This is a genomic window from Streptomyces sp. NPDC048523, assembly GCF_043199815.1.
Classification (GTDB): domain Bacteria; phylum Actinomycetota; class Actinomycetes; order Streptomycetales; family Streptomycetaceae; genus Streptomyces.
Genome location: NZ_JBICWQ010000006.1, coordinates 506,465 through 560,458, shown reverse-complemented (window position 1 = coordinate 560,458; position 53,994 = coordinate 506,465). Strand labels below are relative to the sequence as shown.

Sequence of the window (53,994 nt, the reverse complement as noted above, 5' to 3'; positions counted from 1 at the left end):
GGACTTCGGGTCGCCGGAGGGGTCGTCCCACCAGCGGTCGTCGGGGCCGCGCCGGTTCGCGACCATCGCGGCGAGCGGAGGGATCACCATCGCCACCACGCACATTCCCACGGCCACCGGCACCGACCAGAGCCTCACGACTCCCCAGGCCAGGACGAACAGCCCGATGCACGTACCCATCATCGCGAAATAAGCGTGCCGTCGTCGCGCCAACATAAGTCCAGCGTAGGCCCGGAAAGGCCGGAGGGCCGTACCCCGTGCGACGGGGTACGGCCCTCCGGCCGATCAGCCGGTCGGCTGCCTCAGACGGCGATCGCGACCTCGGCCAGGCCACCCTGCTGGGCGACGACCGTACGGTCGGCGGTGCCGCCCGGAACCAGGGCGCGAACGGTCCAGGTGCCCTCGGCCGCGTAGAAGCGGAACTGGCCCGTCGCGGAGGTCGGGACCTCCGCCGTGAACTCGCCGGTCGAGTCCAGGAGGCGGACGTAGCCCACCACAGGCTCGCCGTCACGCGTCACCTGGCCCTGGATCGTGGTCTCACCGGGCTTGATCGTCGAGGCGTCCGGGCCGCCGGCCTTCGCTCCACACATGTCGTTCTCCAAAAGAGGGGTCTGACCGGAAGGAAGGCCGGTCGGGATGATGCGGACGGGGTCTTACTTGTTGGCGCCGAGCTCGATCGGAACGCCGACCAGGGAGCCGTACTCGGTCCAGGAGCCGTCGTAGTTCTTGACGTTCTCGACACCGAGCAGCTCGTGCAGCACGAACCAGGTCAGGGCCGAGCGCTCACCGATGCGGCAGTACGCGATGGTGTCCTTGGCGAGGTCGACCTGCTCCTCGGCGTAGAGCTCCTTGAGCTCCTCGTCCGACTTGAAGGTGCCGTCGTCGTTGGCGTTCTTCGACCACGGGATGTTGCGCGCGGACGGGACGTGGCCCGGACGCTGCGACTGCTCCTGCGGCAGGTGGGCCGGGGCGAGCAGCTTGCCGGAGAACTCGTCGGGCGACCGGACGTCGACCAGGTTCTGCGAGCCGATCGCGGCGACGACGTCGTCACGGAAGGCGCGGATGGCCTTGTTCTGCGGCTTGGCCTTGTACTCGGTCGTCGGGCGCTCGGGCACCTCTTCGACCAGCTCGCGGGCGTCCAGCTCCCACTTCTTGCGGCCGCCGTCGAGAAGCTTGACGTTCTCGTGGCCGTACAGCTTGAAGTACCAGTAGGCGTAGGACGCGAACCAGTTGTTGTTGCCGCCGTAGAGGATCACCAGGGTGTCGTTGGCGATGCCCTTCGCCGACAGGAGCTTCTCGAAGCCCTCCTGGTCGACGAAGTCGCGGCGGACCGGGTCCTGCAGGTCCTTGGTCCAGTCGATGCGGATCGCGTTGCGGATGTGGTTCTTCTCGTAGGCGGACGTGTCCTCGTCCACCTCCACGATCGCGATGTTCGGGTCGTCGAGGTTGGCCTCGACCCAGTCGGCGTCGACCAGGACGTCACTGCGGCTCATGCTCGTTCTCCTCCGGGGCAGTTGCGGCGGGGCGTGCGGAAGGGTGCGCGGGGCGCACGGATGCCCTGGGGCGCCAGGGCGAGGGGACGCGGAGGTCGGTGCCGTCCGCTCAGAAGGGGCGACAGAGCATGGCGGCGACGCGGCACAGGTCTACTGCCCGCCGCTTCGTGAGATCCGCCTGTCGCTTCATGGTGCCGATCGTAGGGAGGGACATACCGGCATGTCACCGGTGTGTCGCATACTGAGATGCGATCGTCCGGGATGTGGGACCAAAAAGCCGCCCGGGCCGTGGTCCCACGGTCCCGGGCGGCTGTAGCCGTCATCACATCTACGGTACGGACGTCACCGTCTCGCCTGTCGGACGCGCGGCATCCGGCTCGGCGTGTCCGCCCGACAGGTCCGCCCGACGCTCGTCCTACCCGGCGAGCTTGACGTCCGAACCCTTCACCGCGATCTCCACACCGTTCGCACCCGCTTCGACCCTGTCGAGCTTGATACCGCCCGGCAGACCCTCGATCTTCTGGTCGAAGTCGGCGATCGAACGGACGTCGGAGTCGGCGAGGGTGATGTTGCCGAAGCTCGGGATCGAGTCGGCGTGCACCCGCACGGTGTCGCCGTCGACCACGGAGACGGTGCTGAGCACGGAGACGGGCTTCTCCAGGGCGCTGATCTTGATATCGACCTTGATCTTGCCGTTCCCGCCGTCGGAGAGGCCGACGACCTTGGCGGTGACACCCAGCGGAAGCCGGGCCTCCTCGGACCCCGCGGCCTTCAGCAGCTGGTCGTAGGCGATGGTCGCGGTGCCCGCGGCGGTGGAGGCGGTGGCGGAGCTGTAGTCGCCGGAGAACGCGACGCCCTTCATGGCGGCGTTCAGGTCGTCGATGCGGATCGAGCCCCCGCTGGTGCCGGTGTCCGCGTCGTAGTCCTTCATCCCGACCTCGACGTCGTCGAGCTCACCGCCGGCCACCTGGGTCAGGAACGGGAACCCCTTGATGTCCACGCTCGGCGTCGTGGTCAGCCCCTCCTGCGTCTTCAGCCGGTCCGCGACCTCGCCCTCCGCGAAGTGGACCGCCAGACGGTCGGCGGCGACGAACAGCCCGCCGAGAATCACGGCGATGATCAGAAGTACTCGCAGGGCGCGCATGCGGTGGGTCCCCCCGGGGCGGCGGTCTTGTCGACGGACGGGTGGCCGTCGAGCGGCAGATTAACCCCGCGGGGTAAGACGCCCGCCGGATTGTCGATCACCTGTGACAGGCCGCACCCGCTGTCTGCTCAATAAACGAGCGCCTGCGTCCCGTCCGCGAGCGCCTCCTGCACGAATACCTGCGCCCCCGCGATCCGTACGCCCTCGATGACGTCCTTCTCCGTGATGTCCCGGCGGGCCGCGCACTGGGTGCACAGGGTGAGCCGCCCGCCCGCGAGGATCGAGTCCACCAGGTCGGGCAACGGGGCCGCGTGCGGCAGCTCGAACTCGGCGGCCCGCCCCGGCAGCGCGAACCACGCCGACTCCCCGGTCAGCCACAGCGACACGTCCACCCCACTGGCCACGGCCACCGCCGCCACGGTGAACGCCTGCGAGCACCGCTCGGGAGCGTCGGCCCCGGCAGTCACCTTGATCACGAGCTTCTTCGCCATACCGGCAGCGTACGCGCGACGGGGCCTGGTCCGTGTGCGTTGCCCACGTGTCCGAATCGTGATCAAGTTGGCGTACAACCCTGGGTGTTGACCGGCGGTCTCCTGTGAAGCGCGCATACGGAATGCGCGCTTCACGTCTTGTGGGGGACGCGTTGGAAGGACCCGAGGTGCCCGAGGCACCCGAAACACCTGAGAGACCCGAAGAGAGACCCCGGGCGCGCCGCCGGGGCCGTACGACACTGCTGATCGTCGCCGCCGCCGTACTCGGTGTCGTCGCCGGGACGTGCACGGGATACCTGATCCAGGCCGACCGTGAGCCGACGAAACTGGCCTCGCTCTCCCAGCCGACGCTGGCACAGGCCAAGGGCCCGGCGCCCGAACCCCTGCCGGCCTCACAGGACCGCCGGGTGAAGACCGACAGCGACCTGCGCAAGCTGCTGCTGAAGAAGCCGACCGGGGCGAAGACCGGCGACTGGGGCAGTGACGACCACTGGATGACGCTGGCCGAAGTCGCGGAGACGGCCAACAAGCCGGGTGGGGCGTTCGGCGAACTCGTCTCCCAGGAGTTCCGCCGCGCAGCGGACACCGGCTGGCAGGTCGGCCGCACCTACGGCGTCGAGATCCGCCTCACCCAGTACCGGCAGGAGGAGACTCGGGAGGCTTCCGACGCGGCCGACGGCGAGAACTACTTCGAGGACTCCCAGGCCGGCACCAAGAGCTGGTCGGTGCCGGGCGGCGGAAACGCCATGGTGTACGTCCACACGAAGCCGGACACCGAGCCCGGTTATCTGCCGCAGTACAAGGCCTCGGCCGTCGCCTGGCGCGGGGACATCCTCATGAAGATCTTCGTCTGGGACACCAGGCCCATAGCGAAGGCGAAGATCATGGATCTGGCCGAGCGGCAGGTGAAGAAGCTGTGAGCGAGTCCGAGAACCAGCAGGTGGGTGAGATCGGTCCCGCCGAGCTCACCGCCTCGACCGAGCCCGCGGCGCCGCCCGCGAAGCCCGTCCGCGTCCGCCGTGGCCGAATCGCCGCGGTCGTCGGGTCCGTGCTGCTCGTCGCGGCCGTCGTCGCCGGGGTGGGCTTCACCGTGGTCACCGTCGACGGCGCCGACCGTGACGCGGGCGCTCCCGTGTGGACGTTCCCGAAGGGCGGGGCCGGCAAGACGAAGGCGGAGCCCGCGCGGGGACTCGCGGGGATGCTCGTGCCGTACGGCGCCGACGGGTGGAGCCGTGGGCCCGACATCGGGGAGTACGGCTACGAGACCCGGCTCAGCGGGGCCGAGGCCACCGCCCTGCGCAAGGAGTCGCTGAGCGGTCTGCCCCGGACCCAGCGCAAGGCGCTGGAGAAGCAGATAGACAAGCAGCGCCTCACGGGCATCGCGATGCGCAGTTACGTCAGCACCGACCAGCTCTCCTCCGTCTACACGGACAAGGCCTCCACGGTCACCATCGAGCTGACGCAGCTCGACAACAAGGCGGCGGCGAGGGGCATCTCGGAGTTCCAGAACGACTTCCTCGACGTGCTCGGTGACGTCCTGCGCGACGGGCCCCGGATCGAGGGCCACAAGGACGCGCGCTGTTTCCTGACGCCCAAGGACGCCGACACGAAGCTGGACTCGATGTTCTGCTTCGCCCTCCAGGGAAACGTCCTGGTCGACTTCACCGCCGACAGCGCCAGGCCCATGCAGCAGAGGGGGATCGCGATGCTCATGCGCGAGCAGCTCGACCGGATCGCGGAGCCGGGGGAGTCGGTATGACCGAGCAGACCGAAGAGAAGGCGGCCCCGCTTCCGACACGGGAGCCGGCCGCCCGCCCGGAGAAGGGCGAGCTGGTGGAGCCGGTCACTGGGGCCGGGCAGGTTGAGGTGGCTGAGTCGGCCGGCAGCGTCGGTCACGGGCAACAGGCCGAGCCGAAGGAACGGCCTGGCGGCGCCGAGCACACCGACGAGCCCGAGCGGAGCGAGCCCCGTGACGGGGTGTCCTCACCCCGGGCCGCCGAGCCCGCGTCCGAGCCCGTGTCCGCGCCCGCCCCGACACCCGACCCCCTCGCCACCGCAGAACACCTCCCCACCCCCAAGGACCGCCGTGTCCTGCGCGCGGCTCTCCGCTGGACCGCCGCCCTGCTCACCTTCGCGGTGGTCGGGGCCGGGACGGCGTACGGCATCGCGGGGATGGAGCGGACGGACGTACCGGGCCTGGGAACGAAAGCGGACGGGCGGTGGGAGTACCCGACGCTGACGAAGCCGCCGTTGCCCTCCGGCAGTCCGGGGCCCCTCGCCAAAGACAACAAGGCGGGCAGCCACTACGCCGACCTGCGCGCCCTGGTGCTGCCCGCGCCGAAGGGAGCGGCCGTCGACAAGGCGTTGCGCGGCACGGAGGGCTGGCTGCCGACGAAGGGCCTCCTCGCGGAGTACGGCGAGAAGGAGGACCGCGAGGAGCTGGGGCAGAAGCTCTCCGACAACGGTCTGCGGCACATCGCGGCGCGCGGCTGGACCACCCCGGACGGCACGCACACGCGGATCTACCTGCTCCAGTTCGACACCGCGGCCGTCGTGGACGATCTGTTCGGCGAGGACATCGCCCCCTACGGCAGCCCTGGCTTCGAACTGCGCGACGCCGTCACGTCCGTCTCCGACGAGCACTTCCCGAGCGCGGCCCGGATCCCCGAGATCACCGCCTCCGTCTACGTCGAGTCCAAGCCGTACGGCGCCGAGCAGACCCGGCACGCCTACCTGTCCTCCGGTGACGTACTCGCCCTGGTCGTCCAGTCCCGCAAGGGCACCGCGGACGCCGTCCCCTTCCAGCAGACCGTGACTCTCCAGAGCCAGCTCCTCGGCTGAGCGGACCCCCACGGTCCCCCGGGCCCCGGCCGCGTAAGCTGGGGCCCGGCCCGTGTACATGCACCGCACCCCGCTCATCCGAGGAGCACCCCGTGGAGATCTTCTTCGAAGCCCTGCTGGTCCTGGTCTGCGTCGGCGTTCTCGCCTTCTCGTACCTGACCGTGAAGAAGCTGTACCAGGGCCAGCGCTGACCCCCCTCTAGGAACCGCCACTCATGATCGAGATCCCGTCCGACCTCCACAAGGACCTCGTCCCGCTCGCCTTCCTGCTCGGCAACTGGGCCGGCGCGGGCGTGCACGACTTCCCGGGCTCGGAGAAGTGCAACTTCGGCCAGGAGGTGACCTTCGGCCATGACGGCCGGGACTTCCTGGAGTACGAGTCCCACACCTGGGTGCTGGACAACGACGGCAACAAGGTCCGCCCCCTGGAGTCCGAGCACGGCTTCTGGCGCATCGACGCCGACCGCAAGGTCGAGGTGACGATGGTCCGTGACGACGGTGTCGTCGAGATCTGGTACGGCGAGATGGCCGCCCAGAAGCCGCAGATCGACCTGGTGACCGATGCCGTCGCGCGTACGGCCGCCTCGGGTCCGTACAACGGCGGCAAGCGCCTGTACGGCTACGTCAAGAGCGACCTCATGTGGGTCGGCGAGAAGCAGACCCCCGAGGTCGAGCTGCGCCCCTACATGTCGGCCCACCTGAAGAAGGTCGTCACCCCGGAAGAGGTCGAGCGCTGGGCCAAGGCCCTCCCCGGCGACCTTCCGGACGACGGGATCGCCTTCTTCAAGTAGGACCCGCGCCGGGAGGTCCTAGACTTTCCGGTGTGGTGAGCACCGACTGGAAGAGTGACCTGAGGCAGCGCGGCTACCGGCTGACGCCGCAGCGCCAGCTTGTCCTCGAAGCCGTGGACACCCTGGAGCACGCGACCCCCGACGAGATCCTCACGGAAGTGAAGAAGACGGCGTCGGGGGTCAACATTTCCACGGTCTACCGGACCCTGGAGCTCCTGGAGGAGCTCGGGCTGGTCAGCCATGCCCATCTGGGGCACGGGGCGCCGACGTACCACCTCGCCGACCGTCACCACCACATCCACCTGGTCTGCCGTGACTGCGAGAACGTCATCGAGGCGGACATCAAGGTGGCCGCCGACTTCACCGCGAAGCTCCGCCAGGAGTTCGGCTTCGAGACCGACATGAAGCACTTCGCGATCTTCGGCCGCTGCAAGGACTGCTCTCTCAAGGCTTCAACTACCGAGTCGTAGGCTTAGTCGTATGAAGAGCCCCCTGCTGTCCCTGCCCGGAGCCGTCCCCGCCGAGGGCGTGGACGAAGACGTCGCCGCGCACTACGGCGACCTGTTCCGTGAGCAGCGCGCCCTCGCCGACGGCACCGGCTTCGTCGACCTCTCGCACCGCGGGGTCGTGTCCGTCACCGGCGAGGACCGCCTCAGCTGGCTGCACCTGCTGCTCACCCAGCACGTCAGCGACCTGCCCACGGGCCAGGCCACCGAGGCGCTGATCCTCTCCGCGCACGGGCACATCGAGCACGCGCTGTACCTCGTCGACGACGGCACCACCGTGTGGGCGCACGTCGAACCCGGCACCCAGGGCGCGCTGATCGCGTACCTGGAGTCGATGAAGTTCTTCAACCGGGTCGACGTCGCCGACCGCACCGACGAGTTCGCGGTCGTCCACCTTCCCGCCGGTTCCATCGCCGAGGTGCCGGACGGGGTCGTCGTACGCGAGACGTCGTACGGCCGCGATCTGTTCCTGCCGCGCGGGGACCTGGAGTCGTACGCCGAGAAGTCCGGCCCCGCGGCGGGTCTGCTCGCCTACGAGGCGCTGCGCGTCGAGCAGCACCGCCCCCGCCTCGGCTTCGAGACCGACCACCGCACCATCCCGCACGAGCTGGGCTGGATCGGGACGGCCGTGCACCTGCAGAAGGGCTGCTACCGGGGACAGGAGACCGTCGCCCGCGTCCAGAACCTCGGCAAGCCCCCGCGGCGCCTGGTCTTCCTGCACCTGGACGGCAGCGAGGTGCACCTGCCGCCCGCGGGGGCCGACATCCGGCTCGCGGACGAGGGGCCCGACGGCCGCAAGATCGGTTTCGTGACGACGTCCGTACGGCATCACGAGCTGGGCCCGGTCGCGCTCGCCCTGGTCAAGCGGAACGTCCCGCTGGACGCGCGGCTCGTCGTCGAGTCGACGGCCGCCGCCCAGGAAGTCGTCGTGGAGCCGTAGCCCCCGGCTCTCAGATGTCCAGCAGGACCGTGAACGGGCCGTCGTTCGTCAGCGACACCCGCATCCGCGCGCCGAAGCGGCCGGTGGCCACCGTCGCGCCCAGAGCGCGGAGCCGGGCGACGACCTCGTCGACGAGAGGCTCGGCGATGTCGCCGGGGGCCGCGGCGTTCCAGGTGGGGCGGCGGCCCTTGCGGGCGTCGCCGTACAGGGTGAACTGGCTGATCACCAACAGCGGGGCGTCGATGTCGCTGCACGACTTCTCGTCGTGCAGCATCCGCACCGACCAGAGTTTGCGGGCGAGTTGGGCCGCCTTCTCCTTGGTGTCCTCGTGGGTGACCCCGACCAGGACGCACAGTCCCTCGCCGTTGATCTCCCCGACCGTCTCACCGTCGACGACGACGCTCGCGCCGTCCACCCTCTGCACCACTGCACGCATGTGCCCATCATGCCGTTCGCTCGGGAAGGGCCCGTGTTCGGGTTTCTTTTTGATCCTTAACCCCCCATCTGGGGCCGTTCGGGGGCACTCGGTCACATAGCGGCCACTTGGGGTGGCACGATGCTTGCACACGCCGGTCGAGGGGACGTTAGAGGCGCATGAGCACACCGAGTACCGGGCGGCTGGACAGTCGGCGGCCGCCCACACAACGAACGGACAGCCCGCTGCTGCCCCCGGAGCCACCCGAACAGGATCTCGCCACGCTGAGCCTGCCCGAACTGCGCACCCTGCGCCGGGACGCCCAGCGGGACGAGGCCGACCTCAGCTATATCCGACGGCTGCTGCAGGGCCGTATCGACATCCTCCGCGCGGAACTGCTCCGCCGGTCCCCGACCGGCTCCATTCCGGAACGGCTCCCGGAGGCCTCCGTGGTCGATCGGCTGCCGGAGATCCTCACCGACGCCCCGGCCCGCCACCGCTCCTCGGCCCGCCACGTCAGGCTGGGCACCCCGCACAGCGAGGAGTACCGGCTGCTGGCCGCCGAGATGCTCGCCGAGGTCGAGCTCTCGGACCTCTGCGCGCGGACCGACCTGGAACTGAGCACCGCGATGGGCCGGCTCGTCCGCTACGAGCAGCGGGTGTCGGGACGCCGGCAGCGCTTGCAGCGGACGGCGGACGAGTGCAGCGGGGAGATCGCGCGGCGGTACCGGGAGGGGGAGGCGCAGGTGGAGGATCTGCTGACGTAGAGGTGTTGGGATGTTCGGGGTGTTCCCCGGGGGGCGGCCTGCGGCCGTCCGGGTGCGGAAAACGACACGACACCCCGACCCCGCCCGCCTACCGTGGGCCCCATGAGCGCCCCAGCCGACATCGACGTCCGTGCGGTCACCGAGGCCGAGTATCCCGAGTGGCTGCGTGCAGTGCGGGCCGGGTTCCTGCGGGAGCCCGTGGTGCCAGCGGCGGAACTGGAGGCCCGTAGGACTCAGTTCGCGCCCGGCCGGAGCCTCGGGGCCTTCGACGGGGACCGCTGCGTGGCGACCTTCCGTTCCTTCGCGCAGGAGGTGACGGCGGTCGGGGGCCGGCTCGTGGCCGCGGACGCGATAACCGCCGTCACCGTGACCGCCACCCACCGCCGGCGCGGCCTCCTGACCCGCATGATGCGCCAGGACCTCGCCGCCGCGAAGGAGCGCGGAGACGTCCTGGCCACGCTGATCGCCGCCGAGTACCGGATCTACGGCCGCTACGGCTTCGGCCCCGCCACCACGGGCACCGAGTGGACGATCGACGTCCCGCGCGCCGGCCTCGACCTCCGTGGCCCGGATCTGGACGGCGGCCGTATCGACCTGGTGGACCCCGACGACGTACGCAAGCTCGGTCCCGAACTGCACGACCGGATGCGCCGGGCCACTCCGGGGGCGATCAGCCGGGGCGACTGGTGGTGGCAGCTGAACACGGGTGCGGTGCGCCCCGACCCGGCGTGGACCGAGCCGTTCTTCGCGCTGTACCGGGCGCCGGACGGCATGGTCGAGGGGCTGATGGCGTACGAGGTCGACGACAAGTGGGCCGACACCATGCAGCCGTCGAACACGGCGAGCGTGCGGGACCTGATCGCCTCGACCCCGGCCGCCGAGCGCGCACTGTGGCACTACCTGTGCTCGATCGACTGGGTCATGCAGGTCAAGAGCGGCTGGCGGGCCCCCGACGACCTGCTCCCGCACCTGCTGCCGAACCCCCCGGCGGCCAGGATCAGCATGCAGTCGGACTGGATGTGGGTGCGGATCCTGGATGTCGTACGGGCCCTGGAGGCGCGGACGTACGAGGGCGAGGGGGAGCTGGTGCTGGAGGTCGTGGACGGGTCCGGGATCGCCGGTGGCCGCTACCGGCTGGAGGCCTCGCCCGCCGGGGCCACCTGTACGGCGACGACGCGCAGCGCCGATCTCACCCTCGACGTGCGGGAGTTGGCAACGCTGTGGCTCGGGGACGAGTCGGCGGTGCGGCTCGCTGCGCTGGGGCGGGTGCGGGAAGAACGAGCGGGCGCCGGCCGGGGGGTCGACGCCCTGCTGCGCACGTCCAGGCGACCTTGGTGCCCGGACATGTTCTGACGCTCCCTTCGGGCGGGGACGGTGGGTGGTGTTCCAGGTGGTGCTCTCGCATCCGTAGCGAGCTGTTCAGTTGTGGCGGTTCAGTTGTGGCTGTGCGGGTGTGTGCAGCTGTCGCTGCTGTTCAGTTGTCGGTGTTCAGTTGTGGCTGTGCAGACCGACCGGGCTCCCGGCTCCCCTCCAGGGGGGAGCCCGGTCAGCCGGATCCTGGGCCCGGCGGGCGGGCGGGCGTCATCCGGACTGGGCGAGCAGCATCACGAGGATGACCGCTCCGATGCCACCGATCGCGACGTTCTTGGACTTGACGCCGATGGTCAGGGCGACGAACGCGACGATGCCCATCGCGCCCCACTTCCACTGGACGAGTGCCTCGAAGCCGACGGCGAGAGCGGCGATGGCGATGGCGACGAACGGCATGACGGTCCCCCTTCGGGACGTTGGTCCCTGTCGACCACCGAGGTGGCCAACCCTGTGAAGTTTTGACCATGTTTCTCAAGGTTGACCAAGTTGGCGACCAACTTCACTGTACTTATCTCCGCTTGGATGCGGCTCATAACCACCTTCCGGCGAACTGCCCAAAGATGGCGGGAAGTTGTAGTGTTTGGTCGTGGACCCGAAACACGCCTCCGCCAATGGGCGGAAGAGGTCACAGAGGCCACAGAAGTCCCATCGTGAGGTGGCCGACGAACTCCGCGCCCGGATCCGGTCCGGCACGCTGCGGGCAGGTCAGCGCATGCCCACCCAGGCGCGGCTGGCCGACGAGTTCGGGGTCGAGCGGGGGGTCGTACGGCAGGCGCTGTACCTGCTGCAGACGGAGCATCTGCTCACCAACGTCTCCAAGGGAAGCCCGGCGACCGTCGCCCCCGACCTGGGGCTCAGCAGGGCGGGCACCGGCCCGGGGGCCGCTCCACAGCCCACGATGGTCACGCTCGGCCCCCGGATCGCCGCCGCGTTCGCGGCTCCGCACGTCGAGATAGAAGCCCTGTGCCTGACGTCGGTGTCCCTGAACCTCGCCGTCGGCGAGGGGCTGCGACAGATCCACGCCGGACAGCTGAATCCGGCCAAGATCGACGTCCGGGTCCTGATCCCGGGCCGGGACATCGACCTCGCCTTCCCGGTGCCGGTCGGGGGCCGCCGCGACGGCGACCCGGTCCACGAGCGCTGGCTGGCCCATCGCAACGCCCAGGTGCAGGTCCTCCAGCACAACCTCCTGGCCCTGCGCGCCACGCACGGCATAGACGTGCACGTCTCCTTCCGCGCCCTGCCCTTCACGCCACCGGTGAAGCTCTACCTGCTGAACGGCATGGAGGCGCTCTTCGCGTACTACACGCTGACCCGCCGCAAGGAGGAGATCGACGACGAACACCTGGAGTTGTACGACTCCGAGGGCACCCAGTCGATGCTGTTCGCCTTCGAGCAGGGCGCCGGCCTGCGGGACACGACGTTCGTGGAGCAGTCCCACCTGTGGTTCAACGCACTGTGGGAGACGATCAGTTCGGAGCTGGTGCTCTCGGGCTGAGGTCTCCCACAGGGGCGGATCCGGTTGCGCTCGGGTCATAGGGCCGGTCCCGCGACCAGCAGGGCGAGCACCACGGCCCCCACCGAACTGATGGCGGGGTTCTTGGCCTTGAGACCGATGGTGAGCAGGAGCATCCCGATGATGCCGCTGGCACCGTACTTCCACTGCAGGGTCTGCTCGACGCCGACGACGAAGACGGCGGAGAGGAGGGCGAGGGCCGGCATGGTGGTTCCCCCTTCGGGCATCGGGCTGGGTGAGGCGGGTGGTGATGCGGAGGCAAAACTTCCACCAACTCAGTGAAGTTGGCAGCCAACTCTACCTATGTTGTCCCCACTTGGTTGGGGTTGATAAACAACTTCGGAACAACTCCCCGTAGATGGATTGGAGTTGTACCGTTTGGTCGTGACCCAGGAGAACGTGGCAGTGAACGGCAGCAGAAGGCTCTCGCCCCAGGAAATCGCCGACACCCTGCGGGAACGCATCCGCACGGGTGACCTCAAGGCCGGTGACCGCCTCCCCACCCAGGCCGAACTCGCGGAGGAGTTCGGGGTGGAACGGGGCGCGGTCCGCCAGGCGCTGCGCGCGCTGCAGGAGGACGGGCTGCTCAGCAATGTGAGCAAGGGGAGCCCGCCGCGGATCGCGGAGGTGCCGGTCACCCAGGGCGGACCGCAGCCGACGATGGTGGCCCTGGCGCCCCGCCTGGCCGACGCGTTCGCCGGCCCGGACGTCCGGATCGACGCGGCCTGCCTCACGGCGGAGTCGCTGATGGTGGCCCTGAGCGAGCCGGTCCGCCTCATTCACGAAGGCCGGATCCGCCCCGAGTCCATCGATGTCCGCATCCTGCTGCCCTCCCGCGACATCAACCTGGCCTTCCCGGTCCCGGTCGAGGCCCCCGACGACGACAACCCGGTCCACCAGCGCTGGCTGGAGATGCGCAACGCCCAGGGTCACGTCCTGCGCCACAACCTCCGCTCCCTGCGCTCCTCCCACGGGATCGACGTCAAGGTCAGATTCCGGGCGTTGCCGTTCACGCCACCGGTGAAGCTGTACCTGCTCAACGGCGTGGAGGCGTTGCTCGCGTACTACATGGTCGCGCGCAGGGAGGAGGCGACCGACACCGGGATGCTCGACATGTACGACGTCCTCGGAACGGAATCCCTGCTGTTCTCCTTCGACAAGAACGCCGGCCAACGCGACGCCGCGTTCGTCGAGCAATCGCAGAAGTGGTTCGATGCCCTCTGGGAAACCATCACGACGGACCTGACACTCTCCTAGTGACTCCTGAGACGACGCACACTGAACAGGTGACAGCGCACACCGAGAACGAGACCGGGAAACTGCAGGGCCTGATCACCCGTGCGCGGGTGGTGCTCTGGGACTTCGACGGACCGATCTGCAGCCTGTTCTCCGGGCACTCGGCGGCGAAGGTGGCCAGCGAACTGGTGGAGTGGCTGGAAGGGCGAGGCCTGCGCGGCGTCGTCACCGACGGCGAGCGCAGCACCCTGGACCCGCATGTCGTACTGCGTGCCGTCGATGCTCGGCACCCGGGCAGTGACCTGGTCGCGGAGTTGGAGGAACGTCTCACCAATGAGGAGTTGAGAGCAGCCTCCTCGGCGATGCCGACGGCGTACGCCGACCCCCTGATACGCACATGGACCGCAGTGGGCTCCCGGTTGGCCATCACGACGAACAACTCACCGCGCGTGGTACGCAAGTACCTTGCCGGCCGCGGTCTGGTCTCCTGCTTCGCCCCGCACATCTACGGTCGAACCCAAGAACTGCACCACCTCAAACCGCACCCGCACTGCCTCAACCGTGCGCTGAACGCCATGGGTGCCGCCCCCCGCGACGCGCTGATGATCGGTGACACCCCCTCCGACTACCTCGCGGCCCGGAGCGCCGGCGTCCCGTTCCTCGGCTACGCGCGTAACGGACACAAGGCGAAGCTGCTGAGCGATGCCGGAGCCGAGTCGATCGTCGAGTCGCTGTGGCCGGTGCTGGTGGGACTCAGGGCCTAGGCCTGGACCATCAGCAGGACGAAGACCACGGCGCCGACCGACAGACACGTCGTGTTGCGGGCCCGGAAGCCCACGGCGACCAAGGTCAGGCAAAGGACGCCGATTGTGCCGTAGCGCGTCTGGAACAGCTGGTCGACGACCAGCAGCGCGAAGGCGGACAGTAACTGAAAGACGATCATGATTCCCCCAGCCGCGACTTCCTGAGAAGCGATCAACTCCCAGTCCAATTGGACTGTTTTCTTGAATTGGTTGTGCCCAGGTTGACTGATCGCCTAACGGCCTTTCAACTTCCCTTTGTGTGTTGCTGTTGTGGCAGCCAATATGTCCGGTAGTGGTACGGTCGCGATGTGAGTACGGATCGTGGTGACAGTGTTGCCAGGGGGCAGGCGGTCCTGGAGGCGCTGCGTGCCCGGATCGCCGAGGGTGTCTACCCGCTGGACTCCATGCTGCCCACGCAACGGGCTCTGGCCGAAGAGTTCGACGTGTCACGAGACACGGTGCAGCGTGCACTGCGCGAGCTGAAGATCGAAGGCTGGATCGAGTCCCGTCAGGGCAGTGGCTCGCGGGTGGTGAGGCAGCCGATACATTCCGTGACCCGTTCGCCTGCGGCGGCCCCCCGTGTTCGGGCCGCGCTGGGGCCCTTCATCCAGCGGGCCTTCTCCCAGCCAACAGTCCAATTGGACGTGTTCACCCTCACTTCCGAGAGTCTGGACGCGCACATCAGGCTGCAGGCCGAGCGCGTCCGCACGGGGGAGATCAGGCCCCCCGAGCGCATCGAAATGCGCCTGCTCTTGCCTGACGAATCAGTCAAGTTGCCGTACCCCCGGGCCAAGCGGATGCCGGACGGGAGTGGCCTGGAGGAGGTGGACCAGCTGCTCCAGGAGCGGCTGCACAGCATCACCCGGCGGCATACTTCCTCACTGCGAGCCGCTCTGCGGGACCTGGAGACGGAGGGGCACGTGCAGTCCGTCGATGTCGAGGTCCGGAGGATCCAAGTGGTTCCGGCCTTCAAGCTCTACCTGCGCCGCACGGCCGAAATACTGTTCGGTCCGTATGAGGCCGTGGAGCGCTCGATCCTGCTGGACGACGACACGGAGATCGAAGCCGTGGACGTCCTGGGCCTGGGCTCGGTTCTGACGCGCCACGTCAATGACGAAGGCGACCCGAACTCCACCGGAACCGTGTTCATAGAGAGCTGGCAGGCATGGTTCGACTCCTGCTGGAAATTGCTGACCTCGCAGCTCGCAAGCCCTTCGATCGACTGACCCGTCTCATACTGAGCCCGTCACCGGTCGATCACGAGTGGGCTAACTACGTGGCTCTTTGCCAAGGTTGGCCGCAAGCTCATGTTGTGTAGGTCTAGAGTATGACCCATTCTCCTCCCGGCCGCATGACCTTTATAGGTAACGCATAGCTATTCAGGAGTGCCCCTTGGGTGGTCCACCATCGCCTGGAGCCCGACGCTCGGCGCCCGACGCCGCGTTGCGCTATGCCAGGGCACTCGGAGAGTTCGGCCGGGGGCACCACAACCTGAATTACATGGTGCGGTTGCTCAACGAGTCCGACCGCCGGCTCATGGGCTGCGAGGAGGGGGAGACCATCACGGTGCGGGAGCGGATCCGCACCGCGTTGCCCGTCGTCATCAGAACCTGGCAGGACGAGGCCGAGATCCTCGCCGCGATCCACGGCGTCCTGCCTCACGTGCCGCGCTGCCTCGCTCAGTACGGCGATGTGAGCATCCTGAGCTATGTGCAGGGCGTGCCGCTGTCCAGCATCTGCCCCAACGGCAAGCCGGTCGCGTCCCACCTCATCCAGGCGCTCGCAGGTTTGCTGGCCGACATGACGCAGGTACGCAGAAAGGATCTGCCGCCCCTCCCGCAGTCCTGGCCGCGCTCCAGCCGCGACAGCCGAGCCTTCCTGCGCACACTGGCGATTACCGCTGACGAGCAGGTGCGGCGGCACAACTGGGGCAGGTTCGGCGGTCTGTTCGCCACGCTGGGCATCCCCGAGGACGCGCTCGTGCGCTTCGCCGAGCGTGTTCCGTCAATGATCAGCCGCCCTTTCAGCCTGCTGCACACCGACCTGCACCGCGACAACGTGATTGTGTCGTACCACGGTGATCCGCCACTGATCTGCGTCGACTGGGAGCTCGCGAGCTACGGCGATCCCTTGCACGACCTAGCGACGCACCTGGTGCGGATGCAGTATCCGGATCATCAGTGGTGGGAGGTGGTGGAGGCGTGGCGCACGGGCATGGGGCAGCGCCGGAGCAAAGCGGTTCACGGCCTGGAGCGGGATCTCAAGCACTACGTGGCCTTCGAAAAGGCCCAGTCCGTCTACCCGGACGTGATGCGTGCGGCGACCTCGCTGGGTGATTCCTACGGACAGCGGGACCTGGACGCGGCCACCCATGCCGTACACCGTGCTCTGGTGGCAGCTGCGGAGCCCCTGCGTCTCAAGAGCGTGCCCGACGAGAAGGCCATCGAGCGCATCCTGTTCCGCTGGAACGCCTCGCACGGCAAACGGCACAGCCGGGAGCGTGCCGTGTCATCCATCCAGTGGGAGCGCGACGATCGTCTTCTGGAGCATCCGCTGTTTCCGAGGCGCGCCGTGTCGGAGGCATTGTTCGAGGAGGGAGCGGCCTCGGCGGGGCACGTGTTCAAGGGGACGGCACATCTCAGCACCGCGGTGCGGGTATCGGCTGCCGACTATCCGGATCCGGTCATGGTGCGACGGAAGGTGGGCACGTACAACTCCCGCGAGCGGAGGTACCTGTACGAGCACGCGGTCCTCCGCGCGATCGAAGTCTCCGGAGTGCTGGTGCGGGCTCCGAGAGTGCTGGCGCTGGGCGTCAGTGAGCTCGGCGACGAGTTCACCATCCACACGTACGAGGGGCCCAAGGGAGAGATCAAGCATCCGCAGCATCCTGTGGACGGACTGCTGCCCCACGAGGCGGACGACCTCGTCAACCAGCTCGAGGCACTGAGCTTCGTCGATCGGGAGAAGCTGGAAAAACTCGACCCGAACGCTTCATCCGTAAACTTCTTCCAGGGGCTCTGCGATGAACTGATCCGACTGGTAGGGGAACTCCCCAAGCGGACCTCCGACCTGGCCCGCGAGCTGGGACTGCCGAGCAGTCTGCGCCTGGGTGAGATCCTGCGCCGGCACGAGGTGACGTCGCGTCGGCCCGTCCTCCTCCACGGCGACCTCAACCCGTGGAATCTGATTCGCCGCGAGGACGGATCGGGCCTAACCCTCATCGACTGGGAGATGGCGATGGTGGGCGACCCTCTGTACGACCTGGTCCGCCACATGCATCTGACTCCCACGCTCCCAGAGATCCGGGAGCGACTGCTCACCCGCTGGTCGAGGCTGTTGCCGGAGGAGTGCACGAGCGGCTGGGCGCAGGACTGGCGGGTGTACCGCTGGATCGAGACCGTCCGTTCGGCGTACGTGGACCTCGATCGTCTGGTGACCGGCGACAGCCTGGAAGCGCCCAATGTCCGCCGTGCGGTGGAGCGGTACACGATGACCCTGGCCGAGGCGACCGCGAATCTGGGCCTCAAGACCAAGTCCATGGCGAACCCGTATCTTGCTCTTGCCTTGCCGCACGGAGACCATGGAGGACTGGCGGCGGACGGACCCCCAGCCGCCATGTGACGTTCGGCCGGCAGTCCCACACGGGGCAGGGGCTGCGGATGCGAGAGCGTGGGAGAGCGACCTCGTCGCCGAACCATGGGTTCCGGTACCGAGCCCGAGTACTTCGACCCCAAGGGCTGTCGGACCGAGCTCGATGTCTGGTCCCGCAAGGACGGCGACGACGCCGATGCCTCCGTCGCGATCTGGAACAAGCACTTCGACGACCTGTGGGGTCTGGCCGAGAAGCCACCATGGCGCTGCACTTGCCCGCGCTGACCGAATCAACAGCGTGACCACGCTTCCGCGGCTTCGCCGCCATCCGCCTCTTCCTCAAAAGGGCGCCGACGCTGTCTCCACGGCCGGGCCGCCGCAGCCGCCGAGACCTCCAAGCCACCCCTCATCACCCCGCGGTGGCGTCTTCTTGACGGGCTGGAGCGGGAGGACGAGCCCAAGGGCGGCTTCTACGGCTGGCTGGTCGAACGGGGAGGTACTCCGGTGGATCCTCGGCCGCTACGAGGTGACCGAGCGCACCCCCGTTCTGCTGCACGGCGACCTCAGCCCCTGGAATCTGGTGCGTGCCGGGCGCCGGGGCGGGCTGACGATCATCGACTGGGAGATGGGGATGATCGGCGATCCCCTCTACGACCTCGTACGCCATCTGCATCTGACGCCGACGCGGACGGAGATGCGCATGCGTATGTTCGACCGCTGGATCGAGCAGATCCGCTCGGCCTACGTCGATCTGGACCGGATGACGACGGGGGCCGCGCTGAGCACGCCGAACGTACGGCGGGCCGTCGACGCGTACGAGATGACCCTGTCCGCCGCCACCGGCTCTCTGGGGCTGCGCAGGCGTGTCGTGCCGAAGCTGCCCGCCCCGCTCAAGGCGTCCTGACTCCCGACCCGGTGCGTAGGCTCACCCCATGACCGACCCCGGCCTGCGTGAGCGCAAGAAGCAGCGGACGTACGAGAACGTGTCCGAGATCGCCATCCGGCTCTTTCTGGAGAAGGGCTTCGACGCCGTCTCCGTCGCCGAGATCGCCGCCGCCGCCGAGATCTCCAAGCCCACCCTCTTCCGGTACTTCCCGGCCAAGGAGGACCTCGTCCTGCACCGGATCGTCGATCACGAGGACGAGGCCGCGCGGGTCGTGGCCGAATCCGAGGAGCGGCCCCTCGCCGCGCTCCGGCGGCATTTCCTCGACGGTCTTGAGCGGGAGGATCCCGTCACCGGGCTCAATGATCACCCCGCTGTTCTGGCCTTTCACTCGCTGCTCTACGGCACCCCCGCCCTGGTGGCCCGGGCCCACGGGCACCTGGAGCGGCAGGAGGCCGCGCTCGCCGAGGTGCTCGGGGGTGATCTCGACGCGCGGCTGGCCGCCGGGCAGATCATCGCCGTGCGGCGGATCCTCGCGATGGAGAACTGGCGGCGGATCGCCGAGGGGGAGACGGTCGAGAACGTGCGGGGAGATGCCGTGGCCGCGGCGCAGCGGGCGTTCGGGCTGCTGGCGGACGGGTTGTCGTGGCTCGCCTGAGTGAGATGCAGTAAAAGATTTAACCCAGTCTCATTTTCTCGCGTACGCTCGTCCCCATGACGTCAGCCGACCCCGCTTCCCCGATCGCCCTGAAAGAGGCCCTCCACCGCGAGCGCTCCCATCACGACCGGTGCCGTACCGCCCTTGCCGCCATGGTCGACGGGGCGCAGGAGCAGGTCGTCGTCGGTGAGAACGTCTCCGCCTCCGGTGCCGACGCCGAGGTACTCGGGTACCAGCTGCGCAGTCAGGCCAAGGAGATGCGGGAGCTGCCCGAAGGGCCGCTGTTCTTCGGCAAGTTGGAGTTCGACCGCGGTGACCATGCCGGGCAGGCGTATCACCTGGGCCGGCTGCGGATCACCGAGCATCCCGCCGCCCCGCCCCTCGTCGTCGACTGGCGTGCGCCCGTCTCCCGCGCCTTCTACCAGGCGAGCGCCCGCGAGCCGCAAGGGGTCGCCGTGCGGCGGCGGTTCGGGTGGGCGCCGGGGAGCAAGGGGGACTCCGCCGACCTCACCGGGCTCGAGGACGAGCACCTGGGCAAAGGCGAGTCGGGGCCCAGCGCCATCGTCACCCAGGAGATCGAACGGCCCCGCGTCGGGCCCATGCGGGACATCGCCGCGACCATCCAGCCCGAGCAGGACGATCTCGTACGGAGCGACCTCGCCGTTTCCGTGTGCGTCCAGGGCGCTCCCGGGACCGGCAAGACCGCCGTCGGGCTGCACCGGGCCGCCTACCTCCTCTACACCCACCCGCAGCGCATGCGACGCGGCGGCCTTCTCGTCCTCGGGCCCAACCGGACCTTCCTCTCCTACATCTCCCAGGTGCTGCCCGCGCTCGGCGAGAGCGGCGTACGGCAGTCCACGCTCCAGGACGAGATCGCCCGCCACCCGGTCACCGCCGCCGACGCCCACCCCACCGCCGTCCTCAAGCACGATCCCCGCATGGCGGAGGTACTGTGCCGGGCGCTCTACGCGCGCGTGTCGAGCGAGGGCGTCAACTCCCTGGAGATCCCGGACGGTTCGTACCGGTGGCGGGTCCGGGCCGGTGAACTCGCGCGGATCGTGGCGGACGTACGACAGGAGGCACCGCCGTACGGCGTCGGGCGGGAGCGGGTGCGCGGGCGGGTGGTGCGCAGTGTGCAGTTGCAGGCCGAGCGGCGGGCGGGGCCGCAGAACGGCGCCTGGGTGCAGCGGGTTTCGCGGTCGCGGGTGATGGGGGCGTTCCTCGACACCGTGTGGCCCAAGGTGCGACCCGAGGAGGTCCTGGCCGAACTACTCAGCGGCCGGTCGGAGTTGGCGGTCGCCGCCGAGGGGGTCCTCGACGCCGAGGAGCAGAAGAACCTGCTGTGGGCCAAGCCGCCGAGGTCGTGGAAGTCGGCGCGGTGGTCGGCGGCCGATCTGGTGCTGCTCGACGAGGTCGCGGGGCTGGTGGAGCATCCCGAGGGGTACGGCCATCTCGTCGTCGACGAGGCGCAGGACCTGTCGCCGATGGAATGCCGGGCGATCGCCCGCCGGGCCCGTTTCGGGTCGGTCACCGTGCTCGGGGACCTGGCGCAGGGGACCACGCCCTGGGCGGCCCGCTCGTGGCACACCGTCCTGCGGCACCTCGGCAAGCCGGACGCGGCCGTCGTACCGCTGACCATCGGCTTCCGGGTGCCGCAGGCCGTCGTCGGGTTCGCCAACCGGCTTCTCGCACACCTGGATGTGGAGGTACCGGAGGGGCGGTCGCTGCGCGGGGACGGGGAGTTGACGATTCGGCCCACCTCCCTGGACGCCTTGCCGGACACGGTCGTGGACGCGGTACGGGACTCGCTCGCGCACGAGGGGTCGGTGGGGGTCGTCGCGGCCGACGCCGACGTGGCACGCGTACGGCAGGCCCTCGACGCGGCCGGGATCGTCACCGCCGGACCGGACGAGCTGGGTGCGCGTGTGAGCGTCGTACCGGCCGGTGTGGTCAAGGGACTCGAGTACGACCACGTGGTGGCCGTCGAGCCGGCCACGATCGCGGAGGCGGAGGAACGGGGACTGCACCGGCTGTACGTCGTGCTGACCCGGGCGGTGTCACGGCTGGTGGTGGTGCATGGGCGGCCGCTGCCGTTCTAGCGTGGCGGTGGACGTCTGTGGGGGGAGGTTAGGGGGCTGCGGTTGGGGGGTCCGGTGGTGGCGCCCGCCCTGCGGGCATCCCGAGGGGCGGCGGCTCCGCGGGCTGGTGGGGCTGGTGGTTGCGGTCTGCGGGGGCCGGGGGACGACCGTCCACGGGCATCCGGAGGTGGCCGCGGCCCGGCGGGCAGGTCCGGTGGGGTGACTGCCGGCCGGGGGCCTGGGTGAGGCCGCCTCGCGGGCGGGTCCGGTGGGGCGGCCGCCGTACCTGAGGGCGGCGAGGCGGCGGCCGTCCGTTGAAACCGGTGGTGGCGGCCGCCCGCGAGTTTCCTCCGCGGATATCCCGAGGCGGCGGCCACCCCGCTGACAAGGTTCACGCGGGGTGGCCGACACCTCGCCGGTAGGTCAGGTGCGGTCGAGGAGGGGGATCAACTGCTCCTCCTCGTATGTCAGATGAGCCTCCAGCTCCGTCGTCAGGCGGTCGACCTCCGTGCGGACGGAGTCGAGGTCCGCCCCGCCGGTGAGGGCCTGCCTCAACTCCTCCACCAGCGCGGCGATCTGTTCGTGCTCGGCACGCAGGCGGTCGAGGGCCGGGCCCGCCTCCGGGTGGCGGTCGGCCAGGAACGGGAACATCGCCACGTCCTCGCCGGTGTGGTGGTTGTGCATGCCTTGGCAGAACGTCAGGCAGTTGACGCGGAGTTGCGCTCCGAGGGTGCTGGTCGAGGTGGACAACTCCTTTCGGACAAGCGCCAGTTCGCGGCGGAAGGCGTCGTGGACGAGCCTGATCGCCTCGCCCGGGGAGGAGGCGTTGATGTTCGGCGGGCCCGGCCGGGCGATCTCGTGCAGGGCGACCACGGGGAGGACCCGGTCGGTCTTCTCCTGGTACACCGCCCAGCCGCGGTCGGACTCCACCGCTCGCGCGAAGGCTCGGTCCCGTTCCTCGCCCGCCAGGACGACCGCCTTCGCCTCGTACGTGAACACGCCGCTCTCCACGGTGACTTGAGGGTGCGCGACAAGATTGCGGTACCAGTCGGGGTGGCGGGGCGAGCCGCCCGCCGAGGCGATCACGAGGATACGGTCGCCGCCGTCGGGGAGGTAGCCGACGGGGGTGGTGTGCGGGGTGCCGGTGCGGGCGCCGGTCGTGGTGAGGAGGATCAGGCGGCCGCCCTCGAAGGGGCCGCCGACCCGGCCGTGGTTCGCGCGGAACTCGTCGATGATCCGCTGGTTGAAGTCCTGGATGGGGTTGGTCACTCTCTCTGCTTTCTCTGGTCTCCGGTCATTTCCTGGACGACTCAGAGAAAGCGGAGGGCTTCTCGCCCTCCCCGGCCTCACTCAGAGGCCGGGCACCCAACTCGCTCACGGCACAAGGCCGACCCGGCAGTCATACACGCACGGTAACGTCCGGGGCATGATCGAGACCACTGAGTTTGCGGACACTCCCACGACAACCTTGGCCGATCTGCTCGGTCGCGACCAGGTCATGGACATCGGGGTCCGGCCGCTGTGGGGGCCGGTGCCGAGGGTCGCGGGGCCCGCGTTCACCGTACGGTGCCCTCCCGGCGACAACCTCATGCTGCACGCGGCGATCTACCGGGCGCCGGCCGGCTCGGTGATCGTGGTCGAGTCGGGGGACCTCGACTACGCCCTGGCCGGCGGCAACGTGTGCGCGGTCGCGCAGCGGCGGGGGATCGCCGGGTTCGTCCTCGACGGGCTGATCCGCGACTTCGCCGAGGTGCGGGAGGCCCGTTTCCCCGTCTTCGCGCGGGGCGTCATCCCGATCCCGGGCGCGAAGAAGGCCGTGACGCCGCTGGGTGAGGGCGTGCGGTGCGGCGGGGTGCGGGTCGAGGCCGGGGACGTGGTGGTCGCCGACGAGGAGGGGATCGTGGCGGTCCCCGCCGCGCGGCGGGCCGACATCCTCGCCGCCGCCCGCGCCGCGCTGGCGAAGGAGGCGGCCGAGACGCTCGACGACTGGGAGGCGGCGCACCGGGCTCGTGTCGACGAGATCCTCGCGGAGGGTGGATTCGAGGAGTGAGGGCACTTCTCTTCCTGGACGTCGACGGGACGTTGCTGCCGTTCGGGGCGGCGGGGCCGTATCCGCTGTACGAGCCGGCCTTCCCGCCGCCGGATGTCGTTACCGGCCGCCCGCTTCCCGACACTGACACCGAGACGGACATCGGTCCCGTGTGAACCTCGCGCTCGTCGCACGCCTGACGTCGTTCGGCTGTGCGCTGGCGTGGGCCACGACCTGGGTCGACGACGAGATCACCGATGCCGACCGGGCCTGGGTGGCGGCCCAGCTTCCTGGACGGGCTCTCCCGCATCGAGCGGAGCCCCAAGTGGGGCGCACGGAAAGGGACTTCGTGGTCCCGGAGGAGTGGCAGGCGAGCGAGGGACGGTGACCGGACGATATCGGGTGGCCGGCCCGGCCCCCTCCGCCTACGGTCGAGCGCATGGCTGACGAAGGCTTCACCCATCCCCGGCTCGCCGCGATCTACGACGCGCTCGACGGCGATCGCGGCGACCTCGACGCCTATGTCCGCATGGTGGAGGAGTTCGGGGCGCGGCAGGTGCTGGATCTCGGCTGTGGGACAGGGGTGTTCGCGCTGCTGCTGGCCGGGCGGGGCATCGAGGTCGTCGGTGTCGATCCCGCCCTGGCCTCGCTCGACGTGGCCCGTGGGAAGCCGGGGAGCGAGCGGGTGCGCTGGATCCACGGGGACGCCTCCCGACTGCCGCCCCTGCGCGTCGACCTGGTGACCATGACGGCCAACGTCGCCCAGCAGATCGTTGGAGCGGACGCCTGGCGGGAGGCCCTGCGGGGTGCCTACGCGGTGCTACGGCCCGGTGGGCGGCTGGTGTTCGAGACGCGGGACCCCGCGCGGCGGGCCTGGGAGGAGTGGAACCGGCAGGAGTCGTACGCCGTGACCGACGTGCCCGGGGCCGGGGTGGTGGAGAGCTGGGTCGAAGTCATCGCGGTGGAGGGGCAGTTGGTGACGTTCCGGTGGACCTATGTGTTCGCCTCGGACGGGCGGGTGCTGACCTCGGACTCGACGTTGCGCTTCCGCGAGCGGGCGGAGGTCGAGGCGGAACTGGATGCGCAGGGGTTCGTGGTGGACGACGTACGGGGCGCGCCGGACCGGCCGGGCAAGGAACTGGTCTTCGTGGCCCGGCGCCCCTAGGAATGTCCCCCGCGCGAGCCCGCCGATGTCCTCCTGCGTGGTACGCCAGGCGGACCGCGTCGAGCTTCCGGCAGGGCTCGTGGTCAGCGCTGAAGTCGCGTCGGCAGGGGCACCCAGCGGCGCGGGACCCGGGGGCCGACCGCGTCCCGCCCGTCAGCTATTCGCAGACCGGCGGCGGCGCAGCAGTAGGCGAGGATGTCGGCGCCGTAGGGGAACGCGTGCTTGCGCTGCCAGAAACGGAAGGTCCAGTAGGCGGCCGGGTCGGAGGCGTGCGGCCCGAGGCCGATCTCGTCGTGCGCGACGATCTCGCCGTCGCGTGCCAGGGTGCCGAATATGCCCCCCTTGGGGTTGAAGTAGACCCCGTAGGCGGTGGTGCCCGCCGATATCGCCCGCAGCACGGCGTCGTCGCTCGGCAGGTACCCGTTCTGGGTGATCACACAGCCGCCGGGGGTGCCGTCGACGCCCGTGATGCCCACGTGGCGCAGGGACTTGTCGTAGTCGCCCGGCTCGAAGGGCGCGTGGTCGGGATCGGTCCTCGGGCACTGCTCGGGATCGGCACCGAGCCGCCGTATCAGCTCGTCCTCGTCGAGGCCCTGGACAAAGCAGATGCCGAGCCCCTCGGTCCATATCTCCTGCGTGCCGAAGGCCGCGATGAGCGCGTCGGCCGCCTGTTGGGCGGCGACCTCGTCGGACGGCAACTCCACCGCATCGGGCAGGTGTTGAACGAGCTGGGCGAGGGGAGTGGTCAGCAGCAGCCGACCCGGTGACCAGGGTTCTGCCTGCGGTGTCCACACGTCCGCCCCGGCGTCGATCAGCGCCCGCACCGTGGCCTCGTCCATGCTGTGGACGGCGTGCCAGAGCGGGGTGTGCTCCTCGTCGTCGCGTACGTCGACGTCCGCGACGTGGGGCAGGAGTGCGGCCACCGCTTCCGCCGAGCCCTGTTCCGCCGTGAGGTGCAGCGGGGTGGCGCCCTGCCATCCGACGCGGGCGTCGGGCGGGGCGCCCGCCTCCAGCCGGGACCTGACCAGGGCCGCGTCGCCCCAGTCGGCGTAGCCCATGCGCTGCCAGTCGGGACGCGGTACATAGCGCTGCCGGGCCTCCTCCTCACGCCGAAGGACCTCGCGCTGACGTCGGTTGAGGGGTGGTGCCAGAAGTGCCGGTGGTCCGCTGACCTCGAAGGTCCCGATCGCACCCGTGGCCGCCTCCTGCTCCGGCGGTTCGAGTCCTGGCCAGACCTCGAACGCGCGGCGCGAGGCGGCGCGGAGCGCGTCCGCGTCCACGGGGGTTCGCGTCTCGGGCACGCCCTCGTCGGGCCACTCGACGACCAACTGCGCCTGACCGGGCGGGGGAAGCTCCGGCAGATACAGGTCGACGTCCGTCTTGAAAAGGGATCTGCGGGAGTGGTGCAGGCCCGGATCCAGCGGGATCAGTCCGACCGCCTGCTCGGTCGCCGCCTCCAGCGCCTCACCCTGCGGCCCGGTGTACGGGATCCTCAGCGTCACCGTGCCGTCCAGCGAGGTCACCCGGCGGCCGTCGGAGAACAGCAGCCCCACCCGCAGCCCGGACTGCCGCCGCTGGTCCCCGCTCTGTCTGCGGACCTTGCGGAACACCGACAGATGCAAGGTGACCGACCCCGGCCACACGGACCAGCCCGTCACCACGACCCGCGTCTCGGGCCCCACACCGATCACTTCCAGCTGCGGCGACAGCGCGGGCGCGAACCGGTCGACGGGCGGGGCATACCGTCCCTCGTCCTCTCGCGGCGGCCATAACCGCACCAGCACGGCCTGTTCGACGGCCGGTTCCTCAGCAAGTACCAGATCGTCAAAGAACCCCATGCGCCGAGCGTCGCACACGGCACTGACAATGCCCGGTGCCGCAGGGAGCTCGTGCGGGCCGGGCGTCAGGACGGAGCGAGAACGCAGAACTCGTGGCCCTCCGGGTCGCACAGGCAGGTCCACGGGACCTCGCCCTGGCCGAGGTCGAGGTCGGTGGCGCCGAGGGCACGCAGCCGGGCCACCTCGGCGGCCTGGTCGTCACCGGAGTACGGCAGCAGGTCGAGATGGACGCGGTCCGGCACGGTCTTCACGTCGGGGGTACGGAGGAACTCCAGATACGGGCCGGTCCCCGCGGCGGAACGCAGCGTCGCCTGATCGTCCGTCACCTCGTGCGGGGCCCAGTCCATCGCCTCGCCCCAGAACCGGGCCATGGCCCGCGGATCCACGCAATCCACGACCACGGCGGCGATCGGCCCGGTGTCCCGGTAGACCTCCCGGGGCTCCAGCACGCACAACTCGTTGCCCTCGGGATCGGCGAGGACCGTCCACGGCACGTCGCCCTGGCCCACGTCGGCGGGCGTCGCGCCGAGAGTCTTCAGACGCGCGACCAACTCCGCCTGATGGGCGGCGGAGGTGGTGGCGAGATCGAGGTGCAGGCGATTCTTCGTCGCCGTCTTGGGTTCCGGGACGGGAACGACGTCGATACCGAAGGCGACCGGGTCCGGCCACACGAGCCCGCCCGCGGGGCCGACGTAGGTGGTCACGCCGGGACTGTAGGCACTCCACCCGAGCGCCTGCGCCCAGAACCGACCGACCGCCGACGCGTCAACGGCCTTGATGTTCACCTGCACAGGTCGCAGCACCATGCCGACGATCCTATGCAGTCGCCTCCCGGGTCGGCCTGCCAGGCCAGCCCGCCTGCTGGTGCGGGAGGGTGGTCCTACACCTTCCCGGCCATCAGCTGTCCCTTCCCTTCGGCGCGGCCTCGTTCCGGCCGGTGTCGTCCCGGGTGAGTTCGGCGACGTAGGCCGCCAGGTTGCTCAGCGTCTGCTCGCCGCCCTCGACCGCGTGGTACTTCTCCACGGCCTCGTCGCGCAGCTCCTTGGTGGGGAACACCGTGCGCATCACGATCCGGGTCTCGTCCCCGGCGGTCTCGAAGGTCAGCACCGACTCGAAGGCGTTCGGGTCGTCGCGGGACTCGCCGTGCAGCAGCGCGATCCGCTCCGACGGGACGATCTCCCGCCAGGTGATCCACTCCTGGTAGTCGGTCCCGTCCGGGCCGTGCATCACGAAGTCCCACGACCCGCCGACACGGAACTCGAAGGACCGTGTCGTGGTGGTGAAGCCCTCCGGCCCCCACCACCGCGACAGGTGCCGCACCCGCGTGAACGCCTCGAACACCAACTCCCGCGGGGCGCCGATCATCCGGAAGATCACGATCTCGCGGTCCACGGTCGGGTGCGCGGCCTCGTCGCCGCTACTCGTCGTTGCCATCGTGTGGTCCCTCCTGCCCTGTCTGCTTCAGCTCCCGCACGTACGCGTCCAGCCGGTCGAAGCCCCCGCTCCAGAACCGCTCGAAGCCGCCCAGCCACTCGTGGACCGGCCGCAGCCCGTGGGCGTCCAGGCCGTACAGCCGCTGCTTGCCCGCCCCGCGGACCCGCACCAGCCCGACCTCCCGGAGCACCCGCAGGTGCTTGGAGGCCTGCGGCTGGGTCATTCCCAGGTCCCGCGCGAGGTCGTTCACCGGCCGCTCGCCGTCCCGCAGCAGCACCAGGATCTGCCGCCGCTGCGGTTCGGCTATCGCGTTGAACGCGTCCGAGGTCGTCGCCGCTCGTGCCATGGCGTCATCATATGCCTATATCGGAATGCGTGGAGTCCCCCGCGCACTGCGCGGTCCGGAACGCGAGATACCGGTCGAAGGCTTCGTGGCTGTCGGGCGTGAAGCGCCACTCCAGCAGGGCCGACCGCAGCTCCGGCTCCGTCAGCCGGCCATGCCAGGCGACCTCGTCGGGATCGGTGGCCAAGGTGTCCGGCACCACGGCTTCGTGCACGCCGAGCCAGTGAGGGCTCAGACCGCTGCGGTTGAGGAACGTGAACAGCAAGCGCGGCAGCGCACGGACGCCCAGCTCTTCGGTCAGCTCCCGCGCGGCGGCCTGTTCATAGGACTCGCCGACATTCACGGCGCCACCGACCACGACCTCGTAGAGCCCGGGAAAGCGTGACAGCCGCTCCGACCGCCGGTGGACGAGGATCCGTCCACGTTCATCACGACACACGGTCACGGCGACCCGGTGCAGCCACCCCTCCCGGATAGCCTGCCGACGGCTGACCACCACCCCCAGCACGCGATCTTGATCGTCGACTCGCTCCACCAGTTCATCCACGACGGAAACCCTGGCAGGGTCCACCGACAACGAGAGTGGCGTGGCGCACTATTGCAAGCGCCTGCTTGCAATAGTTAGCGCGAGTGGTGCACAGTGGGGACATGGCATCGCTCAACGTCGGCAATCTCGGTGAGTATCTGCGTGAACAGCGGCGCACTGCGCAGCTGTCGCTCAGGCAGCTCGCCGATGCCGCCGGGGTGTCCAATCCGTATCTGAGCCAGATCGAGCGCGGGCTGCGCAAGCCGAGCGCGGAGGTGTTGCAGCAGGTCGCCAAGGCCCTGCGGATCTCCGCCGAGACGCTGTATGTGCGGGCCGGCATCCTCGACGCCGAGCGCGACCGGGACGACGTGGAGACACGTGCGGTCATCCTCGCCGACCCCACGCTCAACGAGCGCCAGAAGCAGGTGCTGCTCCAGATCTACGAGTCCTTCCGCAAGGAGAACGGCTTCGAGATCGCCCCGCCGGACGCGGCCCCCGCGCCGGGCGACGGGCAGAGCGGCCGATCGGACGACAGTCCGGCGGGCACCCGGGAGGGCCTCGGGGACATAGCCGTCCCGGCCGACGGCGACCCGGACGGTGACACCGCCGTACGGGAGGCCCGCCGGCCGCGTGCCACCCGCAAGCCCCGCACCACCCGCACACCCCCCAAGACCGACGGCAGCGACGCCGACCCGCAGCAGACGGCCAGTTGAGCAGCCAGTTGAGCCCGGCAGGGTTCGACACAGCTCGACACGCACGATGCACGCCGACACGCACCGCGGGACCCAAAACCCTCATCAGAAAGCAACCCGGGAGGACCATCACCATGGCCATCACCGACGACATCCGCAAGGCCGTCAAGGACCCGACCCCGCTCTACTTCCTCGCCGGCGCCGGTGACCTGGCCCTCCAGGAGGCCAAGAAGGTGCCCGGCCTGGTGGAGCAGCTGCGCGCCGAGGCGCCGGCCCGGATCGAGGCCGTGCGCGGCACCGACCCGAAGGCGGTCCAGGAGAAGGCCCAGGCCCGTGCCAAGGAGGCCGGCGCCAAGGTCAAGGAGACGCAGGAGACCCTGCAGACCAAGGTCGGCGAGTTCATCAGCAGCCTCGACGGTGACCTGAAGAAGCTCGGCAGCACGATCGACGCGGACCTGAAGAAGCTCGGCGAGTCCGCCCAGGACCTCGCCCTGCGCAGCGTCGGCGTCGCCGCCGAGTACGCCGTCAAGGCCCGCGAGACCTACGAGAAGGTCGCCGAGCACGGCGAGCAGGCCGTCAAGACCTGGCGTGGCGAGGCCGCCGAGGAGATCGAGGAACTGGCCATCGCCGTCGAGCCGAACGCCGAGCCGGGCGAGGTCAAGAACCAGGCGACCGCGACTCCGGCCGCGAAGCCTGCCACGCCTGCCACGGTCGCCGCGGCGGCTCCGGCTCCGGCTCCGGCGAAGAAGGCGACCACGACCACCACCGCCAAGAAGACCACGCCGGCGCGCAAGACCACGCCGGCCAAGAAGACCCCGCCCGCCAAGTAAGGCACCGCGGGACACTTCAGGGCTGAGGGCCGGGCACTTACCGAGTGCCCGGCCCGTTCTGCGGGTAGCGGCCTTGTGGGGACGGGTAACGGGTACGGTGACCGCGTAATCGTTGAGATGACGAGCCGAGTCAGGTGGTGGACGTTGTGCTGATGCAGGGGTTCGCAGGCTTCATGTGGCTGCTGAGCATGGCCCTGATCGTTTTCAGCGGCTTCGCACTGTTCGACGCGGCCATCCGCCGTGAGGACGCCTACCGCGCGGCCGACAAGAAGACCAAGCCCTTCTGGCTGATCATCCTCGGGCTCGCCTTCGTGGTGAACCTGATCTTCAACGTCCTGTCGTTCCTGCCGATCATCGGCCTCGTCGCGACGATCGTCTACATGGTCGACGTACGCCCGGCGATCCGCGCCCTTCCGGGTGGCGGCCGCAGCGGCCGGGGCAGGGGTTCGAGCAGCGACGGCCCTTACGGCCCGTACAACGGGGGGCGCTAGCCCCTTCGGGGGCCGCCGGGGACGTACCGCTGGGTCGCGGGGCGCGGCGGTCGTCGTTTGGGACACCGGCTCAGCGTGGCCTGGCTGTGCGTGGCCGGCTCCCGCAGCGGGGCCGGCAGGACGACTCAGGCGCGGACCGCGGCAGCGGCACAACGAGATGGGCTCTAGGCGGAGCGAGATGGACCGCCGACGGGCTCGCGGTGGCCTACGACAGACCCGCGACGGGGAGTGCTGGACCCACGAATCCGCGACGGACGCGCGGTGGGCACCTCTGGTCGGCGGCAGCGGGCCCGCGAGGGGCAGAGATGACCCCCAGGAATCCGCACGGACGTGCAGTGGGCCGCCGTGAACTCGTCACGAACCGCGGTGGGCCGCCACGGACCCGCGGTGGAGCCGTCGCGAACCGCGGTGGGCCGCCACGGACCCGCGGTGGAGCCGTCGCGAACCGTGGCGGTGAGCTTTCGCTCGGCGGCCGGGCCTCACGTCTCCCGGTCGAGCAGCAGGACCGCCACGTCGTCCGCCAGTTCGCCGCCGTTGAGTGCGCGCACCTCGTTCACCGCGGCCCGGAGCAGCGCCTCGCCCCGCAGGCCCTCGGACAGCTGGCGACGGATCATGGACACCATCCCGTCCTGGCCCAGCCGCTCCCCGCCCTCCCCGACACGCCCCTCGATCAGCCCGTCGGTGTAGAGCATCAGGCTCCACTCGGCACCCAGCTCCACCTGCATCCGGGGCCAGCGAGCCCCCGGCAGCAGTCCCAGCGCGGGGCCGTTGTTGTCGTACGGCAACAACTGCGCGGGTCGCCCCGGCCGGGCCACCAGCGGTGACGGATGCCCGGCGAGACACAGCCCCGCCCGCCGTCCGTCCGGCGCGATGTCCACCGTGCACAGCGTCGCGAAGATCTCGTCGTCGGAGCGCTCGTGCTCCAGCACCTCCTGCAGCGTGCCGAGCAGCTCGTCCCCGCACAGCCCCGCCAGGGTCAGCGCACGCCAGGCGATCCGCAGTTCCACGCCGAGCGCCGCCTCGTCGGGGCCGTGCCCGCAGACGTCACCGATCATGGCGTGCACGGTCCCGTCCGGAGTCCGTACGACGTCGTAGAAGTCACCGCCGAGCAGCGCACGCGACCGGCCCGGCCGATACCGCGCGGCGAACCGCAGCGACGACCCCTCCAGCAGCGGCGTGGGCAGCAGCCCGCGCTCCAGGCGCCGGTTCTCCTGCGCCCGCATCCGTCCCTCGGCGAGTCTGCGCTCCGCCGTGTCGGACCGTTTCCGTTCCACCGCGTACCGGATCGCCCGGCTCAGCAGCCGTCCGTCCAGCTCGTCCCGGTAGAGATAGTCCTGGGCGCCCACCCGCACCGCTTCCGCACCGCGCTCGGCGTCGCCGGACGCGGTGAGCGCGAGGACGGCGTGCCGGGGTGCGAGTTGCAGGACATGGCGGAGTACGGCGAGCTCGTCGTCGTCGTTCAGGCGGCCGGGCGCGGGCAGCGCGAGGTCGAGCAGGATGCAGTGCACGTCGTCCGTGAGCAGCCGCTCGGCCTCGGTGAGGTTGCGGGCGGTGCGGACGCGGATCGGCTTGCCGGTCCAGTCCAGGAGTTCGGGGACGACCGTGGACCCGCCGGGATCGTCCTCGATCACCAGCAGGGTCAGTTGGGTGACGGCGTTGTGGTCGACCGTGGCTTCCTTGCGCGGGGCTTCTTCCTGGGAGGGCTTGTCCTGGGATACGGCCGGCGCCTGACCACTTTCCACGGCCGGGATCGCTCGCTGCCGCGGTATGGGTACGGGCATGGTCTCGGTTCCTTCCCTCCCCCCGAGGGCATGGTGGAGCGAGGGGTCTCGATCCACCGACGGGGACCATAGCGGGTGCCGGGCCGGGAAAGGAATGGCGTGAGACACGCCGCTTGGCCGGTGGCCACTGTCATATGCCGCGTTATCCACCGCAGTTGGACACGTGGCGGGTGTTGCGGGGATGACGAACGTCACGTTCGCGGAAGGTTTGCGGAGTCGTCAGGCGTGCGCCGCATCACATGACCCAGGTCTCAGTCGGTCGCCCGGCGACGACGCTCAGGCGTCCGGCCGCACCACTCCGAGTATCGGCATCGAGCCCGCTCCGGCGATCGTCACCGTGCGCCCGGGCCGCGGAGCGTGCACGATCGCGCCGTCGCCGAGGTACATCGCCACGTGGCTGGCGTCGTCGAAGTAGATGATCAGGTCGCCGGGTCGCATGTCCTCGACATCGACGTGCTTGAGCTGTTTCCACTGCTCCTGAGAAGTGCGGGGGATGGGCTTGCCGGCGCTCGCCCACGCCTGTGAGGTGAGTCCGGAGCAGTCGTACGAGTCCGGGCCCTCGGCGCCCCATTCGTACGGTTTTCCGATCTGGTTCGTCGCGTAGGCGACGGCGGTCTTCCCGGCCTCGCTCGCCTTGCCGCTGATGTCCTTGAGGACGCCGGAGTCGAGCCAGGCGGTCTGCGCCTGACGGGCGGCCTGCTCCTGGAGTTCGGCCAGGCGCTCCTTCTCCTTCGCCTCCAGTCGGGACTCGAGCTTCTCGGCCGCCGCGATCTGCTGCTCGACCTTCTTCCTGGCCGTCGCCTTCGCCTTGCGGTTCGCCTCCAGCTTGGTCCACTGGGCGGAGGCGTCGTCGGCGTACTGCTTCAAGTCCTGCTGGGTGTGGGCCAGTTCCGCGATCAGTGCCTTGGTGGCGCGCTGGCCCTGGAGGACGCGGCCGGTGCTGTCCAGGAACTCCTGCGGATCGTCGCTCAGCATCAGCCGGGCCTCGTCCGACAGGCCGTACGTGCGGTACTGGGCGGCGGCCGCGGCGCCCGCGCGGGCCTTCAACTCCGCCAGCCTCTCCTGGCCCTTGACGATCTTCCGGGCCAGCGCGACGATCTGCGCCGACTGCTGCTCGGCCTTCTCCTCGGCGGCGTTGTAGGCGTCGGTGGCGACGGCCGCGTCGTGGTAGAGCACGTCGAGCTGTTTGCGTACGGCTTCGATGTCCTTGTTGGTCACGGCCGTCGGTGAGGCGGTGGGGGAGGGGGTCGGACTCGGGGCGGCGAAGGCGGTGCCTGGCGCCGCCAGCACGGCCACCGCGCCGATCACGGTCACGGCCGTAGCGATCAGACCGCGCTTGCCCGTCCCCATACCTTTGCCCCCAAAGCTGATTTACCGTCAGTAACTTACGGTGCTCGGGGGATCGTGCCACGTCATGGCCGAAAGCGACAGAGGCAGGCCTTCCCGGCGTATCCCTCCGGGCCGCTCACTGCCGACCTGGCGCTTCCCGGTGCCTCCCCCTCTCCCCACCTGCCGAAGACGATCTCCCCGCCTTTGTGACGAACGACTCACAGAGATCGTTCCCTGCGGGTCCCTCGGGGAGGGGGTGCCTTGCGGGGCGGGCCGGAGTGCGTGTGCTCGGCACGTTGTGCGGCGCACCGGAGTTCAGGCAGGCGGGGCGGGTTGCGCTGAACGAGGTGTGCTCGCTCAACGGCGGTGGGCCGGAGTCCCTGCGCGCGGCACACCACGAGGTGGACCCTCCCGAGGCGCACGCGGGGTTCAGCGTGGCTGTACCCCGCGTGGCACGCGGAGTTCAAGCGAAGGCCCCCCTCTGTGCACCGGGGGCCATGGGCGCACTACCCGGCGTGGCGCACCGCGGTTCAAGCGAGCGGCACCCCGCGAGACGCCCCGGAGCTCACACGAGCCCGTCGCCCCCGCCCACACCCACCTCACCCCAGCCACCCCCACCCGGCGCCAACGCCCCCCACCCCACCGTCACTTCCCCCTGCCGCCACCGCGAAGGCCCGTCCACCACCGGCCAGTCCGTCGTCAGGTTCCGTACCGTCCGGATCCACCGCTGCCGGGCGCCGTACGACGCATAGGGCGCGGCGGCCGCCCACGCGCGGTCGAAGTCGCGCAGGAAGCGGTGCACCGGCTCACCGGGGACGTTGCGGTGGATCAGTGCCTTCGGCAGCCGCTCGGCGAGGTCGGAGGGCTGGTCCAGCGAGCCCAGCCGGGTCGCGAAGGTGACCGTCCGCGGCCCCTCGGGCCCGAGCGCGACCCACACGTGCCGGCGTCCGATCTCGTCGCAGGTCCCCTCGACGAGCAGCCCGCCACGCGATCCCCGTGCCGGGTCGGCCGGAGCCAGCCGGGCACACAGCCGCTCCCATACGGCGGCCACCTCGCCCTCGTCGTACTGGCGCAGCACGTTGGCCGCCCGGATGAGCAGTGGCCGCTGGGGGAGCGGGATCTCGAACCCGCCGTGCCGGAAGACGAGCCCCTCCCGTTCGTAGGGCTTCGCCGCCGCCACCCGGGCCGGTTCGATCTCCACGCCCACCACACGCGTGCGTGGAGCGTTCTCGCGGAGCCGGGCGAGCAGTTCAACGGCGGTCCAGGGCGCGGCCCCGTACCCGAGGTCCACGGCGACCGGATCGGCGGCGCGGCGCAGCTCGGCGCCGTGCGTGGCCGCGATCCACCGGTCCATGCGGCGCAGCCGGTTGGGGTTGGTCGTCCCGCGCGTGACCGTGCCCACAGGGCGGGAGGCGGCGCGGGAGGTCATGCCTACGAGGGTATGCGGCGGCCACAGCGGTCACGGGACCGGACGCCGGCGCCGGACGCCGGCACGGCAGGCGTGGCACCCGACCCCGCCACAACGCACCGACAGACCGACGCACCCCACCCTCGAACGGTTGAGCGACCCCGGTAATACCTCGGCAAAAACCACCCCACCCGGAATGGGAATACACCCCTCCGGTGTTGCCTCCCTTGGAGGGTCCCCACGCCCTCCGTCCGGCATGCCCGCTGCAAGGAGGAACGCCACGTGAGCCAGTACGTCAGCAGGCTCCAGCGTCGCTCCCAGGTCACACCTCACCGGTTGCGACTGCACCGCCGCCCCCGCCGCGTCGCCATGCTCTCCGTGCACACCTCCCCGCTCCACCAGCCCGGCACCGGCGACGCGGGCGGCATGAACGTCTACATCGTCGAGCTCGCCCAGCGCCTCGCCGCGATCAACATCGAGGTCGAGATCTTCACGCGCGCGACGACGGGCGGTCTCCCGCCCACCGTCGAGATGGCCCCCGGCGTCCTGGTCCGCCACATCGACGCGGGCCCCTACGAGGGCCTCAACAAAGAGGACCTCCCCGCCCAGCTGTGCGCCTTCACCCACGGTGTGATGCAGGCCTGGGCCGGCCACCGCCCCGGCCACTACGACCTGGTCCACTCGCACTACTGGCTCTCCGGCCACGTCGGCTGGCTCGCCGCCCAGCGCTGGGGCACCCCGCTCGTGCACGCCATGCACACCATGGCCAAGGTCAAGAACGCCAACCTCGCCGACGGCGACACCCCCGAGCCCGCCGCCCGCGTCATCGGCGAGACCCAGATCGTCGCCGCCGCCGACCGCCTCATCGCGAACACCGCCGAGGAGCGCGAGGAACTCGTGCAGCACTACGCCGCCGACCCCGCCAAGGTCGCCGTCGTCCACCCCGGCGTGAACCTCGAGCGCTTCCGCCCGGCGGACGGCCGAGCGGCGGCCCGGGCCCGTCTCGGTCTGCCCCAGGACGCCCTGATCCCCCTCTTCGCGGGCCGCATCCAGCCCCTGAAGGCCCCCGACATCCTGCTCCGCGCGGTCGCCGTTCTCCTCGACCAGCGGCCCGACCTGCGCTCCCGCATCCTCGTCCCGGTCGTCGGCGGCCTCAGCGGCAGCGGCCTGGCCAAGCCGGAGGGCCTGCAGAAGCTCGCCTCCAGGCTCGGCATCGCCGACGTCGTACGGTTCCACCCGCCCGTCGGCCAGGACCAGCTCGCCGACTGGTTCCGGGCCGCGTCCGTGCTGGTCATGCCCTCCTACAGCGAGTCCTTCGGCCTGGTCGCCATAGAGGCCCAGGCGGCCGGCACCCCGGTGCTCGCGGCGGCGGTCGGCGGGCTGCCGGTGGCCGTGGCCGACGAACGGACCGGTTTCCTCGTACGCGGACACGATCCGGCCGCCTACGCGCGCGTACTGCGCGATTTCGCCGACGACCCGGCGCTCACGCCCCGCATGGGCGAGGCGGCCGCCCGGCATGCCCAGTTGTTCGGCTGGGACACCGCGGCCGCGGCGACGGCGGACGTGTATGTGGCCGCCGCGCAGTCGTACCGGCGTCACGTACGCTCGCTTCATGGCTGAGGCAGAGAAGGCGGCACAGGTCATCGAGGGCGTTCTCAAGGACGCCGAGATCGAGTGGGAGAGCCCCGCACCCGGCAATTACGTCGTGCAGCTCCCCGGCACCCGCAAACTGAAGACGACCGTCTCGCTCCTCGTCGGCCGCCACTCCCTGTCGCTGAACGCCTTCGTCATCCGCCACCCCGACGAGAACGAACCCGGCGTCCACCGCTGGCTCCTGGAGCGCAACCTCAAGCTGTACGGCGTGAGTTACGCCGTCGACCGGCTCGGCGACGTCTACGTCACCGGCAAGCTCCCCCTCGCCGCGGTCACCGCCGACGAGGTCGACCGCCTCCTGGGCCAGGTCCTGGAGGCGGCCGACGGCAGCTTCAACACCCTGCTGGAGCTGGGATTCGCCACCGCCATCCGCAAGGAGTACGAGTGGCGGGTGGCCCGGGGCGAGTCGACGCGCAACCTGGACGCGTTCGCGCACCTGACCCAGCGGTCGCAGGGCTGACCCCCGGCAGCGGTCGGAGGGCTGATCCCCGGGCCCTGGAGTCCTCCCCGCGGCTTACGACTCGCCGGGCGGAAGGGAGTTGGTGGGCGGATCGTTGGTCGGCTCTTCGGACCCGCCGGGGTTCTCGGGCGCGGTCGGCTGGTCCAGCTGGTCCGCGAAGGCCCGCAGCGCGTCGGCGAGTTCCTTCTTGGTGGGCAGCTCGTCGACCTTCTTGTCGAGCTCCGCGATACGGCGGTTGAGCTCCGCCAGATCGCTCGGAGCGGAGGGTTCGGCCGTGGGCTCGTCGGTGACCGGGGGATCGTCCGGGGAGGTGGATCCCGGGCTGGGATCGGACCCGCCGGTGCTGCCCTCGTCACCGCCACCACTGCCACCGACCGTACTGCCGTCGCTGTCGCCGCCACCCACCGTGCCCGCGCCCGGCGGGAGGCTGGTCGACGCGCTCGGCTCGGCGCCGCCGGGCTCGTCGTCCGAGCTCGCGGCGATGGCGCCACCCACGCTGAGGGCGACCAGGGCGGCGGCGCCCGCGACGGCCACGGAGAGACGTCTGAACGGTAAGGAGTTCTGTCTGTCATCCATGGCGACGACGCTAACCGGCGTCGATCACCGGACGGACGCCTTCCGTCGAACACCTGTTTAGAGTCCGGCCCTTCCCGCCCTGGAGCTGTTGCGGTAACGCCCCGGCGTCACCCCCACCAGCCGTTTGAAGTGCCGGGTGAGATGGGCCTGGTCGTGGAAACCGGTGAGCGCGGCGACCTCGGCGGGACCCTGCCCCGCGAGCAGCAGGCGCCGGGCCCGGTCGACGCGACGGGAGTTGAGGTACTGGTGCGGCGCGATGCCGTAGGCGGCACTGAAGGTCCGTACGAGGTGCGCCGGATGAGCCTGGACGACCCCTGCCGCCTCCTCCAGCGACAGCCCCTCCACGACCCGCTCGTCGAGGAGTTCGCGCAACCGGCGGGCGAGGGCCGGGTCGTGGCGCGCGGGGCCGTCGTACACCGGGGGTCGTAGCAGGGCCCTGAGCCGGTCGCCGATGAGCGTCAGCCTGCTCTCCGCCTCGAACTCCTCGCCGGGCCTGGTCAGCGCCGTGTGCAACTGCCCCACCCGCTGCCGCAGTACGGGATCACGCAGATCGGGACCGTCGACGGCCGCCCCGATGAGCTCGTCGCCGAGGTGGGTGTGGTCGAGGTAGAGAACCCGCTTGCGGAAGCCGTCCGGAGTGGCGGGCGAGCCGTTGTGCGGGACGTGCGGCGGCAGCAGCGACACGGTGTCGTCCGGCGTGCCGTGCTCGTGCCGGTCGAGGTCGTACCGTACGGCCCCGTCGTCCACGATGAGCAGCGTCCACGCCTCGTGCACATGCATCGGGTACGCGTACTCGGTGAAGTGGGCGTGGAAGACCTCGGTGACGCCCGGAACGGCGGGGCGCCACGCGGTGACGTGCTGCGCGGGCATGGTGGTGGCCGCCATGCAAAGAACGTACAAGACGGGGTCGTACGACGCCCGCGAGTCTCATCCCATGAGCACTGAACCCATCCGCTTCGACACCAAGATCGCCGTCCTGCTGCGCGAGGACCTGGAGACCTGGCAGCGCCTGAACGTCACCGCGTTCCTCGTCAGCGGCCTGGGCAGCCAGGCCCCCGAGGTGGTCGGTGAACCGTACGAGGACGCCGACGGCGTGCCCTACCTGCCGATGTTCCGGCAGCCGGTGCTGGTCTTCGAGGGCACGAAGGAGACGCTGAAGACGGCCCACGCGCGCGTGCTGTCCCGTTCGCTGCCGCGCGCGCTCTTCACGAGCGACCTGTTCGCGACGGGCAACGACCGGGACAACCGCGCGGCGGTCCGGGCGGTGGCGACGGGGGAGCTGGACCTGGTCGGCCTCGCGGTGTACGGGCCGCGCAACGCCGTGGACAAGGTGCTCAAGGGTGCGCGGATGCATCCCTGACATCACTGACATCACTGACATCACTGACATTACTAACATCACTGATATCTGTGACATCTGTGACGGAACTGCCTAGGAGCTGCGGTACGGCGACCTCGGTCGCCGTCTCCTCGGACAGGTGCCGCATGAGGGCGGCGTACCCGACCGCCGCCACCGTCCCGACGACCGCGCACAGCGCCCACAGCCACTCCGCCCCGAACCGGTCGATGACGAGACCGGACATCAGGGGCGCCACGAGGGCGGCGACGGACCAGGACAGGGTGTACATGCCCTGGTAGCGACCGCGGCCGTGGGCGGGGGAGAGGCGGACGACGAGCCCGGTCTGGGTGGGCGCGTTGATCATCTCGCCCAGGGTCCACACGCACACGGCGAGGGCGATGAGGCCGACGGATCCGGCGAAGGCGGTGAGCCCGAAGCCGTATCCCGCGAGCAGGGACGAGACGACGAGGAGCCGCTGGGGATCCCGGTCCTGGATGAACCGGGTCACCGGGATCTGCAGCGCGACGATCAGGACGCCGTTGAGGGCGACGGCCAGGCCGTAGTCGGCGGGCGTGAACCCGGCCCGGCCCATCGCGACGGGCAGCCCGATCGAGCCCTGCTGGAAGACCACGGCGACCAGGAAGGAGAGCCCTACGACGCTCATGAACCGCCCGTCGCGCAGGACGGTGCCGAGGCGGACGTCGTCGGGGGCCTTTTCGGCGTGCTGTGCGAGGGGCCGGGACTCGGGCAGCTTGAGGAAGACGACGACCGCGCAGACGGCGGTCATCGCGGCCTCGATGAGGAAGCCCGCGAGATAGCTGTACTCGGCGATGAACCCGGCGGCCATGGAGGAGACGGCGAAACCGAGGTTGATGGCCCAGTAGTTGAGCGAGAAGGCCCGGACCCGGTCCTCGGGCCGCACGATGTCGGCCATCATCGCCTGCACGGCCGGCCGGGAGGCGTTGGAGGCCATGCCGACGAGGAACGCGACGGCGGCGATGGCGACGGGGTGGTGCATGAAGCCGAGCAGCGCGACGCAGGCGGCGGTGGCGGACTGCGCGACGAGCAGGGTGGGCCGCCGCCCGAGCCGGTCGGTCATGACCCCCGCCCCGATCGACGAGACGACTCCGCCCAGGCCGTGCAGCGAGGCGACGAGACCGGCGTAGGAGGCGGAGTAGCCGCGGTCGAGGGTGAGGTACAGCGCCATGAAGGTGGCGACGAAGGCACCGAGCCGGTTGACGAGGGTGCTGGTCCACAACCACCAGAACGCGGGGGGAAGCCCGGAGACGGTCTCGCGGGTGGCGCGTCTCAGGGTGGCGAGTGGCATGGACGGTCCCCCACGTATGTAAGCAGCTCAATGGGCGAGCACACCTTACGAAGGCGAGATGACCTGGGGCCACTCAATTAACGGGTCTCGTCAACCGTCCGTCTGTCGAGCGGGCTCCACCCGGACCGAGGGCGTGGATTACGCTCATACGCATGGCCGACGCACCGTACAAGCTGATCCTCCTCCGCCACGGCGAGAGCGAATGGAACGCGAAGAACCTGTTCACCGGCTGGGTGGACGTCAACCTCAACGAGAAGGGCGAGAAGGAGGCAGTCCGCGGCGGCGAACTCCTGAAGGACGCCGACCTCCTGCCCGACGTGGTCCACACGTCCCTCCAGAAGCGCGCGATCCGCACGGCCCAGCTGGCCCTCGAATCCGCCGACCGCCACTGGATCCCGGTCCACCGCTCCTGGCGCCTGAACGAACGCCACTACGGCGCCCTCCAGGGCAAGGACAAGGCCCAGACCCTCGCGGAGTTCGGCGAGGAGCAGTTCATGCTGTGGCGCCGCTCCTACGACACCCCGCCCCCGCCCCTCGAGGACGGCACGGAGTTCTCCCAGTCGGACGACGCCCGCTACGCCACGATCCCCCCGGAGCTGCGCCCCCGCACGGAGTGCCTGAAGGACGTGGTCGTCCGCATGCTCCCGTACTGGTACGACGGCATCGTCCCGGACCTCCTCGCCGGCCGCACGGTCCTGGTCGCGGCCCACGGCAACAGCCTCCGCGCCCTGGTCAAGCACCTGGACGGCATCTCCGACGCCGACATCGCGGGCCTGAACATCCCGACGGGCATCCCCCTGTACTACGAACTCGACGCGTCCTTCAAGCCGGTGACGCCGGGCGGCAAGTACCTGGACCCGGAGGCGGCTGCGGCGGCCATCGAGGCGGTCAAGAACCAGGGCAAGAAGAAGTAAGCCTGCGTTGAGCCCCCTACCTGCAGTTTTCGCGCGGGTAGGGGGCTCGCTGCTGCGCTGGGGCCGTCTCTGGGCCGTGGGACACGTGAACAGTGCAGTGGCGACAGGGTTGGTTCCTGATTCCACTCCCAGACCAGCACCGCCGAAGCCGATGAGGATGAACAGAGGCTCGCGGAGGACGAGGTCGATGCGAAGGCCCGGCCGTGGCACGATGGCCTTCTCCGTGTGGGTCGGGCCCCGGGCCGGGCCTGCGCTCCTGCCTCCGTCCCGCTCCAGCCTGCCCGGCGTCCGGGCCGCGCTCTCGGCATCCAGCGACTTGCCGTCCGAGAACGAAGTAGGTCGCAGTTAAGGCGGCCGGCGAAGCGGCAGGCCGCGTCAACCCAAATCATCAGTCCGAAGCGAACCCATCATGTCCGCAACCTCTCTCATCTCCTGCCTAAGGCTCATTCCTGAATCAGAACCTGAGAGATCAGGTCTCTCATAATCGTAATCGTCATCGTCCGTGCCCGGCATCTTGTCTACTGCTTCGCTATAGCCGGGGAAGGTTCCCTCTGGGTCGTCGTATTCACCCGCGAAAGCTAGAACTCTTTCCATGATCGAAGGATCTAGCATCGAGTCAGGCCCCGCTTCGGCCCATTCATCGATCCTACGTTCGGCATACCACCGCATATCATCTTCGACGTCAGGGACCGCAATTTCTGGAACAATGCCGGATAGATTCTCAAGGAGGCTTCTAGCCGACTCCAGCAAATCCCATGACGACAAATCCTCTTTGATCCATTTGATTGCCATATAGACGGCATCAGGCAGGGCGTCACGCAACGGCCCCCGATCTGACTCGCTCAAAAATTGGATGATTGCGAGAATATCCTCTGGATCGGATGCGTCCAGAATAGCTTCATCTTCAATAATCGCCCTTCGGGCACACTCCAGGATTGATGCAGAGGCAAGGGTTTTACCGAAATGCAGGTACACCCTGGCTCGCTCGGCTGGGTCAATACTGGTGTTTACACCGTCATTTCGTAGACCCTGGGACTTGTATGCGCCCAGTGCTGCCTTTTCGATTACATCGGAATTTTTCCTAAAGAACTTAAGGGCCTCGTTTCGCTCGCTTGCCATCACCACCAGAGCTTCGAGCTGCTCAAAATGGGCGCAACCCTGGACGAGCTGTAGGAAATTCGACTGATCCTCAAGGAGGTAGTCGCGCATGAAGTCGCGAACGGAGGGGTTGTGGAAGGATAGAAAGACTTTATCGGACTTCCGATAGGTTCTTAGCATCGTCCCGTCGAGAGTGGCGATAGCCGTTCGCAGATCCCTTGAACTTCGACCCAGCGACATCCAGAGATCTTGCATGTCACCCAGGTATACGCCATTCAAAAACGAATAAGTGAGCGCAAGAAGTTGAATGTCGGGGTCTTTGAGCTGATGACTTACTATGTGAGACCAAACGCTCCGGGGGTCTTTAAGGTTATCCAGGATGCGCCCCCCAACATCCTCGCCTGTGGAGGAGAAACTGTCCGCTTCAGCAATAGTGGCTGTCACCACACGGGGGTTGAAATTGGGATGCCGAATGATTGGCACGTATACGGCAGGATCCGCGAAGCTTGCCTTTACGTCATCGCCAAGACTGGACGCGTACACGTGATTGTAGAGAATGGCCCCTCTGGCGCGGTACGTGTAATCCGCCATATTGATTACACAGGTATTCAGCTCGAAGCGATGCCTGTGAAGCTTTTCGTATCGCTGCCGCGCTTGAGCGAGGATGTACTCACGCGTCGTGAGGATGAACCGCTTATTGCTAGACTTTTCAACTCTACTCATGAAGGCAAGAAGGCGGCTATCCTCATTCTTTCCAAGCTTCTCTTCTAGGGTGGTTTGCCCTAGGAAATCGTCATAGTAGTAGATCTGTGCGACTTTCTCATCCCACAGAGAATTAGCTTCCTCAAGATCGGCAGATACCTCGACTAGCTCATATCCTTCGCTCACGTATCCAGCGCAGAGGACCTGAGCCAAAGTTGTCTTACCGATACCGGGGATCCCTGCTATCACGCAGGTGTGCCGCGTCTCCAAAAGTTCCACAGCTCTGCCGTAGCTCTCATTGGGCGCGTAGGTGCGAAGCGTGGAGTCCAACTCTCCTGCGAGTTGCTGGGAACGAGTCAAGACACTTTTAGAAAGTAGCGCAGACAATACAGATGCGCTAGTCAACCACAACCGAACATGGCGCCTGACAATACTCTCATGCTTGCGAAGAAGTGCATTTAGTTCAGTAATTCCATAGATGTCACTCGGGGTCTTGACGTACGGAGACAAAATGCTATAGATCTTATCCTTGGCTCCCTTCGTCAACTCCACAGAGGTGGCAAGGATATATCGACTCGGTTGCAGCCTTTTCACTTTCGGGAGTTCGGAAACCCTTATTCGCTCAAGCAATTTTGAGCGTGGCGAGCGGACCCAGTGTTTGCATTGAATCACAAGCTCGGACCCTTCTTCATGAAGGTAGCGGAGATCGACCCCAGAGTCTGCACCAGGTGAGAATATTTCTAGCCTCACGCCATACTCCGCTTCGAAGATGTCCTTACAGACAGCCTCGAAATCGAAATCTGTCAGCCTGCTTAGATCGAAGTTCTCCACTCAAGTCCCCTTACAGCGTCTCTGACATCATGGACTTGCTCCAGGCCAGCTCGCACAGAGATACGTGCGGCCACGCCACGAGCATGCGCCGCTGGGATCCACGCGATCGGTGCCTGAACACGTTCCACGTAACCAGTGAAGCGCTTCCTCCCGCCCGCCGCAGTCGAATGCGTGTCGAAGGCTCCCGTGCGCTTCCGCCGTCGGGGCTTGCTCTGGTCGACGGCATCGGTAGCGTGGCTGAGACCGGTGGGGGTACAGCTAGGCATAGGCGTGCGTGGTCGGTCAGCTCCCTGCCGTCGTGGCTGACTGTCGTCGGCTGAGGCTGGGACAGGCAGCAGCGAGGGTGCTGGCGGTCAGTCAAGCTCGGCAGTGCTGGAACGTCTCTTGGCCGCTTGAGATTGTGGACGGCAAGCGCCAGTCGGCAGTGCACCCTAGGTCAGCAGCCCAGTCCGCTCTGGATCACATCGATTTGCCAAGTGGAGAGCGTGAGTTCGCGTCTTGTCCGTCGCCAGCGGATCACGCGTCAGCGACTCGACAAGCGGGGAACGTCCCATCCGGAGATATCTGCGACGAACTCTTGGTAGGAACGATTCGACCCCTGCGGTTCTACCAAAAGGCCATGATTCAAGGCCGCAGTGACGATCTCAGGACCATCGCTTTCCCTGAAGCGTGGACTGATCAGAATTTCTTCGAGGTCCTCCTTCGGGGTCTGTCGACGCCCGGTGTCCTTCCCCTGCCATGCGGCCGGAATTCTCCATGAACTTCGGTAGAGCGTAAATGCCTTCGGAAAGAGGAGGAGCCACGCTTCGGATTCTGCGGCGGCAAGGGCGTAGACAGAGGAGGAAGCACCCGTTGCCTTAGCCAGCGCATTCGAGACGAGCTTTCGCGCAGTGTCGTACGCAGGCCCGGGGCAGGCATCCATGTCCTCGTGGACTGCAATGCCCACAAACTCGCCATTTTTCAACCGGGCTTTGCCGCGCGCCTTGCTCACCAAGGTGCCCGCTGCCGTTGCCAGATCGTCACCCGACTTCTTCCGTAGCCGCACCGGGTCGGTTATCTCAGTAAGAGTGACAGTTGCGGCAAGGTCAGGATGCGCGGCCTTGATGAACGCGGCCAACATGCGCCGATCGTTCGCACTTTCACCTGCTAGCACAACCACACCCCGGCTCCGGGACTTGGTTATCCGCCTGCGACTCACAACTCGTCCTCCGTCAAGTCGCCTCCCAGAACCCCGGAGAACCAGAGCTCACCAAGGGGCTGATCACCTGTCTCTGTAACGATGGTCTTGATCTCATCCGTTGTCAGAGCGGGAATGATGGAGGCACCGTCTTCGTCACGGTCACAAACGATGAACTCATGAGGCTCCAATCGGTCGACGAGCGCTGGCGAGTGAGTCGCTACGATGAACTGCGTTCGCTCTGATGCTTCCCTCATCCGCTCCACAATGAGCTCAAGAGCTTGAGGATGCAGACCGTGGTCGATCTCTTCAACACACGTCAACGCCGGAGGCCGGGGATCGTAAAGCATGGCTAGTAGGCCGAGAAGACGCACTGTTCCGAACGAGGCGTCAGCGAGCGGAGTGGGCCGGCGCAGGCCGTGTTCATGAAGCACCACCGCAAGTCGGTCCGCAAACCCCCCAACCTGCTCAAATTCGATGGCATCGAGTTGCGGAAGGATACGACGGGCATCGCGTGTCAGAAGCTCCCAGCGCTCCTCGTCCGTACTGAGTTGCACTAAAAAAGCTGCCAGATTCTCAGCATGGGACTCCAAGCGGCCAGCCTTAATCGAGCGGGCACGTGTCGGCTGTCGAGCTGCGGTAACGTCTACGTCGAACACCCTAAAAGATGACAAGCGGTTTGCAACCCTTGTAACCTCTTCCCCGCCATCAGAACGCCCCAACCGGGGCAAAGTGGATAGACCACTACTCAACCGCTGGATACCGAAACTACCCCCATCAGATTCGCGACCAGCCTTCCTGTCTACGACGCGAGCTTCATCACCGGAAATGGTGATACGACGGCCTCGCCCCTGCGTCCGCTTGAACTGAAAACTCTCCTGGCGTGACAAGGTGTAGGAATCACGGTTACCAGGCATGGAACGCCTGCGAATGGTCAATGAGTACTCGTCCGGAGCTTTTGCACTCGCATGCGTCGTCCAGTCCGCTTTGAGACGGATCGCCATCGAGGTCGGTGGTTTGTCACCTCCCCAAAAAGCCACCTCGTCAAATCCGCCGCGCTCATCGAGCGCAGGCTGAAGGTCAGTTCGAATGATCGCGGCAAGGAAGTCAAATACCTTCAGTACGTTGGACTTCCCCACTCCGTTGGGTCCCACTAGGACGGTGAGCGGACCAAGTGGGATGGTCACGTCACGAAGGCTGCGGAAGTTTTCGACGTGTAGTTCCAGGAGGCGGCCGGGCATGAGACGAACCTATCGGGTAGCAGATCGCCGGGTGGCGCACGTGCCCGGAGTGGACAGCGTCGCGACTGGTGCGCTCTTGGGCTGTCGCAGATTGAACAGTGCATCGGAGGGCTGGCCCACCGTCCAGGGCGGCTCGTAGGGTCGATTCGCACACAGCACGGTCGAGTAGCCTCCTTCGCAACGGTCGTCGCACATGGTCTTGGCCGCAGGTTGCGGCAGTCGCGATGCTCCGGGCAGCAACAGCTAATGGTGCAGCGTAGACGGTGCAACTGACACAGCCACCCGTCTCCGTAAAACCTCGAAGGACGAGTGGTTCGAGGGGAATGGAGGTGACGTTCCCCGCCGGGCGACAACGCACCTCATCCTCATGTCTGCCTCTCTACTCCTCCGCCACGATTGAGGTAGTGCAAGCAGGACAGCTCTGCCGCACGCACCCGGCGGCAGTGGCGTCGCATGGCCTCAGATACTGGGTGCACCTCTTCAGCCGTCGGCTCCGAACGTCGGTCCGTGCAGCACTCGTGAGTGTCTAACTGCGTGACAACGCCTGCGAACAACAGCTAACAAGCGCGTACATCTGCGGACCAGCGGTCCAGGTGAGAACCATCCCAGCTCAAGCCAGCACCCCCACCCAAGTTGCTTCGGGACGAAGGGGTCTTGAGCTAAAGACTGTCGCGCTCGATCAGTGAGCCATCAGGGCTCAGTGTGTAGAAGCGCGGCGGCTCCAAGGCTTCCACCGCTCTGCGCAGCTCCGCTTCCTGCTCTGCAGGATCAGGCACGTGTGGATCCCGCACGCGGAAGCCGTACAGCTCGATGGCGTCTGCGTCGACGTCATCAGGCTGGGGACAGCCCTCCTGGATGAACCCGCAGAGCGCCCGCAACGCGTCTTCGCCCAGGTCCAAAGGGTCAAAGGGTAAGGCGTACGGCTCTTCTTCCTCACCGGGCCAGGGGACGATGTCGGCCGGCCGGTCTCCGGCCCAGTAGGGCCGTTCAAAGGGGAGAGGTTCACCGATGTTCTCGATGATGCCGCTGTCCGGGGACAGGCTCAGGGAGCGGACGAGATGTCCGTCCTCCCACACAGCGAACGCCAGCCAGTCGACCACGCTGTGCATGGCGTGCAGGACGAGCCGCCGGCCGATGCTTGCCACCACGAGGTGTTCCGGGAGCTGGGAGGGAGCGTTGATCATCACCCTCTGATCTCCGATGACATCCACGCCTGGCCAAGTAGCGGCGTACGCCGTCCCTTTCTGGGGATACACGCCGTCCCAGAGGTTCGAGCCCTCGCACTCTTCGATCTCACAGCCGGGGTAGAGCCGCCGCATCATGGTGACCGTCCGATCCAGGTCCGCCGTCCCCGCTTGTCGCAGCAAGGCTGGCACGTCACCGTCGGCGTACACCAGCAGTCCCGTCTTGGCTCCCACAGCCCCTCCCCAGAACATTGCCCTTGTTGGCGGACGCACCATAGCCGCAGGCACTGACAGCAAAGGCCCGAGAGTCGTGCCATTGGCGTGCCAGATCCAGCGGGGACTCACAAGAAACAGCGGGGGCTAGGCCACGGACCCGCCGAGGTCGGAAAGTGGTTCCGCCGCAGTTCAGCGCAGTAATCTGCTTCCCAAGCTGATGGCTTAGGCAGTGTGCTCACGGGCCGGCCCTCGTCGCTTCCTCTGGTCCACGACACCGCGACACCGTGGCTGAGGGCAGTGGGGGTGCAGCGAGGCACGTGCGCCTGGTCGGTCGGCAATCGCGGCATCGCGGCTGACTGTCGTCGGTTGTGGTGCAGATGACTTGAGTTCATGGTGCACAGTGCGGTCCGGCTGAGCTGACGTTCCTGCCCTGCGTGATTCTGCGATGTGGAAGGGGAATGCAGCCCTGTGGCGGAGGAAGGCCAGGGGAGGGGTGGACAGGTGGCGCAACGGGGCATCGGCCGAGGCAACGACTATCAGCGGCAGCAGCAGGCGTTACGACGAGCCCAGGAACAACGGGCACGACAAGCGGAGCGGGAACGCAAGGCCGCCGAGACGGCCGGCAAGCGGCAGGAGCGCGAGCGTAAAGCCGCATATCAGGAGCAGCAGGCCGAGCAGGCGCAGGCGCGCACGATCGGGGTCGAGCACGAGGTCGAGCAGCTCGGGCAGTTGCTCCGTGACGCGTTGGTGGGCGATCCGCCGGCGACCTTCGAGCGCCGGCGGAGGACGCACACGCCAACAAAATTGGACGAGCGTCCCTGGTCTCGTCCGGAGCCTTCACCACGCTGGGAGGAGTTCCCACCACCGGAGCCTGGCGGTCTGGCTGCTGTCCTGGGTCTTGGCAGGAAGCGCTATGAAGCTGAGGTTGCCGAGGCGCGTGTGCGGTTCGGCGAGGCGCAAGAGCGCCACAGGCGAGCCGAGGAGAAGCGGCTGGCGACACTGGAGCGGAAGCGTGCTGAGCACCGCCAGGCCGAAAAGCAAGCCCTTGACGAGGTGGCAGCCTTCAACGGGAAGTTGGACGAGGAGCGCGAGGCGTACAGGGCCGGGGAGCCCGCGGCGGTCGAGGCTCATCTAGGGGCCGTTCTGGATGCGTCGGAGTATCCATTGGGCTTCCCCCACGAGCATCGGATCGCCTTTCGACCTGCCACCGGTGACGTACTCGTCGAGGTTCACTTGCCGCCTGAGGCGATCGTTCCTACCGCGCGGGGCTACCGGTACGTGAAGAACCGAGACGAGACGACCGTGCTGCCTCGTCCGGAGAAGGAGCGCAAGGAGATCTACGCCTCCGTCCTGGCACAAGTCGCTCTGAGGACAGTGCACGAGGTCCTGGCGAGCGATCCAGACCGGATCGTCAATGGCGTGATCCTGAACGGTCATGTGAGAACCATCGACCGGGCCACCGGTCAGGAGGTCTCACCCTGTCTGGTGACGCTCAGCGCCAGCAGGGAGCAGTTCGGGAAGCTCCGTCTCAGTCAGGTTGATCCAGCGCAGTGCCTCAGGGGACTCAACGCTCTGGTGTCTCCCAACCCCTACGATCTCGAACCGATTCGTCCCATCGTCGAGTTCGACCTGTCGAAGTACCGGCTCATGGACAGCATGGATGTCGTCGCTGGCTTGGACAGCAGGCCCGTGCTGGTGAAGCTGACGCCCACCGAGTTCGAGCACCTGATTCGCCAACTGTTCGAGGCGATCGGCATGGAGGCCTGGAACACCCAGGCGTCCAAAGACGAGGGCGTTGACGCGGTGGCCGTCAGCAAGGACCCCGTCTTCAACGGTGAGTGCATCATTCAGGCGAAGCGCTACAGCAAGCTCGTGGGTGTCGAGTCCGTCCAGGCGCTCGCAGGAGTGGTCGAGCACAAGCGGGCTGCCAAAGGGGTCCTGATCACCACATCGTGGTTCGGCAGGGCCAGCCACGACTTTGCCCGCCAACATGGCCGGCTCCAGCTCATCGAAGGGCCGGAACTCAAGTACCTAATCAAAGAACACCTTGGCAAAGATGTGATCCCGGGCCCGGTCCCCCCGAAGAGGCGCCCCTCGCGCTGACACCGGCGGGTTGCCCACTCAGGCCGAGGAGCTGGGCCGTCCCTGGGCCGTCCGAGGCCGCTCGATGGTGGCCAATGACGACCAACGATGACCACCAGGCGCACCAGCCCACCGCCACTGACCAGCAAAAACCCAGCTCACCATGATCCCCGACAAGACCCAGGGCAAGAAGAAGCAGATTTCGCGATCACGCCCCCGCGGGATGGGTCGTCAGACGCTGCCACCCCGCCGCCACTCGTAGGCACCAGTCGATGTCTCGACGACCTCGAGGGTGTAGACCTCGCGGGCAAGGGCGAGCATGTCGCGCTGTTCGGTGATCCACTTCGGTGACGGCGCGGACAACGGGACGGTGACCGTGACTCCCGACGACGGCCCGTCGTGCGCGGACACCCAGAGCCCGAGCCCGCCGCTCTCGTCAGGCTCGAACCTCATCGAAGGAGTCCGCCCGGACATGAGCCACCCGGCGGACCGGCCGGACTCCAGGGCCGCCAAGGCGTCCTCCCAGTCCTCCAGGTCCTCGGGGGAGGAGAGTCACCGGGAAGGTGCCCGTGACGGACCCCGCCTCGATGGCGATCTCGCAGTCGAGGACGTCGTGGCCGGTCAGAGCTCCCGGTTGAGAGCGACCCAGGACACGCGCGGTGGGCCGCTATCACCACGGTGAGCGCGACGAACAGTGGCAGGCGCGCGCGAAGCAGTCCATCGACAGGATGTGGGTCGCGCAGAAGACGATCCACATGCTGTGCGGCTCCGAGGTCAACGACGCGGCACGTCTTCTGGCGTACGACGTCCAGAACGTGATCAGGAACGGCCCCGCTCCGGGGGAGCTGCGGGACGAGATGGTCTGGGCGTACATCCGCCCCAACCGCAGGGCGTTCCTCGACCTCGTCCGCGAGCACCTGCAGTAGGAGACCCCGCTGTCAGACCGACAGCGGCACCGAGTGGATCTCGTCCGCCTTGTGTCCCGCCCGTTCGTGGATGCGCTGGACCGCGTCCGCCGACGGGGCCTCCGAGAGGCAGTACACGAGGCCGGCCTCGGGGTCGGCCCAGGCGCGCTCGAAGTGCACGCCCTCTTCGTTCTCAATCGCGAGGTCCGCCTGGTGGGCCGCCATCAACTGGTCGGCCGTGATGCCCTGCATCCCATGGTGTACGTCCATGAACCGCGCCATGGCCTTCACCTTCCTGCCATTCCCGAGCCGAACGGTGACCTTCACCCCCGCGCCCCGTCCCCGCCCTCTTATGCTCCTCCTCTCCGCCCGCCCGGGCGACCCGAACGACGAAGGGCCCCGGAATCACCCGGGGCCCCTCGACGTCGTACGAGATCCTGGCTTCAGGTCCCCTCGACCCCCGTCACCGGCTGGACGTCCTGCTGGAGGTCGTCCGCGTGCTCGCCCGTCACCAGGTACACCACCCGCTTGGCCACCGACACCGCGTGGTCGGCGAACCGCTCGTAGTAGCGGCCGAGGAGGGTGACGTCCACCGCCGTCTCGATGCCGTGCTTCCACTTGTCGTCCAGCAGGTGCTGGAAGAGCGTGCGGTGCAGCAGGTCCATCTCGTCGTCGTCCTGCTCCAGCTGGAGCGCCAGGTCGACGTCCTTGGTGATGATGACCTCCGCCGCCTTCGCCATCAGGCGCTGGGCGAGCTGGCCCATCTCCAGGATGGTCGCGTGCAGGTCGTGCGGGATGGCCTTCTCCGGGAAGCGCAGCCGGGCCAGCTTCGCCACGTGCTGGGCCAGGTCGCCGGAGCGCTCCAGGTCGGCCGACATGCGCAGCGAGGTGACGACGATGCGGAGGTCCGTCGCCACCGGCTGCTGCCGGGCGAGCAGCGCGATCGCCCGGGCCTCCAGGTCGTGCTGGAGGTCGTCCACCTTCTGGTCGGCCTCGATGACGCTTTCGGCCAGCTTCAGGTCGGAGTCGAGGATGGCCGTCGTGGCGCGTCCGATCGCCGACCCGACCAGCCGGGCCATCTCCACCAGACCGTCGCCGATCGAATCAAGTTCCTCGTGGTACGCGTCCCGCATCGTCGGTTCCCTCTCCTACGTCGTTCCTGTGGGCTCCAGGGGCCGAAACCGGCCGTGAAACCGGTGCCGCGTACCCCACGCTCCCACGTTCGGCCTCCTACGCGTCCGTTTCCGCCCTCCCAAATGAACCAGCACTGGCTCCAAGGTGAACTCTGGGCGACGAGTGTTCGAGCTCGCACTCGGACGGCTGTGGCCAGGACGGATCCCATGCCTAACCTGGAGGCATGGACGTGAACGCGGCGGTCGCCGCAGCGGCAGCGATCGCCGGTGTGCTCACCGGTGTCATCGCCATGCTGGCGTTCCGCTGGAGCGAGCGGGAGCAGAAGCGCCCCACCCGCACCTCCCTGCACACCGACCCGATGCTTCCGCCGGGCGTGGACACCGTCCTGTCCGTGCTCCGCTCCTCCGCCGTCGTCCTCGACGAGGCCGACGCCGTCGTCAAGGCCAGCTCCGCCGCGTACGCCCTCGGGCTGGTCCGCGGCGGCAAGCTCTCCGTGGAGCCCATGCTCCAGATGGCCCGGGACACCAGGAGGGACGGGGAGATACGCCAGGTCGAGCTGGACCTGCCCAGGCGGGGGACCGGACGCGGCGAGGCCCTCGCGGTCTCCGCCCGTGTCGCGCCCCTCGGCTCCCGGCTGGTGCTGCTCCTCGTGGAGGACCTCACCGAGGCCCGGCGGATCGAAGCGGTACGACGCGATTTCGTCGCGAACGTCAGCCATGAACTCAAGACCCCCGTCGGCGCGCTCTCCCTCCTGTCCGAGGCCGTCATGGACGCATCCGAGGACCCGGAGGCCGTGGAGCGCTTCGCCGGCCGGATGCAGATCGAGGCCACCCGCCTGACCAGCCTGGTCCAGGAGATCATCGACCTCTCCCGGGTACAGAACGACGACCCGCTGGAGGACGCCGAGCCGGTCCGCGTGGACGAGCTGGTCGCCGAGGCCATCGACCGCTGCCGGCACCAGGCCGGCACCAAGCAGATCACCATGGCCGCGGCCGGCGCGGCCGAGCTGAAGGTCTGGGGCAACCGCGGCCAGCTCGCCGCCGCCCTCGGCAACCTCGTCGAGAACGCCGTCAACTACTCGCCCGCCCGCACCCGTGTCGGCATATCCGCCCGCCGGGTGTCCGTGCCGAGCGGCGACCTCATCGAGGTCGCCGTCACCGACCAGGGCATCGGCATCTCCGACAGGGACAAGGAGCGCATCTTCGAGCGCTTCTACCGCGTCGACCCGGCCCGTTCCCGCCAGACCGGCGGTACGGGCCTCGGCCTCGCGATCGTCAAGCACGTGGCCGCCTCGCACGGCGGGGAGGTCACGGTGTGGAGTTCCGAGGGACAGGGCTCCACTTTCACCCTCAGGCTGCCGGAGGCGGGCGCGGCCCGCGACCGCGCGCTCCAGCACCCCGACCTCGACGACGAGGACGGGCCCACTCCCGAGTCGGCTTCTTACGACCCGCTTCCCGCCCCGGAGGTCCTTCCGTGACCCGAGTGCTCGTCGTCGAGGACGAGGAGTCCTTCTCCGACGCCCTTTCGTACATGCTCCGCAAGGAGGGCTTCGAGGTCGCCATCGCGACCACGGGCCCCGACGGACTCGAGGAGTTCGACCGCAACGGCGCCGACCTCGTCCTCCTCGACCTGATGCTGCCGGGCCTGCCCGGCACGGAGGTCTGCCGCCAGCTGCGCGGCCGCTCCAACGTCCCCGTCATCATGGTGACCGCCAAGGACAGCGAGATCGACAAGGTCGTGGGCCTGGAAATAGGAGCCGATGACTA

Annotated in this window: 60 protein-coding genes and 1 pseudogene (2 of these 61 only partly in view); 31 read left to right on the top strand and 30 right to left on the bottom strand. The window is 68.4% G+C overall.

Annotated elements, in window-relative coordinates; all coding sequences use genetic code 11:
• The 6 genes from ACGFWE_RS31960 to ACGFWE_RS31935 all read right to left on the bottom strand — a co-directional run.
• On the bottom strand, positions 1-216 hold the 5' portion of the coding sequence (locus ACGFWE_RS31960; protein ID WP_352391686.1) for a DUF3099 domain-containing protein. 45 nt of this gene lie to the left of the window's left edge; 216 of the gene's 261 nt are visible here — the first part of the coding sequence; its start codon is at positions 214-216; its stop codon lies beyond the left edge, outside the window.
• Positions 217-302: 86 nt separating this feature from the next.
• On the bottom strand, positions 303-590 hold the full coding sequence (locus ACGFWE_RS31955) for a DUF1416 domain-containing protein (RefSeq protein ID WP_007382995.1): 288 nt from the start codon (positions 588-590) through the stop codon (positions 303-305).
• Positions 591-653: 63 nt separating this feature from the next.
• Positions 654-1,493 carry a sulfurtransferase gene (locus ACGFWE_RS31950; protein ID WP_352391687.1) on the bottom strand — a complete coding sequence of 280 codons (840 nt, stop codon included), beginning with the start codon at positions 1,491-1,493 and terminating at the stop codon, positions 654-656.
• A gap of 109 nt (positions 1,494-1,602) precedes the next feature.
• Positions 1,603-1,683, bottom strand: a complete 81-nt coding sequence (locus ACGFWE_RS31945) for an Ms5788A family Cys-rich leader peptide (RefSeq protein WP_350751515.1) — start codon at positions 1,681-1,683, stop codon at positions 1,603-1,605.
• A 225-nt stretch (positions 1,684-1,908) separates the two neighbouring features.
• On the bottom strand, positions 1,909-2,637 hold the full coding sequence (locus ACGFWE_RS31940) for a DUF2993 domain-containing protein (RefSeq protein WP_352391689.1): 729 nt from the start codon (positions 2,635-2,637) through the stop codon (positions 1,909-1,911).
• A 128-nt stretch (positions 2,638-2,765) separates the two neighbouring features.
• Positions 2,766-3,128: a DsrE family protein gene (locus ACGFWE_RS31935; RefSeq protein ID WP_352391690.1), complete on the bottom strand. Its 363-nt coding sequence runs from the start codon at positions 3,126-3,128 to the stop codon at positions 2,766-2,768.
• A gap of 167 nt (positions 3,129-3,295) precedes the next feature.
• Between ACGFWE_RS31935 and ACGFWE_RS31930 the strand changes: the two genes are divergently transcribed.
• The 6 genes from ACGFWE_RS31930 (at position 3,296) to ACGFWE_RS31905 (ending at position 8,205) form a co-directional block, all read left to right on the top strand.
• On the top strand, positions 3,296-4,048 hold the full coding sequence (locus ACGFWE_RS31930; RefSeq protein ID WP_352391691.1) for a hypothetical protein: 753 nt from the start codon (positions 3,296-3,298) through the stop codon (positions 4,046-4,048).
• On the top strand, positions 4,045-4,887 hold the full coding sequence (locus ACGFWE_RS31925; protein ID WP_393603399.1) for a hypothetical protein: 843 nt from the start codon (positions 4,045-4,047) through the stop codon (positions 4,885-4,887). Before ACGFWE_RS31930 ends, ACGFWE_RS31925 begins: the two co-directional genes overlap by 4 nt.
• Positions 4,888-5,105: 218 nt before the next feature.
• Positions 5,106-5,969: a hypothetical protein gene (locus tag ACGFWE_RS31920; RefSeq protein ID WP_393603492.1), complete on the top strand. Its 864-nt coding sequence runs from the start codon at positions 5,106-5,108 to the stop codon at positions 5,967-5,969.
• Between the two features lie 214 nt (positions 5,970-6,183).
• Positions 6,184-6,759: an FABP family protein gene (locus tag ACGFWE_RS31915; RefSeq protein ID WP_352391693.1), complete on the top strand. Its 576-nt coding sequence runs from the start codon at positions 6,184-6,186 to the stop codon at positions 6,757-6,759.
• Between the two features lie 32 nt (positions 6,760-6,791).
• Complete coding sequence (locus ACGFWE_RS31910) at positions 6,792-7,229, top strand: transcriptional repressor (protein WP_352391694.1); 438 nt, start codon at positions 6,792-6,794, stop codon at positions 7,227-7,229.
• Between the two features lie 10 nt (positions 7,230-7,239).
• A complete protein-coding gene (locus ACGFWE_RS31905; protein ID WP_352391695.1) occupies positions 7,240-8,205 on the top strand; it encodes a folate-binding protein in 966 nt (321 codons plus the stop codon).
• A 10-nt stretch (positions 8,206-8,215) separates the two neighbouring features.
• Here the strand turns inward: ACGFWE_RS31905 and dtd are convergent, their stop codons facing one another.
• Positions 8,216-8,641: a D-aminoacyl-tRNA deacylase gene (gene dtd / locus ACGFWE_RS31900; protein WP_352391696.1), complete on the bottom strand. Its 426-nt coding sequence runs from the start codon at positions 8,639-8,641 to the stop codon at positions 8,216-8,218.
• A gap of 158 nt (positions 8,642-8,799) precedes the next feature.
• On the opposite strand from dtd, the gene ACGFWE_RS31895 reads away from it, so the two are divergent.
• Both ACGFWE_RS31895 and ACGFWE_RS31890 read left to right on the top strand, forming a co-directional pair.
• Positions 8,800-9,387: an aerial mycelium formation protein gene (locus tag ACGFWE_RS31895; RefSeq protein ID WP_393603396.1), complete on the top strand. Its 588-nt coding sequence runs from the start codon at positions 8,800-8,802 to the stop codon at positions 9,385-9,387.
• A 102-nt stretch (positions 9,388-9,489) separates the two neighbouring features.
• Positions 9,490-10,740, top strand: a complete 1,251-nt coding sequence (locus ACGFWE_RS31890; RefSeq protein WP_393603394.1) for a GNAT family N-acetyltransferase — start codon at positions 9,490-9,492, stop codon at positions 10,738-10,740.
• 228 nt (positions 10,741-10,968) lie between these two features.
• On the opposite strand, the gene ACGFWE_RS31885 is transcribed toward ACGFWE_RS31890, so the two are convergent.
• Complete coding sequence (locus ACGFWE_RS31885; protein ID WP_393603392.1) at positions 10,969-11,154, bottom strand: hypothetical protein; 186 nt, start codon at positions 11,152-11,154, stop codon at positions 10,969-10,971.
• A gap of 184 nt (positions 11,155-11,338) precedes the next feature.
• Between ACGFWE_RS31885 and ACGFWE_RS31880 the strand changes: the two genes are divergently transcribed.
• Complete coding sequence (locus tag ACGFWE_RS31880; protein ID WP_393603390.1) at positions 11,339-12,256, top strand: winged helix-turn-helix domain-containing protein; 918 nt, start codon at positions 11,339-11,341, stop codon at positions 12,254-12,256.
• A 35-nt stretch (positions 12,257-12,291) separates the two neighbouring features.
• Here ACGFWE_RS31880 and ACGFWE_RS31875 read toward each other — a convergent pair whose 3' ends face one another.
• Positions 12,292-12,480 (bottom strand): hypothetical protein, encoded by a 189-nt coding sequence (locus tag ACGFWE_RS31875; protein WP_031056585.1) that lies wholly within the window; start codon positions 12,478-12,480, stop codon positions 12,292-12,294.
• Between the two features lie 172 nt (positions 12,481-12,652).
• Between ACGFWE_RS31875 and ACGFWE_RS31870 the strand changes: the two genes are divergently transcribed.
• Together ACGFWE_RS31870 and ACGFWE_RS31865 are read left to right on the top strand one after the other, a co-directional pair.
• Positions 12,653-13,531, top strand: a complete 879-nt coding sequence (locus ACGFWE_RS31870; protein WP_393603490.1) for a GntR family transcriptional regulator — start codon at positions 12,653-12,655, stop codon at positions 13,529-13,531.
• Between the two features lie 29 nt (positions 13,532-13,560).
• The gene (locus ACGFWE_RS31865; RefSeq protein ID WP_352391702.1) at positions 13,561-14,274 is read left to right on the top strand and encodes an HAD-IA family hydrolase; all 714 of its coding nucleotides are present in this window, start codon (positions 13,561-13,563) and stop codon (positions 14,272-14,274) included.
• Here the strand turns inward: ACGFWE_RS31865 and ACGFWE_RS31860 are convergent.
• Positions 14,271-14,453 carry a hypothetical protein gene (locus tag ACGFWE_RS31860; RefSeq protein ID WP_352391703.1) on the bottom strand — a complete coding sequence of 61 codons (183 nt, stop codon included), beginning with the start codon at positions 14,451-14,453 and terminating at the stop codon, positions 14,271-14,273. The two genes, ACGFWE_RS31865 and ACGFWE_RS31860, sit on opposite strands and share 4 nt — an antisense overlap.
• A gap of 168 nt (positions 14,454-14,621) precedes the next feature.
• Here ACGFWE_RS31860 and ACGFWE_RS31855 point away from each other — a divergent pair, with 168 nt between their 5' ends.
• The 6 genes from ACGFWE_RS31855 (at position 14,622) to ACGFWE_RS31830 (ending at position 21,544) form a co-directional block, all read left to right on the top strand.
• Positions 14,622-15,539, top strand: a complete 918-nt coding sequence (locus tag ACGFWE_RS31855) for a winged helix-turn-helix domain-containing protein (protein ID WP_352391704.1) — start codon at positions 14,622-14,624, stop codon at positions 15,537-15,539.
• Between the two features lie 310 nt (positions 15,540-15,849).
• Positions 15,850-17,934: a phosphotransferase gene (locus ACGFWE_RS31850; RefSeq protein WP_393603387.1), complete on the top strand. Its 2,085-nt coding sequence runs from the start codon at positions 15,850-15,852 to the stop codon at positions 17,932-17,934.
• Between the two features lie 75 nt (positions 17,935-18,009).
• Positions 18,010-18,189, top strand: a complete 180-nt coding sequence (locus ACGFWE_RS31845) for a hypothetical protein (protein WP_393603385.1) — start codon at positions 18,010-18,012, stop codon at positions 18,187-18,189.
• A gap of 241 nt (positions 18,190-18,430) precedes the next feature.
• A complete protein-coding gene (locus ACGFWE_RS31840; RefSeq protein WP_393603384.1) occupies positions 18,431-18,808 on the top strand; it encodes a phosphotransferase family protein in 378 nt (125 codons plus the stop codon).
• A 28-nt stretch (positions 18,809-18,836) separates the two neighbouring features.
• The gene (locus ACGFWE_RS31835; protein WP_393603382.1) at positions 18,837-19,445 is read left to right on the top strand and encodes a TetR family transcriptional regulator; all 609 of its coding nucleotides are present in this window, start codon (positions 18,837-18,839) and stop codon (positions 19,443-19,445) included.
• A gap of 56 nt (positions 19,446-19,501) precedes the next feature.
• Positions 19,502-21,544 (top strand): HelD family protein, encoded by a 2,043-nt coding sequence (locus ACGFWE_RS31830; protein WP_393603380.1) that lies wholly within the window; start codon positions 19,502-19,504, stop codon positions 21,542-21,544.
• Positions 21,545-21,946: 402 nt separating this feature from the next.
• Here ACGFWE_RS31830 and ACGFWE_RS31825 read toward each other — a convergent pair whose 3' ends face one another.
• Complete coding sequence (locus ACGFWE_RS31825) at positions 21,947-22,792, bottom strand: nitroreductase/quinone reductase family protein (RefSeq protein WP_393603378.1); 846 nt, start codon at positions 22,790-22,792, stop codon at positions 21,947-21,949.
• 157 nt (positions 22,793-22,949) lie between these two features.
• Here ACGFWE_RS31825 and ACGFWE_RS31820 point away from each other — a divergent pair, with 157 nt between their 5' ends.
• From ACGFWE_RS31820 to ACGFWE_RS31810, 3 genes and pseudogenes are all read left to right on the top strand, one after another.
• On the top strand, positions 22,950-23,573 hold the full coding sequence (locus ACGFWE_RS31820) for an RraA family protein (protein WP_393603376.1): 624 nt from the start codon (positions 22,950-22,952) through the stop codon (positions 23,571-23,573).
• A pseudogene (locus tag ACGFWE_RS31815) lies at positions 23,570-23,940 on the top strand (hypothetical protein). The gene ACGFWE_RS31820 and the pseudogene ACGFWE_RS31815 overlap by 4 nt, the downstream one beginning before the upstream one ends.
• 51 nt (positions 23,941-23,991) lie before the next feature.
• Positions 23,992-24,717, top strand: a complete 726-nt coding sequence (locus tag ACGFWE_RS31810; protein WP_393603374.1) for a class I SAM-dependent methyltransferase — start codon at positions 23,992-23,994, stop codon at positions 24,715-24,717.
• Between the two features lie 83 nt (positions 24,718-24,800).
• Here the strand turns inward: ACGFWE_RS31810 and ACGFWE_RS31805 are convergent, their stop codons facing one another.
• From ACGFWE_RS31805 to ACGFWE_RS31785, 5 genes are all read right to left on the bottom strand, one after another.
• Entirely contained in the window at positions 24,801-26,555 is a 1,755-nt protein-coding gene (locus ACGFWE_RS31805; protein WP_393603372.1) for an ankyrin repeat domain-containing protein, read from the bottom strand.
• Between the two features lie 65 nt (positions 26,556-26,620).
• Entirely contained in the window at positions 26,621-27,361 is a 741-nt protein-coding gene (locus ACGFWE_RS31800) for a VOC family protein (RefSeq protein WP_393603370.1), read from the bottom strand.
• A 91-nt stretch (positions 27,362-27,452) separates the two neighbouring features.
• Positions 27,453-27,989: an SRPBCC family protein gene (locus ACGFWE_RS31795; RefSeq protein ID WP_393603368.1), complete on the bottom strand. Its 537-nt coding sequence runs from the start codon at positions 27,987-27,989 to the stop codon at positions 27,453-27,455.
• Complete coding sequence (locus ACGFWE_RS31790) at positions 27,973-28,335, bottom strand: ArsR/SmtB family transcription factor (RefSeq protein ID WP_393603366.1); 363 nt, start codon at positions 28,333-28,335, stop codon at positions 27,973-27,975. The genes ACGFWE_RS31795 and ACGFWE_RS31790 overlap by 17 nt, the downstream gene beginning before the upstream one ends.
• 7 nt (positions 28,336-28,342) lie before the next feature.
• Positions 28,343-28,879, bottom strand: a complete 537-nt coding sequence (locus ACGFWE_RS31785; RefSeq protein WP_352391715.1) for an NUDIX domain-containing protein — start codon at positions 28,877-28,879, stop codon at positions 28,343-28,345.
• Positions 28,880-28,980: 101 nt separating this feature from the next.
• On the opposite strand from ACGFWE_RS31785, the gene ACGFWE_RS31780 reads away from it, so the two are divergent.
• The 3 genes from ACGFWE_RS31780 to ACGFWE_RS31770 all read left to right on the top strand — a co-directional run bounded on the left by ACGFWE_RS31780 (position 28,981) and on the right by ACGFWE_RS31770 (position 30,871).
• Positions 28,981-29,571: a helix-turn-helix transcriptional regulator gene (locus ACGFWE_RS31780; protein WP_352391716.1), complete on the top strand. Its 591-nt coding sequence runs from the start codon at positions 28,981-28,983 to the stop codon at positions 29,569-29,571.
• A 113-nt stretch (positions 29,572-29,684) separates the two neighbouring features.
• Complete coding sequence (locus ACGFWE_RS31775; protein ID WP_352391717.1) at positions 29,685-30,380, top strand: hypothetical protein; 696 nt, start codon at positions 29,685-29,687, stop codon at positions 30,378-30,380.
• A 152-nt stretch (positions 30,381-30,532) separates the two neighbouring features.
• Positions 30,533-30,871 carry a DUF2516 family protein gene (locus tag ACGFWE_RS31770; protein WP_352391718.1) on the top strand — a complete coding sequence of 113 codons (339 nt, stop codon included), beginning with the start codon at positions 30,533-30,535 and terminating at the stop codon, positions 30,869-30,871.
• Between the two features lie 479 nt (positions 30,872-31,350).
• Here ACGFWE_RS31770 and ACGFWE_RS31765 read toward each other — a convergent pair whose 3' ends face one another.
• The 3 genes from ACGFWE_RS31765 to ACGFWE_RS31755 form a co-directional block, all read right to left on the bottom strand.
• A complete protein-coding gene (locus ACGFWE_RS31765; RefSeq protein ID WP_393603363.1) occupies positions 31,351-32,652 on the bottom strand; it encodes a PP2C family protein-serine/threonine phosphatase in 1,302 nt (433 codons plus the stop codon).
• A 276-nt stretch (positions 32,653-32,928) separates the two neighbouring features.
• Complete coding sequence (locus ACGFWE_RS31760) at positions 32,929-34,002, bottom strand: NlpC/P60 family protein (RefSeq protein ID WP_393603361.1); 1,074 nt, start codon at positions 34,000-34,002, stop codon at positions 32,929-32,931.
• A 544-nt stretch (positions 34,003-34,546) separates the two neighbouring features.
• On the bottom strand, positions 34,547-35,410 hold the full coding sequence (locus ACGFWE_RS31755; protein ID WP_352391721.1) for a class I SAM-dependent methyltransferase: 864 nt from the start codon (positions 35,408-35,410) through the stop codon (positions 34,547-34,549).
• A 261-nt stretch (positions 35,411-35,671) separates the two neighbouring features.
• On the opposite strand from ACGFWE_RS31755, the gene mshA reads away from it, so the two are divergent.
• Together mshA and ACGFWE_RS31745 are read left to right on the top strand one after the other, a co-directional pair.
• Positions 35,672-37,009 (top strand): D-inositol-3-phosphate glycosyltransferase, encoded by a 1,338-nt coding sequence (gene mshA / locus ACGFWE_RS31750; protein WP_352391722.1) that lies wholly within the window; start codon positions 35,672-35,674, stop codon positions 37,007-37,009.
• A complete protein-coding gene (locus ACGFWE_RS31745) occupies positions 37,002-37,502 on the top strand; it encodes a YbjN domain-containing protein (protein ID WP_352391723.1) in 501 nt (166 codons plus the stop codon). Before mshA ends, ACGFWE_RS31745 begins: the two co-directional genes overlap by 8 nt.
• 54 nt (positions 37,503-37,556) lie before the next feature.
• Here ACGFWE_RS31745 and ACGFWE_RS31740 read toward each other — a convergent pair whose 3' ends face one another.
• Positions 37,557-38,078, bottom strand: a complete 522-nt coding sequence (locus ACGFWE_RS31740; RefSeq protein WP_393603358.1) for a hypothetical protein — start codon at positions 38,076-38,078, stop codon at positions 37,557-37,559.
• Positions 38,079-38,135: 57 nt separating this feature from the next.
• Entirely contained in the window at positions 38,136-38,963 is an 828-nt protein-coding gene (locus ACGFWE_RS31735) for an AraC family transcriptional regulator (RefSeq protein WP_393603356.1), read from the bottom strand.
• Between the two features lie 49 nt (positions 38,964-39,012).
• Here ACGFWE_RS31735 and ACGFWE_RS31730 point away from each other — a divergent pair, with 49 nt between their 5' ends.
• Positions 39,013-39,438: a DUF2000 family protein gene (locus ACGFWE_RS31730; RefSeq protein WP_393603354.1), complete on the top strand. Its 426-nt coding sequence runs from the start codon at positions 39,013-39,015 to the stop codon at positions 39,436-39,438.
• Here the strand turns inward: ACGFWE_RS31730 and ACGFWE_RS31725 are convergent.
• Positions 39,413-40,744: an MDR family MFS transporter gene (locus ACGFWE_RS31725; RefSeq protein WP_393603352.1), complete on the bottom strand. Its 1,332-nt coding sequence runs from the start codon at positions 40,742-40,744 to the stop codon at positions 39,413-39,415. The genes ACGFWE_RS31730 and ACGFWE_RS31725 overlap by 26 nt on opposite strands.
• 152 nt (positions 40,745-40,896) lie before the next feature.
• On the opposite strand from ACGFWE_RS31725, the gene ACGFWE_RS31720 reads away from it, so the two are divergent.
• Positions 40,897-41,658 carry a phosphoglyceromutase gene (locus ACGFWE_RS31720; RefSeq protein ID WP_007382951.1) on the top strand — a complete coding sequence of 254 codons (762 nt, stop codon included), beginning with the start codon at positions 40,897-40,899 and terminating at the stop codon, positions 41,656-41,658.
• Between the two features lie 375 nt (positions 41,659-42,033).
• Here the strand turns inward: ACGFWE_RS31720 and ACGFWE_RS31715 are convergent, their stop codons facing one another.
• From ACGFWE_RS31715 to ACGFWE_RS31700, 4 genes are all read right to left on the bottom strand, one after another.
• The gene (locus tag ACGFWE_RS31715; RefSeq protein WP_393603350.1) at positions 42,034-44,289 is read right to left on the bottom strand and encodes a restriction endonuclease; all 2,256 of its coding nucleotides are present in this window, start codon (positions 44,287-44,289) and stop codon (positions 42,034-42,036) included.
• 523 nt (positions 44,290-44,812) lie between these two features.
• Entirely contained in the window at positions 44,813-45,409 is a 597-nt protein-coding gene (locus ACGFWE_RS31710) for a hypothetical protein (protein WP_393603348.1), read from the bottom strand.
• Positions 45,410-45,483: 74 nt separating this feature from the next.
• Complete coding sequence (locus ACGFWE_RS31705; RefSeq protein WP_393603346.1) at positions 45,484-46,707, bottom strand: AAA family ATPase; 1,224 nt, start codon at positions 46,705-46,707, stop codon at positions 45,484-45,486.
• 659 nt (positions 46,708-47,366) lie between these two features.
• On the bottom strand, positions 47,367-48,125 hold the full coding sequence (locus ACGFWE_RS31700) for a DUF6928 family protein (protein ID WP_393603344.1): 759 nt from the start codon (positions 48,123-48,125) through the stop codon (positions 47,367-47,369).
• Positions 48,126-48,575: 450 nt separating this feature from the next.
• Here ACGFWE_RS31700 and ACGFWE_RS31695 point away from each other — a divergent pair, with 450 nt between their 5' ends.
• Positions 48,576-50,210 carry a restriction endonuclease gene (locus ACGFWE_RS31695; protein ID WP_393603342.1) on the top strand — a complete coding sequence of 545 codons (1,635 nt, stop codon included), beginning with the start codon at positions 48,576-48,578 and terminating at the stop codon, positions 50,208-50,210.
• Between the two features lie 210 nt (positions 50,211-50,420).
• Here the strand turns inward: ACGFWE_RS31695 and ACGFWE_RS31690 are convergent, their stop codons facing one another.
• Entirely contained in the window at positions 50,421-50,723 is a 303-nt protein-coding gene (locus ACGFWE_RS31690; protein ID WP_393603488.1) for a DUF5959 family protein, read from the bottom strand.
• A complete protein-coding gene (locus tag ACGFWE_RS31685; RefSeq protein ID WP_393603486.1) occupies positions 50,626-50,838 on the bottom strand; it encodes a hypothetical protein in 213 nt (70 codons plus the stop codon). The genes ACGFWE_RS31690 and ACGFWE_RS31685 overlap by 98 nt, the downstream gene beginning before the upstream one ends.
• A 10-nt stretch (positions 50,839-50,848) precedes the next feature.
• On the opposite strand from ACGFWE_RS31685, the gene ACGFWE_RS31680 reads away from it, so the two are divergent.
• Entirely contained in the window at positions 50,849-51,115 is a 267-nt protein-coding gene (locus ACGFWE_RS31680) for a hypothetical protein (protein WP_393603340.1), read from the top strand.
• Between the two features lie 12 nt (positions 51,116-51,127).
• Here ACGFWE_RS31680 and ACGFWE_RS31675 read toward each other — a convergent pair whose 3' ends face one another.
• Positions 51,128-51,376, bottom strand: a complete 249-nt coding sequence (locus tag ACGFWE_RS31675) for an SCO4226 family nickel-binding protein (protein WP_352388869.1) — start codon at positions 51,374-51,376, stop codon at positions 51,128-51,130.
• A gap of 161 nt (positions 51,377-51,537) precedes the next feature.
• The gene (phoU, locus tag ACGFWE_RS31670) at positions 51,538-52,227 is read right to left on the bottom strand and encodes a phosphate signaling complex protein PhoU (protein ID WP_352388868.1); all 690 of its coding nucleotides are present in this window, start codon (positions 52,225-52,227) and stop codon (positions 51,538-51,540) included.
• 224 nt (positions 52,228-52,451) lie between these two features.
• Here phoU and ACGFWE_RS31665 point away from each other — a divergent pair, with 224 nt between their 5' ends.
• Complete coding sequence (locus ACGFWE_RS31665) at positions 52,452-53,705, top strand: ATP-binding protein (protein ID WP_352388867.1); 1,254 nt, start codon at positions 52,452-52,454, stop codon at positions 53,703-53,705.
• Positions 53,702-53,994, top strand: partial view of a response regulator transcription factor gene (locus ACGFWE_RS31660; RefSeq protein ID WP_352388866.1) — the beginning only. Its footprint extends 388 nt past the window's final position; 293 of the gene's 681 nt are visible here — the first part of the coding sequence; the start codon lies at positions 53,702-53,704; the stop codon falls past the right edge of the window. Before ACGFWE_RS31665 ends, ACGFWE_RS31660 begins: the two co-directional genes overlap by 4 nt.

Excerpts from the sequence above, each read along its gene's own strand:
- ACGFWE_RS31955 (WP_007382995.1), bottom strand. The coding sequence starts at position 590 with ATGTGTGGAGCGAAGGCCGGCGGCCCGGACGCCTCGACGATCAAGCCC.
- ACGFWE_RS31950 (WP_352391687.1), bottom strand. The coding sequence starts at position 1,493 with ATGAGCCGCAGTGACGTCCTGGTCGACGCCGACTGGGTCGAGGCCAAC.
- ACGFWE_RS31945 (WP_350751515.1), bottom strand. The coding sequence starts at position 1,683 with ATGAAGCGACAGGCGGATCTCACGAAGCGGCGGGCAGTAGACCTGTGC.
- ACGFWE_RS31940 (WP_352391689.1), bottom strand. The coding sequence starts at position 2,637 with ATGCGCGCCCTGCGAGTACTTCTGATCATCGCCGTGATTCTCGGCGGG.
- ACGFWE_RS31935 (WP_352391690.1), bottom strand. The coding sequence starts at position 3,128 with ATGGCGAAGAAGCTCGTGATCAAGGTGACTGCCGGGGCCGACGCTCCC.
- ACGFWE_RS31915 (WP_352391693.1), top strand. The coding sequence starts at position 6,184 with ATGATCGAGATCCCGTCCGACCTCCACAAGGACCTCGTCCCGCTCGCC.
- ACGFWE_RS31905 (WP_352391695.1), top strand. The coding sequence starts at position 7,240 with ATGAAGAGCCCCCTGCTGTCCCTGCCCGGAGCCGTCCCCGCCGAGGGC.
- dtd (WP_352391696.1), bottom strand. The coding sequence starts at position 8,641 with ATGCGTGCAGTGGTGCAGAGGGTGGACGGCGCGAGCGTCGTCGTCGAC.
- ACGFWE_RS31895 (WP_393603396.1), top strand. The coding sequence starts at position 8,800 with ATGAGCACACCGAGTACCGGGCGGCTGGACAGTCGGCGGCCGCCCACA.
- ACGFWE_RS31890 (WP_393603394.1), top strand. The coding sequence starts at position 9,490 with ATGAGCGCCCCAGCCGACATCGACGTCCGTGCGGTCACCGAGGCCGAG.
- ACGFWE_RS31885 (WP_393603392.1), bottom strand. The coding sequence starts at position 11,154 with ATGCCGTTCGTCGCCATCGCCATCGCCGCTCTCGCCGTCGGCTTCGAG.
- ACGFWE_RS31875 (WP_031056585.1), bottom strand. The coding sequence starts at position 12,480 with ATGCCGGCCCTCGCCCTCCTCTCCGCCGTCTTCGTCGTCGGCGTCGAG.
- ACGFWE_RS31860 (WP_352391703.1), bottom strand. The coding sequence starts at position 14,453 with ATGATCGTCTTTCAGTTACTGTCCGCCTTCGCGCTGCTGGTCGTCGAC.
- ACGFWE_RS31850 (WP_393603387.1), top strand. The coding sequence starts at position 15,850 with ATGGGCTGCGAGGAGGGGGAGACCATCACGGTGCGGGAGCGGATCCGC.
- ACGFWE_RS31845 (WP_393603385.1), top strand. The coding sequence starts at position 18,010 with ATGGGTTCCGGTACCGAGCCCGAGTACTTCGACCCCAAGGGCTGTCGG.
- ACGFWE_RS31835 (WP_393603382.1), top strand. The coding sequence starts at position 18,837 with ATGACCGACCCCGGCCTGCGTGAGCGCAAGAAGCAGCGGACGTACGAG.
- ACGFWE_RS31830 (WP_393603380.1), top strand. The coding sequence starts at position 19,502 with ATGACGTCAGCCGACCCCGCTTCCCCGATCGCCCTGAAAGAGGCCCTC.
- ACGFWE_RS31820 (WP_393603376.1), top strand. The coding sequence starts at position 22,950 with ATGATCGAGACCACTGAGTTTGCGGACACTCCCACGACAACCTTGGCC.
- ACGFWE_RS31810 (WP_393603374.1), top strand. The coding sequence starts at position 23,992 with ATGGCTGACGAAGGCTTCACCCATCCCCGGCTCGCCGCGATCTACGAC.
- ACGFWE_RS31805 (WP_393603372.1), bottom strand. The coding sequence starts at position 26,555 with ATGGGGTTCTTTGACGATCTGGTACTTGCTGAGGAACCGGCCGTCGAA.
- ACGFWE_RS31800 (WP_393603370.1), bottom strand. The coding sequence starts at position 27,361 with ATGGTGCTGCGACCTGTGCAGGTGAACATCAAGGCCGTTGACGCGTCG.
- ACGFWE_RS31795 (WP_393603368.1), bottom strand. The coding sequence starts at position 27,989 with ATGGCAACGACGAGTAGCGGCGACGAGGCCGCGCACCCGACCGTGGAC.
- ACGFWE_RS31790 (WP_393603366.1), bottom strand. The coding sequence starts at position 28,335 with ATGGCACGAGCGGCGACGACCTCGGACGCGTTCAACGCGATAGCCGAA.
- ACGFWE_RS31780 (WP_352391716.1), top strand. The coding sequence starts at position 28,981 with ATGGCATCGCTCAACGTCGGCAATCTCGGTGAGTATCTGCGTGAACAG.
- ACGFWE_RS31775 (WP_352391717.1), top strand. The coding sequence starts at position 29,685 with ATGGCCATCACCGACGACATCCGCAAGGCCGTCAAGGACCCGACCCCG.
- ACGFWE_RS31770 (WP_352391718.1), top strand. The coding sequence starts at position 30,533 with ATGCAGGGGTTCGCAGGCTTCATGTGGCTGCTGAGCATGGCCCTGATC.
- ACGFWE_RS31765 (WP_393603363.1), bottom strand. The coding sequence starts at position 32,652 with ATGCCCGTACCCATACCGCGGCAGCGAGCGATCCCGGCCGTGGAAAGT.
- ACGFWE_RS31760 (WP_393603361.1), bottom strand. The coding sequence starts at position 34,002 with ATGGGGACGGGCAAGCGCGGTCTGATCGCTACGGCCGTGACCGTGATC.
- ACGFWE_RS31755 (WP_352391721.1), bottom strand. The coding sequence starts at position 35,410 with ATGACCTCCCGCGCCGCCTCCCGCCCTGTGGGCACGGTCACGCGCGGG.
- ACGFWE_RS31745 (WP_352391723.1), top strand. The coding sequence starts at position 37,002 with ATGGCTGAGGCAGAGAAGGCGGCACAGGTCATCGAGGGCGTTCTCAAG.
- ACGFWE_RS31740 (WP_393603358.1), bottom strand. The coding sequence starts at position 38,078 with ATGGATGACAGACAGAACTCCTTACCGTTCAGACGTCTCTCCGTGGCC.
- ACGFWE_RS31735 (WP_393603356.1), bottom strand. The coding sequence starts at position 38,963 with ATGGCGGCCACCACCATGCCCGCGCAGCACGTCACCGCGTGGCGCCCC.
- ACGFWE_RS31730 (WP_393603354.1), top strand. The coding sequence starts at position 39,013 with ATGAGCACTGAACCCATCCGCTTCGACACCAAGATCGCCGTCCTGCTG.
- ACGFWE_RS31725 (WP_393603352.1), bottom strand. The coding sequence starts at position 40,744 with ATGCCACTCGCCACCCTGAGACGCGCCACCCGCGAGACCGTCTCCGGG.
- ACGFWE_RS31720 (WP_007382951.1), top strand. The coding sequence starts at position 40,897 with ATGGCCGACGCACCGTACAAGCTGATCCTCCTCCGCCACGGCGAGAGC.
- ACGFWE_RS31710 (WP_393603348.1), bottom strand. The coding sequence starts at position 45,409 with ATGTTGGCCGCGTTCATCAAGGCCGCGCATCCTGACCTTGCCGCAACT.
- ACGFWE_RS31705 (WP_393603346.1), bottom strand. The coding sequence starts at position 46,707 with ATGCCCGGCCGCCTCCTGGAACTACACGTCGAAAACTTCCGCAGCCTT.
- ACGFWE_RS31675 (WP_352388869.1), bottom strand. The coding sequence starts at position 51,376 with ATGGCGCGGTTCATGGACGTACACCATGGGATGCAGGGCATCACGGCC.
- phoU (WP_352388868.1), bottom strand. The coding sequence starts at position 52,227 with ATGCGGGACGCGTACCACGAGGAACTTGATTCGATCGGCGACGGTCTG.
- ACGFWE_RS31665 (WP_352388867.1), top strand. The coding sequence starts at position 52,452 with ATGGACGTGAACGCGGCGGTCGCCGCAGCGGCAGCGATCGCCGGTGTG.